61 protein-coding genes, 2 pseudogenes and 2 riboswitches (2 of these 65 running past the window's edge) are annotated in these 57,671 nt (G+C 38.1%); of the genes and pseudogenes, 35 read left to right on the top strand and 28 right to left on the bottom strand.

The features are described from left to right. The 4 genes in view from EV282_RS16470 to EV282_RS16455 are tightly spaced (at most 13 nt apart) and all read left to right on the top strand, a layout consistent with a single transcriptional unit that may run on beyond the window. Positions 1-26, top strand: the end of a protein-coding gene (locus EV282_RS16470; protein WP_130296832.1) for a peroxiredoxin family protein. 601 nt of this gene lie to the left of the window's left edge; only the last 26 of its 627 coding nucleotides appear in the window; its start codon lies off the left edge, out of view; its stop codon occupies positions 24-26. Between the two features lie 13 nt (positions 27-39). Next, on the top strand, positions 40-729 hold the full coding sequence (locus EV282_RS16465; protein WP_130296831.1) for a response regulator transcription factor: 690 nt from the start codon (positions 40-42) through the stop codon (positions 727-729). A 1-nt stretch (position 730) separates the two neighbouring features. Continuing rightward, positions 731-1,777, top strand: coding sequence for a sensor histidine kinase (locus tag EV282_RS16460; protein ID WP_425590206.1), 1,047 nt, complete (start codon positions 731-733; stop codon positions 1,775-1,777). Further along, positions 1,777-2,160: a DUF302 domain-containing protein gene (locus EV282_RS16455; protein ID WP_130296829.1), complete on the top strand. Its 384-nt coding sequence runs from the start codon at positions 1,777-1,779 to the stop codon at positions 2,158-2,160. The genes EV282_RS16460 and EV282_RS16455 overlap by 1 nt, the downstream gene beginning before the upstream one ends. A gap of 30 nt (positions 2,161-2,190) precedes the next feature. Here the strand turns inward: EV282_RS16455 and EV282_RS16450 are convergent, their stop codons facing one another. The 4 genes from EV282_RS16450 to EV282_RS16435 all read right to left on the bottom strand — a co-directional run bounded on the left by EV282_RS16450 (position 2,191) and on the right by EV282_RS16435 (position 5,279). Next, positions 2,191-2,778 (bottom strand): YitT family protein, encoded by a 588-nt coding sequence (locus EV282_RS16450; protein WP_130297040.1) that lies wholly within the window; start codon positions 2,776-2,778, stop codon positions 2,191-2,193. 361 nt (positions 2,779-3,139) lie between these two features. Continuing rightward, complete coding sequence (locus EV282_RS16445) at positions 3,140-3,601, bottom strand: ArsI/CadI family heavy metal resistance metalloenzyme (protein ID WP_425590205.1); 462 nt, start codon at positions 3,599-3,601, stop codon at positions 3,140-3,142. Between the two features lie 22 nt (positions 3,602-3,623). Continuing rightward, complete coding sequence (locus EV282_RS16440) at positions 3,624-4,916, bottom strand: arsenic transporter (RefSeq protein ID WP_425590204.1); 1,293 nt, start codon at positions 4,914-4,916, stop codon at positions 3,624-3,626. A 42-nt stretch (positions 4,917-4,958) separates the two neighbouring features. After that, a complete protein-coding gene (locus tag EV282_RS16435; RefSeq protein WP_130296826.1) occupies positions 4,959-5,279 on the bottom strand; it encodes an ArsR/SmtB family transcription factor in 321 nt (106 codons plus the stop codon). A gap of 133 nt (positions 5,280-5,412) precedes the next feature. Here EV282_RS16435 and arsC point away from each other — a divergent pair, with 133 nt between their 5' ends. The 9 genes and pseudogenes from arsC to EV282_RS16390 all read left to right on the top strand — a co-directional run bounded on the left by arsC (position 5,413) and on the right by EV282_RS16390 (position 14,675). Beyond that, on the top strand, positions 5,413-5,814 hold the full coding sequence (gene arsC / locus EV282_RS16430) for an arsenate reductase (thioredoxin) (RefSeq protein WP_130296825.1): 402 nt from the start codon (positions 5,413-5,415) through the stop codon (positions 5,812-5,814). Positions 5,815-5,904: 90 nt separating this feature from the next. After that, positions 5,905-7,140 (top strand): TolB family protein, encoded by a 1,236-nt coding sequence (locus EV282_RS16425; RefSeq protein ID WP_130296824.1) that lies wholly within the window; start codon positions 5,905-5,907, stop codon positions 7,138-7,140. A gap of 263 nt (positions 7,141-7,403) precedes the next feature. Then, a complete protein-coding gene (locus EV282_RS16420) occupies positions 7,404-8,642 on the top strand; it encodes an MFS transporter (protein ID WP_130296823.1) in 1,239 nt (412 codons plus the stop codon). Between the two features lie 95 nt (positions 8,643-8,737). Continuing rightward, a complete protein-coding gene (locus EV282_RS16415; RefSeq protein WP_130296822.1) occupies positions 8,738-10,147 on the top strand; it encodes a SpoVR family protein in 1,410 nt (469 codons plus the stop codon). A 158-nt stretch (positions 10,148-10,305) separates the two neighbouring features. Next, positions 10,306-10,833 carry a hypothetical protein gene (locus EV282_RS16410; RefSeq protein WP_130296821.1) on the top strand — a complete coding sequence of 176 codons (528 nt, stop codon included), beginning with the start codon at positions 10,306-10,308 and terminating at the stop codon, positions 10,831-10,833. A 50-nt stretch (positions 10,834-10,883) separates the two neighbouring features. Further along, complete coding sequence (locus EV282_RS16405; RefSeq protein WP_130296820.1) at positions 10,884-11,747, top strand: ABC transporter permease subunit; 864 nt, start codon at positions 10,884-10,886, stop codon at positions 11,745-11,747. Continuing rightward, a complete protein-coding gene (locus tag EV282_RS16400) occupies positions 11,740-12,780 on the top strand; it encodes an ABC transporter permease (protein WP_130296819.1) in 1,041 nt (346 codons plus the stop codon). The genes EV282_RS16405 and EV282_RS16400 overlap by 8 nt, the downstream gene beginning before the upstream one ends. Positions 12,781-12,858: 78 nt before the next feature. Then, positions 12,859-13,494: pseudogene (locus EV282_RS16395) on the top strand (SpoVR family protein); the annotation flags it as partial. A gap of 266 nt (positions 13,495-13,760) precedes the next feature. Further along, positions 13,761-14,675, top strand: coding sequence for a cation diffusion facilitator family transporter (locus EV282_RS16390; protein WP_130296817.1), 915 nt, complete (start codon positions 13,761-13,763; stop codon positions 14,673-14,675). Positions 14,676-14,776: 101 nt separating this feature from the next. Here the strand turns inward: EV282_RS16390 and EV282_RS20365 are convergent, their stop codons facing one another. Further along, positions 14,777-14,944: a hypothetical protein gene (locus EV282_RS20365; RefSeq protein WP_165389507.1), complete on the bottom strand. Its 168-nt coding sequence runs from the start codon at positions 14,942-14,944 to the stop codon at positions 14,777-14,779. A gap of 137 nt (positions 14,945-15,081) precedes the next feature. After that, positions 15,082-15,972 (bottom strand): annotated as a pseudogene (locus EV282_RS20535) (LysR substrate-binding domain-containing protein). A 116-nt stretch (positions 15,973-16,088) separates the two neighbouring features. On the opposite strand from EV282_RS20535, the gene EV282_RS16375 reads away from it, so the two are divergent. From EV282_RS16375 to EV282_RS16360, 4 genes are all read left to right on the top strand, one after another. After that, on the top strand, positions 16,089-16,301 hold the full coding sequence (locus EV282_RS16375) for a hypothetical protein (protein WP_130296814.1): 213 nt from the start codon (positions 16,089-16,091) through the stop codon (positions 16,299-16,301). Between the two features lie 2 nt (positions 16,302-16,303). Then, a complete protein-coding gene (locus tag EV282_RS16370) occupies positions 16,304-17,599 on the top strand; it encodes an MFS transporter (protein ID WP_130296813.1) in 1,296 nt (431 codons plus the stop codon). Between the two features lie 137 nt (positions 17,600-17,736). Continuing rightward, entirely contained in the window at positions 17,737-18,435 is a 699-nt protein-coding gene (locus EV282_RS16365) for a response regulator transcription factor (RefSeq protein WP_130296812.1), read from the top strand. Next, positions 18,428-19,498, top strand: a complete 1,071-nt coding sequence (locus tag EV282_RS16360) for a sensor histidine kinase (RefSeq protein ID WP_130296811.1) — start codon at positions 18,428-18,430, stop codon at positions 19,496-19,498. Before EV282_RS16365 ends, EV282_RS16360 begins: the two co-directional genes overlap by 8 nt. Before the next feature lie 31 nt (positions 19,499-19,529). Here EV282_RS16360 and EV282_RS16355 read toward each other — a convergent pair whose 3' ends face one another. Then, positions 19,530-20,090, bottom strand: a complete 561-nt coding sequence (locus tag EV282_RS16355; RefSeq protein WP_130296810.1) for a YdhK family protein — start codon at positions 20,088-20,090, stop codon at positions 19,530-19,532. A gap of 200 nt (positions 20,091-20,290) precedes the next feature. Between EV282_RS16355 and EV282_RS16350 the strand changes: the two genes are divergently transcribed. The 4 genes from EV282_RS16350 to EV282_RS16340 all read left to right on the top strand — a co-directional run bounded on the left by EV282_RS16350 (position 20,291) and on the right by EV282_RS16340 (position 22,526). Further along, entirely contained in the window at positions 20,291-20,626 is a 336-nt protein-coding gene (locus EV282_RS16350; protein WP_130296809.1) for an ArsR/SmtB family transcription factor, read from the top strand. Positions 20,627-20,724: 98 nt separating this feature from the next. Next, positions 20,725-20,892 carry a hypothetical protein gene (locus tag EV282_RS20360; protein ID WP_165389504.1) on the top strand — a complete coding sequence of 56 codons (168 nt, stop codon included), beginning with the start codon at positions 20,725-20,727 and terminating at the stop codon, positions 20,890-20,892. Between the two features lie 20 nt (positions 20,893-20,912). Then, entirely contained in the window at positions 20,913-21,779 is an 867-nt protein-coding gene (locus EV282_RS16345; protein WP_130296808.1) for a permease, read from the top strand. Between the two features lie 357 nt (positions 21,780-22,136). Beyond that, positions 22,137-22,526 (top strand): YidH family protein, encoded by a 390-nt coding sequence (locus EV282_RS16340; protein WP_130296807.1) that lies wholly within the window; start codon positions 22,137-22,139, stop codon positions 22,524-22,526. Between the two features lie 99 nt (positions 22,527-22,625). On the opposite strand, the gene EV282_RS16335 is transcribed toward EV282_RS16340, so the two are convergent. Together EV282_RS16335 and EV282_RS16330 are read right to left on the bottom strand one after the other, a co-directional pair. Beyond that, positions 22,626-23,813, bottom strand: coding sequence for a chromate transporter (locus EV282_RS16335; protein ID WP_130296806.1), 1,188 nt, complete (start codon positions 23,811-23,813; stop codon positions 22,626-22,628). Between the two features lie 15 nt (positions 23,814-23,828). Then, positions 23,829-24,137, bottom strand: a complete 309-nt coding sequence (locus tag EV282_RS16330) for a PadR family transcriptional regulator (RefSeq protein ID WP_130296805.1) — start codon at positions 24,135-24,137, stop codon at positions 23,829-23,831. Positions 24,138-24,391: 254 nt separating this feature from the next. Here EV282_RS16330 and EV282_RS16325 point away from each other — a divergent pair, with 254 nt between their 5' ends. Continuing rightward, a complete protein-coding gene (locus EV282_RS16325; protein WP_130296804.1) occupies positions 24,392-25,216 on the top strand; it encodes an STAS domain-containing protein in 825 nt (274 codons plus the stop codon). A gap of 75 nt (positions 25,217-25,291) precedes the next feature. Here the strand turns inward: EV282_RS16325 and EV282_RS16320 are convergent, their stop codons facing one another. Then, complete coding sequence (locus tag EV282_RS16320; RefSeq protein WP_130296803.1) at positions 25,292-25,576, bottom strand: hypothetical protein; 285 nt, start codon at positions 25,574-25,576, stop codon at positions 25,292-25,294. A gap of 129 nt (positions 25,577-25,705) precedes the next feature. Between EV282_RS16320 and EV282_RS16315 the strand changes: the two genes are divergently transcribed. Next, positions 25,706-26,962 carry a sensor histidine kinase gene (locus tag EV282_RS16315; protein WP_130296802.1) on the top strand — a complete coding sequence of 419 codons (1,257 nt, stop codon included), beginning with the start codon at positions 25,706-25,708 and terminating at the stop codon, positions 26,960-26,962. A 429-nt stretch (positions 26,963-27,391) separates the two neighbouring features. Here EV282_RS16315 and EV282_RS16310 read toward each other — a convergent pair whose 3' ends face one another. From EV282_RS16310 to EV282_RS16285, 6 genes are all read right to left on the bottom strand, one after another. Next, on the bottom strand, positions 27,392-27,760 hold the full coding sequence (locus EV282_RS16310) for an SET domain-containing protein (RefSeq protein ID WP_242611896.1): 369 nt from the start codon (positions 27,758-27,760) through the stop codon (positions 27,392-27,394). A 138-nt stretch (positions 27,761-27,898) separates the two neighbouring features. Then, a complete protein-coding gene (locus tag EV282_RS16305) occupies positions 27,899-28,477 on the bottom strand; it encodes a 5' nucleotidase, NT5C type (RefSeq protein WP_130296801.1) in 579 nt (192 codons plus the stop codon). Positions 28,478-28,489: 12 nt separating this feature from the next. Then, positions 28,490-29,578 carry a bifunctional diaminohydroxyphosphoribosylaminopyrimidine deaminase/5-amino-6-(5-phosphoribosylamino)uracil reductase RibD gene (ribD, locus tag EV282_RS16300; protein WP_130296800.1) on the bottom strand — a complete coding sequence of 363 codons (1,089 nt, stop codon included), beginning with the start codon at positions 29,576-29,578 and terminating at the stop codon, positions 28,490-28,492. Further along, the gene (locus EV282_RS16295; RefSeq protein WP_130296799.1) at positions 29,565-30,326 is read right to left on the bottom strand and encodes a GTP cyclohydrolase II; all 762 of its coding nucleotides are present in this window, start codon (positions 30,324-30,326) and stop codon (positions 29,565-29,567) included. Before EV282_RS16295 ends, ribD begins: the two co-directional genes overlap by 14 nt. A 163-nt stretch (positions 30,327-30,489) precedes the next feature. After that, positions 30,490-31,140, bottom strand: a complete 651-nt coding sequence (locus EV282_RS16290; protein WP_130296798.1) for a DUF2642 domain-containing protein — start codon at positions 31,138-31,140, stop codon at positions 30,490-30,492. A gap of 43 nt (positions 31,141-31,183) precedes the next feature. Further along, the gene (locus tag EV282_RS16285) at positions 31,184-32,545 is read right to left on the bottom strand and encodes an arsenic transporter (protein WP_130296797.1); all 1,362 of its coding nucleotides are present in this window, start codon (positions 32,543-32,545) and stop codon (positions 31,184-31,186) included. A 286-nt stretch (positions 32,546-32,831) separates the two neighbouring features. Here EV282_RS16285 and EV282_RS16280 point away from each other — a divergent pair, with 286 nt between their 5' ends. The 3 genes from EV282_RS16280 to EV282_RS20530 all read left to right on the top strand — a co-directional run bounded on the left by EV282_RS16280 (position 32,832) and on the right by EV282_RS20530 (position 36,236). Next, positions 32,832-34,331: a LysM peptidoglycan-binding domain-containing protein gene (locus EV282_RS16280; RefSeq protein WP_242611895.1), complete on the top strand. Its 1,500-nt coding sequence runs from the start codon at positions 32,832-32,834 to the stop codon at positions 34,329-34,331. A 251-nt stretch (positions 34,332-34,582) separates the two neighbouring features. Continuing rightward, positions 34,583-35,134, top strand: a complete 552-nt coding sequence (locus EV282_RS16275) for a sigma-70 family RNA polymerase sigma factor (protein ID WP_242611894.1) — start codon at positions 34,583-34,585, stop codon at positions 35,132-35,134. Next, positions 35,127-36,236: a hypothetical protein gene (locus tag EV282_RS20530; RefSeq protein ID WP_226536487.1), complete on the top strand. Its 1,110-nt coding sequence runs from the start codon at positions 35,127-35,129 to the stop codon at positions 36,234-36,236. The genes EV282_RS16275 and EV282_RS20530 overlap by 8 nt, the downstream gene beginning before the upstream one ends. A gap of 35 nt (positions 36,237-36,271) precedes the next feature. On the opposite strand, the gene EV282_RS20355 is transcribed toward EV282_RS20530, so the two are convergent. Together EV282_RS20355 and EV282_RS16265 are read right to left on the bottom strand one after the other, a co-directional pair. Further along, entirely contained in the window at positions 36,272-36,421 is a 150-nt protein-coding gene (locus EV282_RS20355) for a hypothetical protein (protein WP_165389503.1), read from the bottom strand. Between the two features lie 257 nt (positions 36,422-36,678). After that, positions 36,679-38,151, bottom strand: coding sequence for a SulP family inorganic anion transporter (locus tag EV282_RS16265; RefSeq protein ID WP_130296796.1), 1,473 nt, complete (start codon positions 38,149-38,151; stop codon positions 36,679-36,681). Between the two features lie 287 nt (positions 38,152-38,438). Here EV282_RS16265 and EV282_RS16260 point away from each other — a divergent pair, with 287 nt between their 5' ends. Continuing rightward, on the top strand, positions 38,439-38,957 hold the full coding sequence (locus tag EV282_RS16260; protein WP_130296795.1) for a DinB family protein: 519 nt from the start codon (positions 38,439-38,441) through the stop codon (positions 38,955-38,957). A 52-nt stretch (positions 38,958-39,009) separates the two neighbouring features. Here EV282_RS16260 and EV282_RS16255 read toward each other — a convergent pair whose 3' ends face one another. Together EV282_RS16255 and EV282_RS16250 are read right to left on the bottom strand one after the other, a co-directional pair. Further along, positions 39,010-40,467 carry a flavin monoamine oxidase family protein gene (locus EV282_RS16255; RefSeq protein WP_130296794.1) on the bottom strand — a complete coding sequence of 486 codons (1,458 nt, stop codon included), beginning with the start codon at positions 40,465-40,467 and terminating at the stop codon, positions 39,010-39,012. Between the two features lie 118 nt (positions 40,468-40,585). Continuing rightward, positions 40,586-40,948: a winged helix-turn-helix transcriptional regulator gene (locus tag EV282_RS16250; protein ID WP_130296793.1), complete on the bottom strand. Its 363-nt coding sequence runs from the start codon at positions 40,946-40,948 to the stop codon at positions 40,586-40,588. A 158-nt stretch (positions 40,949-41,106) separates the two neighbouring features. On the opposite strand from EV282_RS16250, the gene EV282_RS16245 reads away from it, so the two are divergent. Continuing rightward, a complete protein-coding gene (locus EV282_RS16245; protein ID WP_130296792.1) occupies positions 41,107-42,312 on the top strand; it encodes an MFS transporter in 1,206 nt (401 codons plus the stop codon). Positions 42,313-42,375: 63 nt separating this feature from the next. Here the strand turns inward: EV282_RS16245 and EV282_RS16240 are convergent, their stop codons facing one another. Both EV282_RS16240 and EV282_RS16235 read right to left on the bottom strand, forming a co-directional pair. After that, complete coding sequence (locus EV282_RS16240) at positions 42,376-43,401, bottom strand: DUF2332 domain-containing protein (protein WP_130296791.1); 1,026 nt, start codon at positions 43,399-43,401, stop codon at positions 42,376-42,378. Between the two features lie 54 nt (positions 43,402-43,455). Next, on the bottom strand, positions 43,456-44,685 hold the full coding sequence (locus tag EV282_RS16235; protein WP_130296790.1) for an MFS transporter: 1,230 nt from the start codon (positions 44,683-44,685) through the stop codon (positions 43,456-43,458). Between the two features lie 79 nt (positions 44,686-44,764). On the opposite strand from EV282_RS16235, the gene EV282_RS16230 reads away from it, so the two are divergent. Then, on the top strand, positions 44,765-45,712 hold the full coding sequence (locus EV282_RS16230) for a LysR family transcriptional regulator (protein WP_130296789.1): 948 nt from the start codon (positions 44,765-44,767) through the stop codon (positions 45,710-45,712). Here the strand turns inward: EV282_RS16230 and EV282_RS16225 are convergent, their stop codons facing one another. The 4 genes from EV282_RS16225 to EV282_RS16210 all read right to left on the bottom strand — a co-directional run bounded on the left by EV282_RS16225 (position 45,713) and on the right by EV282_RS16210 (position 49,955). Continuing rightward, on the bottom strand, positions 45,713-46,813 hold the full coding sequence (locus tag EV282_RS16225; RefSeq protein WP_130296788.1) for a GerAB/ArcD/ProY family transporter: 1,101 nt from the start codon (positions 46,811-46,813) through the stop codon (positions 45,713-45,715). 18 nt (positions 46,814-46,831) lie between these two features. Next, positions 46,832-47,059, bottom strand: coding sequence for a hypothetical protein (locus EV282_RS16220; protein WP_130296787.1), 228 nt, complete (start codon positions 47,057-47,059; stop codon positions 46,832-46,834). Positions 47,060-47,294: 235 nt separating this feature from the next. Next, a complete protein-coding gene (locus EV282_RS16215) occupies positions 47,295-48,440 on the bottom strand; it encodes a Ger(x)C family spore germination protein (RefSeq protein ID WP_130296786.1) in 1,146 nt (381 codons plus the stop codon). 24 nt (positions 48,441-48,464) lie between these two features. Beyond that, the gene (locus EV282_RS16210; RefSeq protein WP_165389502.1) at positions 48,465-49,955 is read right to left on the bottom strand and encodes a spore germination protein; all 1,491 of its coding nucleotides are present in this window, start codon (positions 49,953-49,955) and stop codon (positions 48,465-48,467) included. A 112-nt stretch (positions 49,956-50,067) separates the two neighbouring features. Next, positions 50,068-50,171, top strand: a riboswitch (guanidine-I (ykkC/yxkD leader). Positions 50,172-50,221: 50 nt separating this feature from the next. On the opposite strand from EV282_RS16210, the gene sugE reads away from it, so the two are divergent. Next, a complete protein-coding gene (sugE, locus tag EV282_RS16205; protein ID WP_130296784.1) occupies positions 50,222-50,545 on the top strand; it encodes a quaternary ammonium compound efflux SMR transporter SugE in 324 nt (107 codons plus the stop codon). 374 nt (positions 50,546-50,919) lie between these two features. Here the strand turns inward: sugE and EV282_RS16200 are convergent, their stop codons facing one another. Then, on the bottom strand, positions 50,920-51,705 hold the full coding sequence (locus EV282_RS16200; protein ID WP_130296783.1) for a polymer-forming cytoskeletal protein: 786 nt from the start codon (positions 51,703-51,705) through the stop codon (positions 50,920-50,922). Positions 51,706-51,724: 19 nt separating this feature from the next. After that, positions 51,725-52,345 (bottom strand): YhbD family protein, encoded by a 621-nt coding sequence (locus EV282_RS16195; protein WP_425590199.1) that lies wholly within the window; start codon positions 52,343-52,345, stop codon positions 51,725-51,727. Positions 52,346-52,624: 279 nt separating this feature from the next. On the opposite strand from EV282_RS16195, the gene EV282_RS16190 reads away from it, so the two are divergent. From EV282_RS16190 to EV282_RS16170, 5 genes are all read left to right on the top strand, one after another. Next, positions 52,625-53,356, top strand: coding sequence for a TIGR02206 family membrane protein (locus EV282_RS16190; protein ID WP_130296782.1), 732 nt, complete (start codon positions 52,625-52,627; stop codon positions 53,354-53,356). 88 nt (positions 53,357-53,444) lie between these two features. Then, complete coding sequence (locus tag EV282_RS16185; RefSeq protein WP_130296781.1) at positions 53,445-54,515, top strand: hypothetical protein; 1,071 nt, start codon at positions 53,445-53,447, stop codon at positions 54,513-54,515. A 102-nt stretch (positions 54,516-54,617) separates the two neighbouring features. Next, positions 54,618-55,988: a TrkH family potassium uptake protein gene (locus EV282_RS16180; protein WP_130296780.1), complete on the top strand. Its 1,371-nt coding sequence runs from the start codon at positions 54,618-54,620 to the stop codon at positions 55,986-55,988. A 55-nt stretch (positions 55,989-56,043) separates the two neighbouring features. Then, positions 56,044-56,196: riboswitch (FMN riboswitch) on the top strand. A 182-nt stretch (positions 56,197-56,378) separates the two neighbouring features. After that, entirely contained in the window at positions 56,379-57,029 is a 651-nt protein-coding gene (gene ribE / locus EV282_RS16175) for a riboflavin synthase (RefSeq protein ID WP_130296779.1), read from the top strand. A gap of 11 nt (positions 57,030-57,040) precedes the next feature. Next, positions 57,041-57,671, top strand: partial view of a bifunctional 3,4-dihydroxy-2-butanone-4-phosphate synthase/GTP cyclohydrolase II gene (locus EV282_RS16170; protein ID WP_130296778.1) — the 5' portion only. 563 nt of this gene lie beyond the right edge of the window; 631 of the gene's 1,194 nt are visible here — the first part of the coding sequence; the start codon lies at positions 57,041-57,043; the stop codon falls past the right edge of the window.

The raw sequence follows: 57,671 nt of genomic DNA, 5'->3' as shown, positions 1-57,671 counted from the left end.
CCGATATGGTAACACGCTTAAAATAAAGGATGTTTTGTGATGGAACTAAAGGGAAAGTCAATTATGATCGTAGAGGATGACCCAAATATTCGGAACCTGATAAAGATCTACCTTGAGAATTCAGGTTATGAAACATATGAAGCCAGCAATGGAAAAGAAGCAAAGGATACTTTCTTAAAGATCGATCCATGCTTTTTAGTCGTGGACCTTATGCTTCCTTCTGTTAGCGGTGAAGAGTTAACGGAATGGGTCAGGAAGGAACAAAAGAGTGAGATTCCTATTATCATGGTGACCGCCAAAACAGCTGAAAAGGATAGAATAAGCGGTCTTAAAGCAGGTGCCGATGATTACGTGATTAAGCCATTCAGTCCTGCAGAACTCGTAGCACGAGTCGAAGCTGTCTTGCGAAGAACAGCTCATAGATGCAACAAGATCTCTTATAATGGTCTAACACTTAAACCCTTTAAAGGAGAAGCAAGTTATTTAGGGAAACAGCTCTCCTTAACACCTCATGAGTTTCGTCTATTGTCCATGTTTATGCGTCATTCAAACCAAGTGCTTACGAGAGAGCAATTGTTGGACGAGCTTTATCCGCATCAGGAAAAAATTGTAGTTGACCGGACAATTGATGTTCATGTTGCTAACTTAAGAGAGAAGCTGCGCAAGGAATCAGGCAAAACCTTTATCACAACCGTACGTGGAATGGGGTACCAATTTGTCGCGCTTTAAAATGAGTAAAATGAGTTTGTTAGTTAAACTTGCAATAGTAAACGCACTTGCTCTCGGGATTGTTGTATTTTGGTCAGGATCAACAATAAAAGATTACGCTTGTTTATTAGTAAATGATTATGGAATTAACGGTCCTTTATTCAATAGTGAATTACACGTTTACTTTTTGCAGATCAGTATTATAGCTTTTTCCATTGTTTTTTTACTGCATTTCTTATTCCTAAAAAATTTAATCAAGCCATTAAACAAATTGACGCAATATGCTGCTTTTATCAAAACAGGAGTCTATCCTGAGCCTCTTTCTGTTTCTAGCAACGACGAGTTAGGAAAACTGTCGGACGCGTTCAACAACATGGCATTGACACTAAAGAAAAATGATGAAAAAAGAGATCAGATGCTCAAAGATATCTCTCATGAATTAAGAACACCGCTCACAAACTTAAACGGCTATTTAGAAGGACTCCAATCAGGCATTATAAAGCCAACTCCAGAATTATACGGAATATTGTTAGAAGAATCGAGACGATTAAGCCGCATGGCTGAACAGATCAATCAGTTAGAAGGATGGACGAATTTCCATCAGGAAGGCCGGATACTTCCCGTTCAAAAAGTCATTGAAGATGCTCTGGAAAGCTTTACTGTTGCCTTTGAAAAATCAGGAATATCCGTGAACTCCTCTATCCAGAACGGGACAGTATATGTAAGTGAAGATGCGTTAAAACAAGTATTGTCCATCATGTTAGAAAATGTATGTTTTTATGATGAAGGCGGTTGGGTAAAGATAATAGGGAAGATACGAGGGGATGTGTATCGTATTGAAGTGCATAATGATGGGCAATTCATTATTCCTGAGCACACGGGAAAAGTGTTCGAACGCTTCTATCGTGCTGATTCTTCGAGAACTGTAAGAACGGGAGGATCTGGTCTTGGCTTATCGATCGCTAAAGAAATCATAACCATGATGGACGGCAGGATAGGACTTGAAACAGACGGGAACGAACATCTTTTTTGGACAGAGTTCCCTATAACAAAAAAGGAGGAAATTTAATGTTTCATTACACAGTAGAGACAACAATGACTATGGAAGAAGCGGCTCAAAAATTAGAGGAACAACTAAAGGAAGAAAAGTTCGGTGTGCTTTGGCAGTTTAACGTAAAAGAAAAGCTGCAGGAAAAAGGACTGGACTATAACGATGATTTTCTTATTTTAGAGGTGTGTAACCCACATGAAGCGAAGGAAGTACTGACGCAGAACAAGATGATCGGATACTTCTTGCCTTGTAAGATGGTACTTTATACAGATGAAGGCAAGACTAAAATCGGAATGCCAAAGCCGACCGAGTTTGTAAAATTGCTCAACGACCAAGACTTAGAACAAAAAGCAAAAGACATTGAAGACCGATTAATTGCATGTATGGATAGATCTGTTTAAAGCAAAAAAGAGCCTGTGACTGGCTCTTTTTTATGTGCTCTTATAAAATTGAATCGACCGGATCAGGGTCATTGTCATTGTTGCAAACCCTACCGAAAGGATCGTAACGAGGGAATAAAATAAAATCCCTTCTCCCATCACATAAAGCCCGACTAATATTACAGCAGCGTCGATTAAGAAAATGACCATTCCAACATTGATTGAAAGCCAGCGTGATACGAATAGAGCCAATAGATCAGTTCCGCCTGTACTTGTTTCATGTCTCAGCATCCAGCCGATTCCCGTTCCGATAAAAAGACCGCCAATTACAGAGCTCTCAATGATTGAAACTGAAAACATTCCTCTTAATGGGGTCAAAAGATCAATAATCAAGGAAGAGACGAGCAGACCATGAATGCTGTTTATAAAATAACGGCGTTCCAGCTTCCAAGCTAAAAGATAGATTGGGATGCTTAATAATATTAAGGTTAACCCCACTTTATAGCCCCATACATATTTTACGAGAAGACTGATCCCGATCATCCCGCCATCTAATAAATGAAAAGGGACAATAAATCCATTTATTCCTATACCAATCAGCACGCTGCCCAAAAAGATTGCTAAAGTACGTCTCATCATGGCATCATCCCTGTCTAATGTGATTACTAGATAATATGCGGGATTGTCCATGAATAGTCACTTCAGCTGATATCTTTATTAATCCAATAAAGAATTGGTTCGGTTGGATTCGTTAAGTGGCATGAGAGGAGTCGTAAATGTCGACGAGTGTAGACTCGTGGATATAAGGCTAAAACTCGTGGATAAACGGTGTGGATTTATGGATTGAGACCAAAATTTCGTGGATTAAGCACTATTTTTCGTGGATTCATCATGCCTTACTACTAATGGGCACTATCTTCTTTGAAAACATTCACAGACAATAAAAAGCTGACATCAAAAAGGTGCTTTTTACCATTTTGAGTCAGCTCTATGTGAAAATCTATTTTTTTGTAAAACCAAGTTGAATCGTTTGCGGTTTTTGTGGCGGAGCACAGCAAAGTGACAGGTCGCGAGCATCTCCAGCAGATTCAAACTCAGAGTCTTCTTTCGTGTAGAAGATCTCCCATGCGTTGCCGTCCGGATCATAGACCCATAATTTATCTTGAACAGCATAACAGCATGTTGTGTCCATCTCATCTATTAATAACAGACCTGCACTGCGAAGACGTTCACCCATAGCAAGTACGTCTTCTGTGTTGTTTACTTGAAAACCTAAATGGTTCAACACGCCTTCTTTTTCGAATGGACGCACATTCAGTGAAAAGTGAAGTCCTGGTTCATCAAGTTCGAATTTGGCGTAGTTTTCTTTTACTTTTGCGGGTTCCGTACCAAAAAAGTTTTTATAAAACTCCAGTGATTTTTCTAAATTTGTACAGTTAACAGCAACATGCATACGCTGAATCATGATTTGCACTCTCCTTTTTTTATGATAGAAGCAGCAGCCATAAATATAGGCCGGTCAAAGTAATGAATAATGTTGGTACCGTAAGCAGGATACCAATTTTAAAGTAATAGCCCCACGTGATTTTTACTCCCTTTTTAGATAAAACGTGCAGCCATAAGAGGGTTGCTAACGACCCGATAGGCGTAATCTTTGGTCCAAGATCTGACCCAATAACGTTTGCGTAAATTAATGCTTCGCGGATGACACCGGATGTTTCTGTGCCTTGAATAGCTAAAGCGTCAATCATTACAGTTGGCATGTTATTCATTACGGATGAAAGAACAGCAGCTATAAAGCCCATACCGATCGTAGCTGCAAACAATCCTTGGTCTGCAACAGCTTGAATTACGTTTCCGAGCATATCTGTAAGCCCTGCATTACGAAGACCGTAAACAACTACATACATTCCAATTGAAAATACGACAACTGTCCATGGTGCATCCTTAATAACTTTTTTCGTATGGATGGCTGGACTTTTACGAGCAGCTAAGATAAATATGAGTGCTGCAGCTCCTGCTATGAATGATACGGGAATACCGATAAACTCACTTGTTAAATAACCTGCTAAAAGAACAGCGAGGATTACCCATGATAGCTTGAAAAGCTTTTGATCACGAATAGCTTCTTTCGGTTGTTTTAGTTGTGAAAGGTCATAGTTTTCAGGGATATCTTTACCGAAGAAGATAAGCAGAACAAGCATGCTCGCAATTAAAGAAAAGAAGTTCGGTATAATCATCCGGCTTGCGTACTCAACGAATCCGATGTTAAAAAAATCAGCTGAAACAATGTTTACTAAATTTGATACCACAAGCGGCAAAGAAGTCGTATCTGCAATAAATCCGCTAGCCATAATAAAAGGAAGTACCATTGATTCTTTGAAATGAAGTGCCCGCACTTGTGCAAGTACAATTGGTGTCAGGATTAAGGCTGCACCATCGTTAGCAAAGAATGCGGAAACAGCAGCTCCAAGAAGGATGACATATGTAAACATCTTCTTGCCGTTGCCGCCAGCAAGTCTTGCCATATGAAGAGCAGACCACTCGAAAAATCCAATTTCGTCCAAAATGATCGATATGAGAATGATCGCAACAAAGGCTAATGTCGCGTTCCAGACGATACCGGTAACAGTCCAGACGTCTGCAGGACTTACGACTTTTAGAAGAAGTGCAATAGCTGCACCGATTGTAGCAGACCATCCGATCGAAAGACCTCTTGGCTGCCAGATAACAAAAATAATCGTAACTAAAAATACAGCGAAGGCCATTATCGCCATGCTGTTCATATCAATTCCCCCAATTGCTCCTGAGTCTCTAGGTTAACAGCAAACCTTACCGCCTGATTGTTTAAGTTGTTCAATCTTTTCTGACATATCAGGAAGAGCTTCTAAGTTTGCTTTTATAAAAGGATAGATCTCACCATCGATGGAGTAGAAGATCCATTGACTGTTTCGTCGTTCTTTCACTAATTTCGCTTGCTTTAATTTTCTTAAATGCTGTGAAATACTAGGCTGTGTCATCTTTAATATTTCAACCAGCTCACATACACATAATTCTTCGTGACGGAGTAAAGCTAAAATATTTAAACGTGTTTTGTCTGCCATTGCTTTGTAGCATTCCGTTAACTGATCCAATTCCATATCGATCTCACCTCATTAGTATATAACCATATGTTTATATAATATGTCAAAGAATATATAAATAAATATTGATATAAGGATATACTTATATTATGATGGTCACGAAAGAAGTTCTTTTAGGAGGTTTTTATACATGGCAAAACCAATCATCTATTTCCTTTGCACAGGAAACTCTTGCCGTTCTCAGATGGCTGAAGGATTCGGACACCACTATCTTGGTGATAAATATGATGTATACTCTGGAGGGATTGAAGCACATGGTGTAAATCCTAACGCAGTCAAAGCGATGAAAGAGGTAGATATCGATATTACGAATCAGACTTCAGATGTTATTGATAAAGATATTTTAGAAAAAGCTGATTTAGTTGTAACACTATGCGGACACGCCAATGATGTATGTCCAGCAACACCGCCTCATAAAAAGCGTGAGCACTGGGGGTTTGACGATCCTGCAGGGAAAGAGTGGAGCGAGTTCCAGCGTGTACGTGACGAGATCGCTGGTCGTATCAAGCGTTTTGCGGAAACAGGAGAATAATTAAAATGGACAAGCTCAGAAGCCGATGGTTTCTGAGTTTTTTTGTATGAATTCCCTCATTTAGTTCATGTTAGTAATGAGGTGAGTGATTTGAAACGATTGACCATTCTGTTGGTTTGTATGTTGATTATTGTAATGAATGTTCCGAGCCATTCCGAAGCGGCCGAGGGAAAAGCTGCATTTATTCGTCAAGATGGATTGTGGCTGAAAGATGGAGATGTGGAAAGAAGGTTAGTTGAAGGCACTAAGCTGTCACATCCAAAATTCTCTAGTGATGCTATGTATATCAGTTACATGGCTGGTGGGGGTGAAACAAAAGAGTTATGGGTGTACAACAGGGTGACTCGTTTAAAAAGAAAAGTGTTTACAGGTGAATTGATGATGCCAAGATGGTCACCGGCTGGCCAGTTGCTTGCTTGGAAAAGCGGGAGTGTTCTAAATGTAATTGATGTTTCAAAGCCGGCATCCACTTTTCAAAATGTTATTCTTGGGGTAGGAAACTATAGCTGGACTCCTGATAGCAAAGGGTTTGTCGTTTCATCATCAGCCAATCTTCAGCCGGATGGATGGACTCCTGTTCAGATTTTTACTGTGCCTGCAGATGCAAAAGGTGATTTGAAAAAAGTAAAAAAGATTACGACTTTACCAAAAATGAGTGAATCATTTTTCGCAATCGGCACAACAAAATTCAAATGGGGCATGAAGAATAGCGTTTTTGCTTTTATCTCATGCCCGACTGCATCCCTGTCAGCGGACAGCAATACATTGATGATTGTTTCTAAGAACGAATCAACAACGAAAATGATCGCAAATATGTTAAATAATTCGAATTGGTTTCATTGGTCGCCAAAAACTGAAAGATTGGCTTATATCAACGGGATTGGAAGATTAGTCTCTGAAAATAAACGGTTAACCATTTGGGACTCACGAAGCGGAAAAGAAGTGGATCTAGGTTTCCAAGGATATGCTGATGGTGATTTTACATGGAGAAGTGACCGTGAAATTGTTGTAAGCAGACAGATTGAATGGGGATGGGAAGTTCCTGTTGAAAAAAGATCGAAGCCTTTCCTAGTTTTAGTTGATACAACTACGAGAAGTGCAAAAAGATTAACTCAGCCAGGGATGGAGGCTGCGGATGATTTTCCGAAAACATTGCCTGACAAAGGGATAGTTTGGGTAAGATCTTTCGAAAACTCTAATCAATCGAAAGTGATAAAAAAGATGGATTTTGAATCTAAAGAAACAGTTTGGATCGACAAGTTAGCAAAACCTGCCGAAGAATACTACGGATGGCCAAGCGTGCTGGATGTTTATCAAGGTCGTTAGCAGAAGAAAGAAGCACTCTTTATTTTGGGTGCTTCTTTTGGTATGTTGGGAAATAATTGTCGATATAACTAGAAAAACAAAGGCTTAATAGTAAATCAGGAAAAAAACTTGGTCCTTTTGGAGTATTTTATAAGATTAGGAAGTTGAAACGACGAAGGGAAATAAATTGTTGGGGGACAGTCCCCAACAATTTATTTTTTTTATAAAGGATTCTCTTGTTTAATAAGTAATTTTATTAAGCAGAGAGAAAGGGGATTTAATAAATGCAATCTTTACGTCAAAATTCACACGAGGAAACGCCTCCATTATATAAGAATAGAAAGGCTATGAATTTGCTTGGAAGTAAATTCATCTCGTTTTTAGGGGATCAAGTTTACCTTCTTGTACTTCCGCTAATTGTACTTCAGCTTACAGGTTCGGCGGTCTCTATGGGTATTATAGCTGCGGTTGAAAGAATACCGGTATTCTTTCAACCTATAGCAGGATGGATAGCAGATACATATAATCGAAAAAAAATCCTTTATTTCAGTGATATCACACGAGGACTATTACTTCTGCTTCTTGCTGTGCTCTATCAAACCGATACCCTTGAATTTTGGCATATTGCAGCTGGTGCTTTATTGATGGGATGGCTGACACAGCTTCATAATGCGGCCGGATTTGCTTTTTTACCTCATCTTGTACAAAAAGAAAGGCTGCATGAAGCGAACGCATGGGATGAAGGATTATTTCAAACAGCAATCGTTATTGGTCCGGCACTTGGAGGACTGCTCGTTGCAATAACTGCTCCAGGCGCAGGTCTCTTCCTAAACGCAATATCATTCTTTTTAACTTTTTGGATGATCACTAAAATACATATTGAACACGAAAATAAGGTAACACTCTATAATCGTCATACTTTCTTTCGGACATTTGCTTCAGAACTCAAAGAAGGATTTAAACATGTGTTTAACACAAAAATCATTTGGTATACAAACGTGGCGCTTATGATATCAACTTTTGGAACAACGATGTTTTTAACCTTGCTTATTTTTCACTTAAAAGAAGTTCTCTTTTTTAAACCTGCTGAAATTGGATTCATACTCTCATTAGGTGGTTTGATGGCAATCACCGGTGCCTTAGTGACAAACAGAATGAGTAGGATTTTCAGATTTCAGACGATCTTAATGATCGCGCATCTAACAGGAGGTCTTTCCATCATTGGACTCGCATACTCCGAAACTTTTATTGCTGTTGCGGTAACGAATGCGATTGGTGTATTAGCAGCATGTATGATCAACCCGTGTATCCGAACGATTCGTCAGACGCACACTCCTGACCATTTATTAGGCAGAGTACAAGCCACAAGCCGGTGGATGACATGGCTATTACTGCCTGTCGCAGCAATGCTATCAGGATACTTAGCGGCATCAACCAGTTCCGCGTTTACCATCACAATAGGCGGAATCGTAACAGCAAGTACGTTTCTATTTTATTTGTTGCCCGCAGTTCGAAAAGCATAATTTTAAAACACGTCCGATTTTCGCTCTTGTTTTCTCATGAATGTCCGTTTTCTTTCATACAGTTAAAAGTAAGGAAAAAGCAGGAGGGGGAAAACATGAACTGGGACTTGCAAAATAAAGAGCTTGAAAGAGCAATTGCTGAAATTACTGAGATTGCAGACCACTTTGGCCTCGATTTTTACCCTATGCGGTATGAGATATGTCCGGCAGATATTATTTATACATTTGGTGCGTACGGAATGCCGACTCGTTTTTCACACTGGAGTTTCGGAAAACAGTTTCACAAAATGAAGCTTCAATATGATTTGGGATTGAGCAAAATCTATGAACTGGTCATCAATTCAGATCCTTGTTATGCGTTTTTGCTAGATACAAATTCATTGATACAAAATAAGCTTATCATTGCTCATGTTCTAGCTCATTGTGACTTCTTTAAGAACAATGTCCGTTTTTCAAACACAAGGAGAGACATGGTTGAGTGCATGACTGCTACTGCTGAACGGGTTGCACAGTATGAACATCTATATGGAAAGAAAGAAGTAGAGCAGTTCCTGGATGCAGTGCTCGCGATCCAAGAACACATCGATCCGTCGATCGTTAGGAACAAACTAAACTATGTATTTGGTGAAGATGATGAAATAACACCTAGGAAAGAAACGCCTTATGATGACCTATGGAAAATCGATGATAAAAAAGGCCCTAAGCCTGCATTGAAGAAGAAAAAAATGTTTCCGCCTCAGCCAGAGAAAGATATTCTTTTATTTATTGAGCAATACAGCCGTGAACTCGAAGAATGGCAGCGGGATATTTTATCAATGATGAGAGAGGAAATGCTATATTTCTGGCCGCAGCTCGAAACAAAAATCATGAACGAAGGCTGGGCGTCTTATTGGCACGCCAAAATTCTACAAGAAATGGACTTAACCTCTCATGAGACGATTGAGTTCGCTAAATTAAACGCGGGCGTTGTACAGCCTTCGACGACATCTATAAATCCTTACTACTTGGGTCTTCAAATATTTAAAGACATCGAAGAACGCTATAACAACCCAGATGAAGAACTGCTGCGACAAGGAGTAAAGCCTGGATCGGGACGTGAAAAGATATTTGAGGTTCGTGAACTTGAATCAGATATGTCCTTCATTAGAAACTATCTAACTAAGGATCTAGCTCAGCGTGAAGATATGTACCTGTTTCAAAAGCAGGGAAAAGAATACAAGATCGTTGATAAACAGTGGGAACAAGTCAGAGATCAGCTTGTAGGCATGCGGGTAAACGGAGGATTCCCGTATATTACCGTAAATGATGGAGACTACATGAAGAACGGAGAACTCTACCTCGTCCATAACTATGAAGATATCGAACTCGATGTGAAGTATCTAGAGAAGGTGCTCCCACACGTTCATCATCTTTGGGGTCGTCCTGTTCACATGGAAACGAAGATCGAGCAAAAGCCTGTTCTGTTCACATTTGACGGGAAAACCGTGCATCGGAAGTACCTTTAAAATTAACATTTGTTTAAAAGCACTCTCATTAGGAGTGCTTTTTGTTTTTAAATTTAATCTGGAAGAAATAAAAAAGACTAACACCCAAATTTGTAATAATGTGGTAAAATTTAATCAGATTATTTTGAAAAATGATGAAAAAATAGGGGGATTATTCATTGAGAAAGTTGTTAATGACAATACCATTAATAGGTTTATTGTTAGTAGGATGTACAGAAGATAAAGAGAAAGTTTCTCAAGAGGATAAGGGAAAAGGGCTACCAACTTCAATACAAAATCATATTGATGACGGACAGATTGTTATAGTAAACACCTCTTCAAATTTAAATGAGATACTAACTGGATCTAGAAAAGCATACAACCTTTCATTAATGTTTCAATTTCTTGATGATGTAGAGGCTAAAAAAGACTCTGATTTGAAGTTTACTATTGTCGACAAAAATGGCAAAAGTACAACGAATGAACTCAAATATCAAAGTGGAGAGTTTATATATTCCAATAATTATAGAGGGTATGAACTGCCAGTTGGTGAGTTTCATTGTACAGACATTAATGATAACGGAAGTAGTCAATTGACTCTTGATGGATGCAAAGAGCCAGAAGCTATTTCAAATATGCCTACTGTTATGTTTACGGCATCTGATTATCAGGCAGCTAAAAAAGAATATCGAACACCTAAAAAGTAAACAATTATGACCCTTCTATCGAAGGGTCATTGATTATAAGGAGGCTTTTTATGAGACTGTTACGAATACAGTTTGTCTTTTCTCTGTTGTTAGCAATCATAGGGATCTTCTTTATAGGATCGCTCCCGTTTGCTTTTGTAGAGTTGAAAATTGATATAAGTTTATATATTCAAGAGACGGTTGATCTTTTCAGAAAAATAATAAATCCTATGGAAATTGTTTATTTTACAGGTACAGGTATCCCAAGAAGTCTATTTCCAGCATTATGGGAACCTTATTTCTATTCTTTAAGTGTTTTAACATCAGCATTCATTTTAGCAATTATCGTTTCAATCATATTAACTTTATTAATATATAAGCTGCCATCACAGCTAATAAAACCTGTTAAAAAAGTATTGTATGTATTAGAATCCGTTCCTGATATTTTGGTTGCAGTAGCTGTTCAAATGTTTATCATTTGGTTTTTTAAAACCTTTAATATCCTCTTGTTTCCTATTGCAGTTGCATATGAGCAAAACGTTTATCTTTTACCTATAATGTGTTTGACCATTTTGCCAACACTTCTTTGCACCAGAATTTTATTGTATGACTTTGAGCAGGAAATGAATAAACCTTACGTAGATTTAGCTTCAGGAAAAGGACTGACATCGTTTTATGTCCTGTGGCGGCATATACTTCCAAATGCAATAATTAGTTTCTTCTTTCATTCAAAGAATATTTGGTGGTTTATGCTTTCCAATCTATTGATCATCGAGTATCTATTCAACATTTATGGCATCACAACATTTATGTTAGACAATAGTTCCCCTGAAATATTTACGATCGGTATGCTTTTGATGTTTGTTCCGATTTACCTATCTTTTTCGTTCATCCAAACATTTATCATACGTTTAAGAGGTGACAGCGATGCTTAGATTGAATAGAGGTCTTCTATTTATCATAGGATTACTTTTTATCTTTTCTATCCTTGGGTTTAGTTTATATCATCATTTCGTTATGAACGATGAAATTCCAGTTACTGAATTTCTTTATAAAGACGGAATGCCCGTTGACCGAGCACCTTTTCCACCTTCTAAGAACCATTGGATGGGAACAGATCAATTTGGGAGTGACTTAATGTACAAAATTGTACAAGGTGCCAAATTCACGATTGGATTAGCTGTTATTATTAGTTTACTCCGAGTCAGCTCTGCTTTTGTGTTCGGTTTCTTACTTTCCTTATTTAAGCGGATAAAATGGGTAACATCTCTAAATCAATCATTTTACTATCTTCCTGTGGCATTAGTTTGTTATTTCTTATTAAAACCTGTAATAAGTTCGGAGGTTTTAACATTTGGTGAGAAAGCGATATTTGAAATCATTATTTTGACTTTAATCGCAATACCAACAACAAGCGTCCTTATAGCAGAGGAGATTAAGATTATTAAATCAAATGAATTTATCATTGGGGCTAGAGTAATAGGAGGGAATTCTACGCAAATCTTTATAAAGCATGTTTTGCCTCACTTAGCACCTAAGATCGGTATCATCTTTATGCAACAGATTATTGCAGCTTTAATACTGCTGGCTCACCTGGGACTTTTATCGGTATTCTTTGGAGGAACAATTACTCGTGAGTATGGTGATGAGGAAGAAATAGCCCTTTCTTTATCTAATGAGTGGTCTGGGTTAGTTGGCACATATTTTTATCAACTTAGACTGGCTCCTTGGTTATTATTGTTTCCAGTCCTATTCTTTGGTTTAACAATTTTATCATTCAATTTTATATTGGAAGGATTAAAAAAACAGCCATTGAAAACTGTAAAATTCAAACAGGATATGTATAAATTTATTATTACTAATAAAGTTGATAAGAGTTTATTTAAACCTGTTACTCCAGTGTTAAATATGAATCGTAATTCGGAAATTGTTGCTCGGTCTATGGAACATAAATCATTTGAACATTAACAAATCATAATAAATGAGTTAGAAGTTTAACAAACAATAGTCATCAAGACGTTAAGGATAATCTAAGATCCTTAGGAGAACGAAGGCTGGGCTAGCTACTGGCACGCCAAGATCCTGCAAGAAATGGACTTAACCTCTCATGAGACGATTGAATTTGCGAAACTGAACGCTGGGGTAGTTCAGCCATCGAAGACATCTATCAATCCATATTACCTAGGGTTACAGATATTCAAAGACATCGAAGAACGCTACAACAACCCAAATGAAGAACTGATCAGACAAGGCGTCAAACCAGGTTCAGGACGTGAAAAAATGTTCGAGGTTCGTGAACTTGAATCTGACATGTCGTTCATACGAAACTATCTAACTAAAGATCTTGCTCAAAGAGAAGACATGTACCTTTTCCAAAAACAGGGGAAGGAATATAAAATTGTCGATAAGCAGTGGGAAGAAGTTCGTGATCAGCTAGTGAGTATGAGGGTAAACGGTGGGTTTCCGTATATCACAGTAAATGACGCAGATTATATGAAAAATGGGGAGCTATATCTCAATCATAGTTATGAAGATATGGAACTCGATGTGAAGTATCTGGAGAAAGTGCTGCCGCACGTTCATCACCTCTGGGGACGTCCAGTTCATATGGAGACGAGGATCGAGCAGAAGCCTGTTCTGTTCACGTTTGATGGGAAGACGGTACATCGGAAGTACCTCTAAAATTAAACAAATGTTTAAAAGCACTCTATCTGGGGTGCTTTTAATTTTCACTAGGAAAATGAATTCAGAAGTATTTTGTACCAATTAGATGGCGTATATCTTGAGGGGCTATTGATAACCTATATAGTATTAAGATTGATTCACTAAAAATCGCTAAAGATAGTGATTTCTTGATACTAAGTTGTATTCAGAATATATTTGCAATATTTAATTTGCTTTGACATAATATATATGAGCATATATTCATATATTAGAGGTGAAAAGGAATGGGGCACTCTCATGATCACAATCACGGCCATCACCACCATGGAAGTAACAATAAAAAAGCTTTAAAATGGTCCTTTTTCTTAATTGCTGGATTCATGATTGTAGAGATCATTGGTGGCCTCTGGACGAACAGTCTTGCTTTACTTTCCGATGCAGGACATATGTTAAGTGATGCAGCTGCACTTGGGCTTAGTTTTTTAGCTCTTACGATGGGACAACGAAAAGCGACGCAGTCCAAGACGTTTGGTTACAAACGGTTTGAGATTCTAGCCGCTTTCTTAAATGGAATTACACTAATTCTAATTTCTCTTTATATCTTCTGGGAGGCATATCACCGAATCGTGGATCCCCCTGAAGTGGTGAGTACAGGTATGTTAATCATCTCCATTATCGGACTGTTGGTTAACATTGCTGCTGCCTACATTTTGATGAAAGGCGATAAGGATGAGAACTTGAATGTGCGTAGCGCCTTTTTGCATGTACTAGGTGACATGTTAGGTTCAGTTGGAGCGATTGTTGCCGCTCTTCTTATCATGTTTCTTAGCTGGAGTATCGCAGACCCGATCGCGAGTATCGTAGTTGCTATTTTAATCATCATAAGTGGTTGGAGAGTAACGAAAGATTCCTTCCATATCTTGATGGAAGGAACACCGTTAAATATTGATGTTTCAAAGGTAAAGGAAACTATCATGAACATACCTGATGTAAAAGAGGTACATGATCTACATGTTTGGTCCATTACTTCTGATTTTCCGGCACTCAGCTGTCATGTGGTCAGAGAACCATCCGCAGATTATCAAGATGTATTAAAAAGGGTTAAAAAGATCTTGCATGATGACTTCCAAATTCATCACACAACGATCCAAGTAGACGATGAAGCGATAGGGTGCCAAGATGAAGGACATTGCAACTAAAAACTAATCGATCTAAGACCTCTTTTTTACGTTGGTTTATGGTGAGAAAAAATTAACAGAGAAACAAAAAAACAGTGCGTTCATGCACTGTTTTTTTATTTTTACTTGTTTTTTCGAGATGATTTTGACCAGTCTGAAGCAAGTACTTCTTGTTCAAATTGATCTGCACGTTCTTCTTGTTTTCTGGATATCTTCTTTATGAAAAAGACAAAGAGTAAAGAGAATATAATTCCTATAACGATCAAAAGAGTAGGTCCTAAAAAATCCATAGCTGCTTTAGACCACCTTTCATTGTTCTTATACACATATATCCATATAGTAACACTTTAATAGATTTTATAACTCCTGAATTATGACAATTTAAAAATAACGCTTTATTTTCATCAGTATGGAGAGCCATATTTTCTTAAATAACACAGGAGTCATGATTAATAAATCGAATAAAGGCATCTGCTGCAGGACTAGGGAAGGTCTCTTTATGCCGGACAATATGAAAGTTTCTGAAAACCTTTAAGTCTGAACCTTCTAATACTTGAATCTCTCCAAATTTTGTTTCCATCTGAATGGTTCTTTTAGAAACGAAACTAATGTATTCTCCGGTCAAAACAGCTTGTTTGATCGCTTCAGTTGAGTCTAGTTCAATATATTTGTGAAGATGAACCTTATGTTGTTTTAGATGCTTCTCAATCGTTTTACGTGTATTTGAATCTTGTCCTCTCATAACAAACTTCTCATTTATTATGTCTTCAAGTTTTAAATTTTTCTTCTTCGTAAGGGGGTGATTCTTCCTTGCGATCAAGACAATCTCATCCTATAGTAGTATCTCGTTGATTACCGATGTAATGACAGGTACTTCAGGAATTATAGCTATATCAAGTAAATTGTTTTTCACCTTAATAAGAATTTCATCCGTTGGCTGGATTTCTAATTTAATGCTTACACCCGGATACTTTTTCATAAAGTTGATGACAATTGGAGCCATTAAGTAGTTCCCGATTGTAGTACTAGCACCAACCACGATTGATCCACTTTCTAGATTTTTCATGCCTTCCATTACAGACTCCGTTTTACCTACTAAAGAGAGAATTTTTTCTGCCATTTCAAATAAGACCAAACCAGAATCGGTCAGTTTAATCTCCCTTCCTACGCGGTGGAAAAGGGTTAATCCAAACTTTTGTTCCATTGATTCTATTTGTCTTGAAACAGCAGGTTGACTAATTGAGAGTTCATTGGCAGCTCGTGTAAAACTTTTTTGTTTTGCAACATGATAGAACGTTTTAAGCTGATAAAAATCCATGGGTTTCTCCTCTTTCCATAACGAAACCGTATAGTAAATATTACAAATATGCATTTTTATTATATTCCAATTACGAATAGAATGAAAGAAAGGTAACTTATTCGGGAGAGGGTCGTATGTCTTGGTTTAAAAAAAATCCGTTATTTTTAGTCCATTTAACGATAAGTCCTGGTGAGTCATTTAAGGCACAACAATCATTAAGTAGATTTGGAATTCTCTTTAAACTTGAAATATCATCATCCTGTATCCTGTTAAAAGTGAAAGAAGAGGATATAGAGAATGCGAAGAACGTTGTTAAGATTGCTTGCATTAAGACAGGGGATGTATAAGTATGCTAAATGACAAAATAGAAACACTTCATCAAGGAAACAGCATCTCATCTAAAAAATCAAAACAGATATATAAGAAAACATTGTTCGTTGTAGGTATTTCACAGATCTTTGGCGGGGCTGGACTCGCTGCTGGAATTACTGTTGGTGCTCTTCTTGCGCAGCAAATGATGGGGACAGATGCATTTTCAGGTTTGCCGGCTGCTCTTTTTACAATCGGCTCAGCAGCGGCTGCGTTTATAGTGGGGCGTCTTTCTCAACGGTATGGACGCCGAACAGGATTAACAATTGGATTTCTGGTGGGGGGATTAGGAGCATTAGGTGTTGTGATTTCTGCTATAACAAACAGCCTTTTGCTTTTATTTGGTTCTCTATTTATATACGGTGCGGGTACAGCTACAAATTTACAAGCTCGTTATGCAGGTACTGATTTAGCACATGAAAACCAGCGTGCGACGGCGATTAGTATTATTTTAGTTTCAACAACAGTTGGTGCTTTTGTAGGTCCAAATTTAGTTGGTGTGATGGGGGATTTTGCATCATCCATTAATGTTGCTGCCCTTGCAGGACCTTTCATCTTATCTGGAACGGCATTTATTATAGCGGGTCTTATAATTTTTCTTATGCTCCGTCCAGATCCTTTCTTAATCATACAAATGATGGAAGCTAATATAAGCAAGAAAGTTTATGAAGCATCAATAACTAGAAGTAATCATTCAAACCATAGAAGAGGCATTGCAATCGGTGCTGCTGTCATGATTCTTACACAGCTTGTGATGATTGCAATCATGACGATGACTCCTGTTCATATGAAACACCATGGACACGGACTTAGCGAAATAGGGCTAGTTATCGGTGTTCATATCGGTTCGATGTATCTGCCTTCACTTGTTACAGGTGTCCTTGTTGATAAAATTGGACGTACTCCAATGGTTATTGCTTCAGGAATCACTTTACTGCTTGCGGGTTTAATAGCAGCGAACGCACCAGGTGACTCTATGTTCTTTCTTATTATTGCTCTTTCTTTATTAGGACTAGGCTGGAATTTCGGATTGATTAGCGGCACTACTATAGTAGTGGATTCTACAGATTCTTCAACCCGGGCTAAAACTCAAGGAAACATAGATGTATTGATTGCATTAGCGGGTGCCTCTGGAGGAGCTATGTCTGGAATAGTTGTTGCATACTCCAGTTATGCAGTATTATCATTTGCTGGTGGTTTATTGTCACTATTACTGATTCCAGTTGTTGTTTATTTTAGAGGAAGCAGCAAAAATATGAAGCAAAGAGGATTGTAATAAGAAGGAGACTAGCTCTAGGTGAATACCTCTTAAATTAAACAAGTGTTTAAATCTTCATCAAAAAAGCATGCTCTTGGCGTGCTTTTTGCTATGATTAGGAATAATATTGCTAGAAAATGAGGAGGAGACATTAAATGAAAACCATTTTAATTGTTGATGATGAACCAAAATTAAGGGAAGTGGTCTCTTCTTATTTAAAGAAAGATGGGTTTCTGACTCTAGAAGCGTCTAACGGAAAGGATGCTCTTCATTATATATCTACTAAGACTGTGGATCTGGTCGTACTTGATTTAATGTTGCCGGATATGAGCGGAGAAGAAATATGCGAAACGATACGGAGGCAATTCAGTGTTCCGATCCTAATGCTGACTGCAAAAATAAGTGAGGAAGATCGAATTAAAGGGTTATCCATAGGTGCAGATGATTATATGATAAAACCGTTTAGTCCCCGTGAGCTTGTTTTGAGAGTGAAAACAATCTTACGACGTTCAGGGGAGGGAGAATTATTAGCTGAACAGATTACATATAACGATGGTGAACTTAAGATAGCATCTGACAAACAAGAGGTGTTTGTAAAGGGGCAGCTAGTAAACCTCACTCCAAATGAATTCAAATTGTTGATTACTTTTGCAAGACACCCAAACCGAATCTTCTCTAGAGATGAATTAATTGAAAAGATACTGGGATTTGATTATGAAGGCGGCACACGAACGATCGATCAACATGTGAAGAACTTACGTCACAAGATTGAAAATAATCCAAAAGCACCCAAATATATCGTTACCGTATTTGCGATGGGGTATAAGTTTACAGGAGGGGGTTCTCATGTTTAGAGGACTGCATGCAAGATTAACGGTTAGTTTTGTGTTTGCTGCTTCATCTATTCTTATTATTGCAAGTATTATCATCATGCTGGAAGTACATTATCATCTAAACATGTTTAAAGAAGATGTACCTGACTTTAATAGTATACGACCATTGACACACCATTTTGAAAAAGCATTGTTAAGCTCTATCATTTGGACTTCTATTGGAGCAATTCTCTTAGTCTGTATCATTAGTTATTTTGTTGCAAAAAACCTAACAAAACCACTCATATTAATGAGAAAGGCAGCAGAAAAAATGACAAGGGGAGACCTTCAGGCAAGAGTGAAAACACTAGGAAACGATGAATTGAATGAACTCGGTATGTCTCTAAACCATTTAGCATCTCAACTACAACGACAAGAATCAGCTCGGAAAAATATGACTTCAGATATTGCCCATGAGTTACGAACGCCCCTCGCAACCATCAAAAGTCATCTCGAAGCCTTTGAGGACGGTGTTTTTCAGCCGACGCGTGAGAGGCTCCACTCGCTTAAAGAAGAAATAGAAAGGCTGATACTATTAGTACAAGACCTAGAACACCTTACCGAAATGGAATCTCCGCAATCTGTCCTTGATCTTAAGGAAGAGGATATAAATAAACTGATAGACAAAAGTATCGACGCTGTATCGGCCACATATGTACAGAAAGGTGTCATACTTGAAAGAATATCTAGCGCTCCCATTGAATTAAGGACGGATGCAAAGCGGATGACTCAGGTGTTTATCAATCTTTTAAGCAATGCATTAACCTATACTCCTGCAAGCGGGTACGTAACGGTTACAGCTGTGGAAGAATTTAATCATGTTCATATTACGGTAAAGGATACAGGAAAAGGGATCCCAAAAGATGAACTCGATCAAGTGTTTGAACGCTTCTACAGAAGCGAGAAGTCAAGAAATAGAGAATATGGCGGTAGCGGAATTGGTTTAACTATTGTTAAAAGGATAATTGAAGCTCTCGACGGCCAAATATGGATTGAAAGTGAACTTGGTAAAGGTACTGAAGTCCATATTCGTTTTCCTAAATAAAAAAAGTCTCCAGCGCGGGAGACTTTTTTTATCATTCAGCTGATAATTCGCTTTCTGTTACCCATTTATGGTTTGTTACTTTTTCACCGCCAGTGGTTGGTGTGTAATCAACCATATAAACTGTTGTTTGTTCTGCTGAATCTATAGTAGCCTTAGCACCTTTCATACCTTTCATATGGTCGGCGTTAAGTGTAACTTCAGCTCCTGGCTTTAATGGCTGATCTCCTGGATCCTTAAGCTCTTCATGTATAACCCATTTATGATGGGTCACTTTTTTTCCGCCAGTGGTTGGTGTGTAAGATACCGTATAAACAGTAGTATCATAAGCTCCAACAATCGTTGCTTCAGCCTCATCCATGCCTTTCATGTGATCGGCTTTAATGATAGCCTTGCTATCAACTGGAAAAGCAGGATCTTTAGCTTCTTTTAAACCTTTCGGCACTTCACCAGAACCTGAATGATCCATACTGCCATGGTCCATTTCTTCATTTGTTTTTTCTTTTGGATTTTCTTTTTCGTTGTTGCCACAAGCCGTAAGAGTAAGTGAGAATGCTATCAGCAAAGTTGCGAATAGGTTGATTTTCAGCTTCATTTATATTCCTCCTTCTGTTTGTAGGTTGCCCATTAAAATTAAGAGATAAAAACCCCGATACTGCTTTATTATAAAAATGAGTTATGAAGAAGTTGTGAAGAGAATTAAATCAATTTTTTTTGATTTAATAGTTGCAAATTAGTAAATAAAGGATATAATGAAATTACATCAAATAATTTTGATGTTAGGAGTGATTAAAAATGAAAAAAGAAATACCCTTATTAAACAACATGAATTCAGCAGCAAATCCAGACTTTGAAAAGTATGAACAAAAATTCAAGGCATTAGCCGATCAGCAGAGGCTTCAAATCATAAATATTTTAGCTCTAAAAGAAAGTGTTTGTGTTTGCGACCTGACACCTTTGATTGATATGCCACAATCAAAACTATCTTATCATTTAAAGATTTTATTAGAAGCCGACTTAATTCAAAAAGAAAAAAGAGGGACCTGGAACTATTACTCTTTGAACATTAAGGAAATCAAAGGTCTTTTATCTGATCAGTTATGTTGTGTGTTCTTGCCATCTTGTTGTTAAATGAGTACTACAATTTGTAGTATTTCATTTTTGAACAAAACATCAATTTTTTTTGATGTATAAAACAAATTTTTTTGATATAAAAGGAGGATGCGTCTATGAACCATTATTACCTTGAATACATCTTGCAAAATCAACGGAAAGAGTTAGAAAAAGTGAGCAGCCAACATTGGAAACTTCAGATAGAAGAAAAGAAAAAATTGTTTTTTAGAAATCTATTTAAAAGAAAAGCAGCCGTTCAAAATAACCAAGTGTGCTGTGCTTGATCGAAAAGGAGAAGAGAATCATGTGGATGGAAACGTTTAAAAGTTTTTTAAGCATTGCATTAGAACTCACCGTACTATTTGTGGTGATCTCATTTGTTATCAACCTGCTTCAGTCGTATGTTCCATACGACAAAGTAGAGAAATATCTGAGTGGAAAGAACAGAGGATTAGCTGCCGTTTTTGCACTGACCTTTGCCTTTATTACACCGTTTTGTTCATGCTCTACCATTCCGGTTGTCGTAACCATGCTGAAAAATAAGATGCCGTTTTCCATTGTAATGATTTTCTTGTTCTCATCTCCAGTATTAGACCCAACAATCATTACCATAATGGGGGTTATGCTTGGCTGGAAAGTTACGATAATCTACACCATTATAACCGCAGTTTTTTCTGTCATAATTGGTTTCGCATTAGAAGCTTTTGGATTTGAGAAATCAGTGAAAAACGTGGTGATGACGGGTTATAAAGAAGAGTCCAAAAAGTTTGACGTGAGAGCCGCACTGAGGGAGACGCTTGGATTGATGAAGAGTGTTTATCCTTATCTTATATTAGGAGCAGCAATAGGCGCCATCATTCATGGTCTAGTGCCTATGAATTGGATTGCCGGTACATTTGGAAGAGATAATTGGTGGATCGTTCCAATAGCTGCAATAGTCGGAATTCCATTATACATCAGGCTTTCCAGTATGATTCCAATCTCCCAAGTATTGATTGCAAAAGGGATGGCGCTGGGACCAGTTATGGCTTTGATGATCAGTTCGGCAGGTGCTAGTTTACCAGAGGTCGTACTCTTAAAATCAATTTTTAAAAAGGAGTTAGTTATTACATTTTTACTCTCAGTTATCACGATGTCTACAGTCTCGGGTTTTATATTCTATCTTGTTTAAGTTTCTTTTTTGAAAGGAGGTGAAGAAGATGAGCTTTATCAAAATACTTTTAGGTGATAAAAAAGAAAATGAATGCTGCAGCATTGAGATTAAAGAAGTTAAGAGCGGAGAAGAATCTTGTTGTGAAGATGAAAAAAAAAGACAATAAATGCTGTGTGTAAAAATATCAGTTCACAACACATTTTATAAACCCTCACTGATCAGTGAGGGTTTATCTTTTATATTTTCACATATAATTTCGTCAGAATTTATACAAACTGAAAGATATAAGCTGTCATTTTGTTATTAAGAAACAAGGAGTCTATAATTGTATACACAAGAATGTTTCAATGAAAAACATTGAGGTGAAATAAACAAATGTTTAATAAGAAGGAAGACCAAACCGTTGATTCAAAATATATTCAGCAGCATTTAGCAAATGAACGTACATATCTTGCTTGGGTTAGAACGGCAATTGCAGTTGTTGGAATCGGATTTGTTATAGTAAATCTTCATTTTACGCTTCAAGATGAAATTTCAGACACAGCAGATATGGTCGCTATCATGGTAGGTGCTCTAGCCTTTTTATTAGGAACAACAATCATCGTCTTTACATCCTATGATTATATGAGAAAGAGATATCAGATTAACCAGCAAACCTTTCGGGCATCTAAAAATCTAATCATTCTATTATCTTGTTCTTTGGTTGTCAGTTTATTAGTTATGGCGATTTTGTTTGTGATTTACCTAATAAATAAAATGAGCTAGTTAGAATTTGTTTAGCGCAATTTTAGTAAGCATTTCATATATCCCGAAGCCAATAAAAAAGAAAATACCCAAGCACTATTGCTTGGGCATTTTTGCTTATTATAATGAGGTCATCAACAATCCGCCAATAGCACCTGTTACAACAATAATCCATGGTGGAAGCTTCCAATAAACCAGCATGCTGAAGAGTACGGCTGCAAAAGCAAAATCAATTGGTTTCAAGATCGTACTCGTCCAAATTGGTTTATAGAAAGCTGAAATCAGTATCCCCACAACAGCCGCATTTACACCCATTAATGCTCCTTTAATCTTTGGATTTCGGCGCAGCATATTCCAAAAGGGAAGTGTGCCTAAGATTAGGAGGAACGCAGGAAGGAAGATTGCAAACGTTGCTAATAATCCTCCTTGCCATCCATTCATTACTGCACCGAGATAGGCTGCAAAGGTAAATAAAGGTCCAGGTACAGCTTGAGCAGCACCATATCCAGCTAAGAATGCTTCTTCACTGATCCAATCTGTTGGAACAAATTCACGTTCCAATAAAGGCAAGACGACATGTCCGCCGCCAAATACTAAGGAACCTGAGCGGTAAAAGCTGTCAAAGAATGCAATCCAGCTGATCGATGTTGCTTCTCTTATAATTGGTAGAAGAATAAGCAAGCCAAAGAACAGTGTTAAACAAATCACTGCAAATGTGCGTGAGACAGGGAATTTAAATTCTGTATCTTCACTTTCTGCTTGCTGGCGGTATAAGAGGAAACCTAAAAGACCAGCAACAAAAATGACTCCAACTTGTGAAAAAGCTGTTTGCCAAAGAAGTGTAACGACTAATGCTAACAAAGCGATGGTCTTTCGTTTTAAATCAGGAGTTAATTTTTCAGCCATGCCAAGTATTGCATGTGCGACAACTGCGACAGCAACAATTTTTAAACCATGTATCCAGCTGAGATTACTAATATTAAGTCCTTCTAAAACGAGTGCAAATAGAATAAGCGCGATAACAGAAGGCAGTGTAAACCCGATGAAAGAAATGATTCCTCCTAAGACGCCTCCGCGCATAACACCAATTCCTATACCTACCTGGCTGCTCGCTGGTCCGGGTAAAAACTGGCACAGTGCAACAAGATCAGCATAGCTTTTTTCATCCAGCCATTTTCTTTTTCTTACATATTCTTCGTGAAAGTACCCTAAGTGTGCAATGGGCCCGCCAAAAGAAGTTAAGCCAAGCCTTGTTGAGACCAAGAGTATTTCTAGTAATGCTTTAAAACGATTTTGTTCTTGCTTCATGTTTTTTCACCTCTATTAATCCTTTATTTCTTTGAAAAGTTCGTAAGCTTTTTTTCTTGCTTCAACTAGCACCAGGTTGCCTTTTTCTGTGGAAGAATAGTACTTTCGGATTTTACCTTCCACATTTTTTTCTTCTTTATTTAAAAGGCCGTCAGATTCCATGCTGTGCAGGATGGGATAAAGAGTGCCGGTACTAATATTGTAGCCATGCTCTTTAAGCTCCTCTAACATCCATACTCCATAGATGGGATGTTCTTTTGCGTGGTGCAGGATGTGTATTTGTATAAACCCTAGGAATAGTTTTCGTAAAACCTTTTCTTCCATTGCGCCACCTTCCTTAATTTCGAAACCCAATATCGACTTTCGAAAACAAAAATAACATGACTTCTTTCAAATTTCAACCGAATACCTATAAGATTTACATTAAGTTAACAATTCTTACATGGAGTTAGGACGAATTCGAATAAGTGCATAGAATCTTATATTATTTTCACAGTTTAGGCAGTTTATGGTTTTTTAATGTTACAATAAAAAGAAACTGATATATTAAAACTATATTGATGCGGAGAGTGAAAGTAATGGAAGCGACATTAACGGTTGCCAATTATCTAAAAGAAAACGCTGACCTTCTAGCTAATAAAATCGTTGATGATATTATTAAAAAGTTTGGTTTTCAAGTTCCTCCAAATGATATTTTACAAGCAAAAAAGGTGTATGCAGAATTTCTGGAATTCTTAAGTGAATCCATTGACTGCAAAGAAGGATCTGTTCCAGATAAACTTGTTGAATGGAGCAGAGATAATGGAGAGAAGACCGCAGCTAAACATAATAGAATTTCTGATATTCTGATTCGTTACCCTGATACTCGTATGGTATTTGCGGATTTTATAATGGATATCAGTTTGGAACATGGATTGAACACAAAAGACGTTGTATTAATTCTTAAACGAGTCCACCACATGCTCGATGTCAGTATAAATGAGACGGTACTTGCATTTGAAAGACGTTCAGAGGAGCTTTTATCAAATGCAAAAAAAGAACTAAGGGAATTATCTACACCTATCGTTCCGATTCAGGACGGTCTAGCAGTGTTGCCATTAATCGGTTCAATTGATGCTGACAGAACGGAACATTTGATGAATGGTGTACTGCCAAAAATACCAGAAATGAATATTGAACGGCTTATCATAGATTTTTCAGGAATTGTTGCCATTGATACTGAAGTGGCGGCTAATATCTTTAATGTGTACAGAGTGCTGGGTTTGTTAGGAATTGATGTACTCGTAACAGGTCTTCGTCCGGAACTGGCGATCAATGCTGTTTCAGAGGGAATTGACTTCACTTCTATAAAAACATTCGCAAACGTGAAACAGGCGATTGAGAGCATTAGATCGTATTCTTAATTAAACAATTGTTTAAAAAACCAGCATGCTGAAGCTTGCTGGTTTCTTTTTGGGATTAAGGTGTACGAGGTAATTTTATTTAGCTTTATTTTTTATATAGCTAACAAATCCTAGCCGGTGTCCTTCACTTTCTATTATTTTGCGGACATAATAAGGGTCTTTTAAGAGTCCGTTTTGTTTATCAAGTAAAACCCATTCTTTTAATTTAGGATCACTGATTAATTCTTCATACCATTTTCTGTTTTCTAATTCTGCCCAAAGTTCTTCGATATCAGGGTCTTTGATTTTTAAAACTCTTTTTTGTATGACTTCAATAATAAGTCCTGCTGTGATCAAACATAGTAATAAGAAAAGCATCATCTTTTGCATCCTCCGATAAACATTTTAATAATTTTTTTGAAAGTAAAAGTATTAATCAATAATTCTATTGTCATTCTTTGGAACTAAATGTAATATTTTCAGTAATAGGTCTAATGGATGGTGAATGAATTGGAGATTACCCAGCATTTATTGTTTAACTTGTCTCTATTGCTCATTTTTATTTTCATATGTATTCTCTGGTCGTTAAAAAGAAAAGATCCCGCTTTAATCTCTAAAAGAGCAGCGATCGTTTGTGGGATTGCAGCGGTTTGGGCATGTATTGCGCTTGCCTACGAACTTACTGATACAACTCGTTTTGATTTGAGAGAATTACCTGTTATCCTCGGCGGTCTTTACATGGGAATCGGGCCTATTCTTTCATTGGCAATCATATTGTTAAGAGGTCTGCATGGTATAGACACCGGGTTCTTTTTAAATGTCTTAATATATGGACCCCTAGCCATATTGTTGTGGCGTGTTTATCCCGTGTTTTGGAAACAGAGTCCAAAAAAGAGAATTATCATCTCGGTAAGTATAACCTTAATTACTAGTTTAGCAACTATCGCTACGATGGAAATAGTTAATATCAATTTGAACCGCTTTGATGCTTACTTCGCTTTTCTAGTTATTCCATCGGTGGGTATGCTGATCACTTCGAGTACTATTGAATTTGTCAGATCGAATCTGATGATGAGACAGCAGTTGTTTAAATCGGAAAAATTGGCAGCTGTCGAACAAATGGGTGCTGCAATTTCACATGAAATCAGAAATCCTTTAACTGTATCAAAAGGATTTGTCCAGCTTTTAGAAAAGGAAGCCATAACTCCTGAGAAACAAAAAGAATACTTGAGTTTAATACGAAATGGCCTCGATTCTGCAGAACAGGTTATACAAGACTATCTAACTTTTTCAAAACCCACGATTGATTCTATGGAAGAATTAAACGTTGAACAAGAACTTAATCAAATCATATCCATATTGATCCCAACAGCAAATCAGCATTCCGTTCTGATCTCGAGCCAATTTTCATCATCTGCATGTGTATTAGGTGACAGGCAAAAATTTCGGCAATGTATGTTGAATGTAATAAAGAATGGGATAGAGTCCATGCCTCATGGAGGTCAATTAACGATAAATGTGGAACAAGATAATAATCTCGTAACGATAGAAATAAAAGATACAGGTATAGGCATGACAAAGGAACAGATAAACCGTTTAGGAGAGCCCTATTACTCAACAAAGGGCGCCAAAGGCACTGGCCTTGGTATGATGGTGGCATTTAGCGTCATAAGAGCGATGAATGGAACAGTTCAGATTTCGAGTGAACTAAAAAAAGGTACAGCCTTTTCATTTCAATTCCCTGCGCATATTTTAGATAAAAGGTGAAAACAGCACGCTTATGCAGGAAATTAGTAAAAAAAAAAGGACTTCGCATGGAATTCATTTGCGAAGTCCTTTTTTGTCCTTTTAAGGACTAAGTTCCATGACTGGTGCTTTAGAATCATCCATTAACACCTACACGTATAGGATTTTGTATTACAGAAAAAATCAAACCATCTCGTAAATGCGAGATGGTTTGACCCTTCTTTTGAATTTTGTGATACAAACATGTAGTGATTGGAGCGGAAGGGTACTGACTCCGGCGGGAGAAGTGGGACAAGTGAGACCCCTTTTGGCGGGTAGCGGCAGGGGGCTCACCGCCCGTCCCGCGGAAAGCATGTACCCTGGAGCGGAGATCACCGCCTCAAATCTTCTATGATGGACTTTTTCAGTGGCCTCCTTATGAAGCGGACTGTTTGTTTTTTTATTATTCATTCACCAAACATCGAACCACAGTGGTCCTTTGTCGTCAGGGTCGCCATTATAATTCACAAAAATTTCTTCGCCAGCTTTAATTGTTTTAAGTGCTACGAAATCAACCGTTTCTTCTTTAAGGTTATTCTCAAACATAGCATTAGGAGAATAAGAGTGGTTAAACAATGACCCATATCCGAGGGCAATCGCTACATGATCATAATTCTTTCCCCAGTTAAAGTAATAGTTACGCAGTACAGTATTTTTCAGTTTTCTATATTGATCACCAGGGCATACAATGACAGGTGCCTGGTGAATCATTTCGCCTTTTTGAATAGTACGCGTAGCAAAAATTCCTCTGCCGTATCTTGATTTTTTTATTTCAATCAAATTGTTTCACCGCCATTCTTCTGCAACAAAAAAATTCATGTCATTATCATAAGGTATGAAGAATGTGGGTCTAAAGAGAGTGCGTGTGCCTACTTATTGAAGATATTTAAACAAAAAAATAGTACGCACAGAAGCGCACTATTTGCTCGTATTATGTTTTTTTATAATCTCTTTTAATTCCGTCCAATTTGTTAATCGAGGAAACTCCAGATGCTGATTATAAGACTGACCCCTCACATATAGCTGAACAGATTCACTCGTAAGAGTCTCTAATACATTAGGTTTGTCGTCAAAATAGTAATCTAAATTCAGCTCTTTAATGGTATGTATCTTTTCTTCATCCTTCATACCACAAAAGAATCTGCCTTCTTCTACAGGAAAACCAGCTTTTTCTACCCAATTTTTTGTTTGTTCACAATGTTTAGCAGGTCTAGCTGTAATATAGTAAATTTCATGGCCCTGCTTATGAAGCTCTTGGAGCACTTCTACTGCATCAGGATATGCTGGGCAATCACTGAAATAGATTTCTTCCATGGAATCGATCCATAATTGGTTGCCTTCCTGTTTTGAAAGTCCGAACGGCTCATGAATCTCTAACGTCTTAATCGTATGAAAAACATCAATGGGAAGATCTTGTTTCAGCTTTCTATTATAAATATGAAAAGCATGTTCTCGTAAGCTTATTAAAGTATCGTCAATATCAAAACCTAATCGCATGGGCAAAACCTCTTAATTGTATTTTGGATAACCGGTAAATTTAAAATCTGGACCGATTTGAGTAACGTGCAGATCAGTCAATTCAATGGCATCTGCCATTTTATCAATTCCTGTGCCTCCAAAGAATGAAGGAGATCCCTTGCCGCCGATCAATTTCGGCGCCATATAAAAAATAGTTTTATCGACAAGCCTGTTCTCAAGAAAAGCTGCGTTTATCGTACCGCCACCTTCAATTAGAAGGGAAGAAACAAGGTTCTCTCCTAATATTTCAAGCACACGAACCGGATTTACTTGTGAGGTATTGGTAATGAATACTTTAGCTCCAAGTTCTTCAATACGCTCTTTCTTTTTTTTATCATGGTTTTCAGTAGTAAAAACCCATGTTTCAGCTTGTTGATCGTTAAGTACTTTTGACCCTAAAGGGATTTTGAGTGTTGAATCCATAATCACTCGTATTGGATTACGGCCGTTTGGTATCCTTGTTGTCAGTTCAGGATCATCATGGATCACTGTATTTACTCCAACGAGAATGGCTTGATTTTCGTTTCGGAGCTTATGAACATCCTGTCTTGCTTCAGCGGATGTGATCCATTTGCTGTTATTCGTATGACTCGCAATCTTACCGTCGAGTGTTATTCCTGACTTTAGAGTAACAAATGGGATTTTTTGTACAATGAATTTATTAAACACTTCATTCATCTTACGGGATTTTTCTTCAAGTATACCGACTTCAACCTCAATGCCGGCATCTTCTAGTATTCTAACGCCACGTCCAGAAACGAGAGGATTAGGATCGAGTGATGCAATCACAACCTTCTTGATACCCGCTTCTACGATTGCAACGGCACACGGTCCCGTTCTCCCGTGATGTGAACAAGGTTCAAGTGTAACATAGATGGTTCCGCCACGGGCTTTCTCACCGGCCATTCGTAAGGCGTGGATCTCCGCATGAGGTTCACCGGCTTTGAGATGCGTTCCCACTCCTACGATCCGGTTCTCATTCACAATCACAGAACCTACAAGAGGGTTAGGATCTGTCTGGCCTTTCATAGCCATAGCATTATCTAACGCCAGTTTCATATAGAATTCATGACTGCTCATCTGGAAAGGTCCCTTCGTCTTCTAAGTGGCCGGATCGTTGTATCTTGGTTTGGAGGTATTTTTCATTGAACTCAGAGATATCTCCCCAGATCGGTGTTCGGCCTGAAACAGGCAATCCTGCTTTTATCAATGCATCAAGTTTCTTAGGATTGTTCGTAATTAAAGTAACAGGTTTTGTACGTAAAGCTTTTAAAACTTCAATGGCATCATCATAGTTTCTGGAATCATCTACAAAACCTAAACTTTCATTTGCTTCTACCGTATCTTGTCCATTTTCTTGCAGGACATAAGCCATCGCTTTACTGAACAGACCGATTCCGCGTCCTTCATGGTTTGCTAGATAAAACAACGCGCCTGTACCATGTTCGGTGATCATTTTCATGGACTGCTTAAGCTGATAGCCGCAGTCACAGCGCTTGCTGCCAAAAATATCTCCAGTATGACAAATAGAGTGCATACGAATGAGTGCATCTTCGCTGTATTCAAAGTCACCGTATACTAAAACACTGGATTGCTGATATTCGGCCAGGTTTGATGAAGACAATTTTTTAATAATCTCTTCAAAGTTGTCGGTGTGTTCACAGCCCTCCAGCCAGCTGTACCATTTGAACACAACGGTTTCACCATTCAGATTAACAGGGAGCCTTATAGGTCCGACCAAGTAGATGGCTCCTTCTCCTTTTTTTATCACTTGTATTTTATCTTCTAGAATAGAAAGAACTTTATTGTTGAAAGTACTTTGTATCATAATCATTTTCCCCTTTAGGTTTGCGTAATAAAACAATTCGTGTATACGTCTATTTTATACTACATAAATCGTTTGCAAGAAGTGTTTTGCTCTTATTGGAAAAAAAAAGCATTGAGTCGCCGCGTGAAAAGGGGACTCAAGCTATTATTCAAAAACACATTTTTTATGGAAGATATACCGATTTGACATGATTCAGCTTAAAATAAACGGCTTCTCCATTAGCATTGATCAATTCGATCAGGTTACCTTTTCCATTCTTGATCAATCCTATTTTATCTGGATCCTCACCCATATCAAAAACTGCAATCTTCCCCTCGAACTTCTTTAATTGTTCCTCGAATGAACGACTAAGGGAAGAGGTGTCAGGAAGTTCGAATCGAACAGAATAGGGTGATGTATTCTGTTCATAAAGAGTCAGCCATTTCAAATGTGCCAATGGAATATAAATCAGTTTATATACGGGTGAATAAAGTACTAAATAATCGCTCAATACATGAATGATCGTCCCGTGAAGCGTTTTTTTCCCTATGACATAAACTTGAGTGTTCAACCCTTTAGCATTTGTTAAGATACTTCGGTATGAAATGGGTGAGTCATCTTGTGGAAAAGGCATTGCTTCAGGCTTAATTATGTCCTGATCATCCCCTTCGATAAGAACTGCCTTTTGGACATGCAATAGAGGGATATAGAAAAATTTTTGTCCATCAAAAAGTACTAAAATGTCATTTCCAAAATCGGTTAGAATTCCTTTAAAACTATGTCCGGTTATTTTTAGTTTTATTTGTTTATTTAACATGCGGCTAAAATGGTTCAATTACAATCGACTCCTATAAATATTCATACGTTTTCCCAGACGGTCAACTTAATATAAAAATGAAATGGACCCATGTATAAAGCAATAATAAGGTTACTGCTAAAGTGAGAGGCACCGCTATTAACGATATCCGCAGATAGTCTTTCCATTTTATTTTAATTTTGTTCTGCTTCAAAAGATGCAGCCATATTAATGATGCCAGGGTCCCGATCGGCAGTAATAGTGCACCGATGTCACTGCCTGCAATACTCGCCAGATACATTGTTTTTAACGTGATAGGATCAAGGTTCATCTCTGTCAAAGTTATTGTTCCTATCAGCAGGGCAGGATGGTTGTTAAATAGATTTGAAAGAATGGTAACCAGACCGCCCATTAAAAATGTTGCCTGAAACATGCCTTGGTCAACGATCGGCACGCAAATTTTCAGAAGCAGATCAGTAAGTCCTGTATTATGAAGCCCGTAGATGATTACATACATTGAAAAAGCAAAGATAAGGATGTGCCAAGGGGTTTTCTTTAAAATATCCAGAGGGTTTGTTCTGAGGTAGTACCATCTCCATATTAACAAGACAACTGAACCAAGTACTGCGATAAGTTCGATGGGGATAGACAAGAATGAGGCTATGAAGATTGAGCACCTGATCAATAGAACAAAAAATAAGATCTTTAACATGAACTTTGTTCGCTGGCGTTTTGTTTCAACAGTTACCGTTCCTTTAAGAGGATGGAACTTCTTGGTGAAAAAGGACTGTTCTATATCATATGTCAAATGCGGAAGTTTTTTTGGAAGCCTTTTTTTCACTAGAACATACATCAGGGAAGACATGAAGAGTAAGCCTAGTGTAGCTGGCACAATCATCATCGCTGTATACATATAGAGGGTCATATCGACTATTTTTAATGAGATGAGATTTACAATGTTGCTTACTCCGATCGGCGTGCTGGATGCTGTTGCAGTAAGAGCCCCAGTCAATAGGTAGGGGATTTGATGGTGCGGTTTTAACCTGAAATTTTTGAGAAGCAGAATCAGTATCGGAGTGGTTATTAAAATACTTCCATCATTATTAAACAAAAGGGTCATTAGAAAACATAACATCTGGATGTACCAATATAGGCGGTATCCGGATCCTTTAGAGAGACTGGCAAGACGGGATGCAGACCAGTGAAAAAAACCAAAGCTTTCAAGAATAACTGCCATAACGATGGTTGAGATGATGGTGATCGATGCTCCGCCAATCTTATGAAGGATTTCAAGTACATCGGCTTGAGTCACTATGCCTGCAATCAGTATGATACAGGCTCCAATTGCGGCTGGCCAAGCCTCGTTGATGCCTTTTGGTCTCCAAAATATAACTAACATAGTCATAAGGAAGACGAAAACGGAAATCATGATGTGAAGATTCATTGACGTTCTTCGTCCCTTCTTTCTTTTATAATCAAAAAGTAAATACTTGTCCTACATTATATGAAAAACAATCACTGACGCCTGTATACTAGACTATAAAAGGAAAAATGGTCATATCGTCTAGTTGGAAGTTGTTAGTCATGTGACTATATATGGTCAGGAAGGTATGATTTTTTATAGTCAGGAGCGGAGGGAACATACCCCTTTTCCACAATGTACCTGTTCAGTTCCACTCGTTCAGAAGGTAATCTAAATGGTAGATAAATAGATTCACCTGGAGGGAACTGTGAAAAATTTTGTTTTTGTTTTAATGATTGGTTTTATTTTATCGTTTAATGATGCTAAAACTTCATATGCGGAAGATACCTTAAAAGTGGGATCCGTTTCATCGGATCAAGCATCTATTTATGAAATGCCGAAATTAAATTCAAATATTGTAACGAATCTTGTAAAGGGTGAAGAATATCCGATCCTTACACAAAAGGAAGCTTCTGCTTCAGCTCAAGTACATACTGTTAAGAGGGGAGATACGTTTTATCTCATAGCAAAGCAATATGGAATTACCGTGAGTGAGCTTCAAACTACAAACAATTTACTAGGTACACGGCTATATATCGGGCAGCAGCTTGTGGTTCCACAAGAGACGTTGACACACCGGATTAACATAAAAGATTCATTATGGAAGATTGCAAGACTATATCAGGTTTCCGCAGATACCCTTATAAAACAAAATGGTTTAAAGGCTATTTTCCTTGAAACTGGACAAGAGCTGAAGGTTCCATCAGGCTTTTACAAGGTACAGCTTTTAGAAGGTGGAGGTAAGACAGGGTGGATTCCTAAATCGAATGTTGATATAGAGGAAGTAAATCGTTTCAATCTAGGCTGGAAGTATAACGGAACAGATGATTCTTATAAAAAGCAGCTGAAGATAGATGGATTAGATGTAGTCTCACCAAGATGGTATACCTTAAGCAAAACAGAATTAATCAGCATAAATGCAGATAAGAGCTATGCCAATGCAGCTGCCGAAGCGGGAAAACAAGTGTGGCCACTCTTTGGCAATAGGTTCGATCCGCAACTGACAGACTACATGCTCTCGGATTCTGATAGACGCCATAAAGTGATTGAGTTGATAAAAAAGTCTTTGCTTCATACGAAGAGCCAGGGAATTAATGTGGATTTTGAAAATATTGATCCTAAGAATAAACAAGATTATGTGGTATTTATTCGCGAACTTAAAACGGCACTTCAACCACACGATATTGTCGTTTCCGTTGATGTGAGCAGGGAGAATGCAGATCCGTTCTGGTCCGGCAGTTTGGATAGAGCAGGTCTGGGAAAAGTTGCTGATTTTATTGTTATGATGGCATATGACGAACATTGGGCAAGCAGTCCAAAGGCGGGTTCTGTTGCGTCTATTCCTTGGACACGAGAAGGAATCGAGCTTTTGATGAAGGAAGTTCCTGCTCATAAAATCGTACTGGGAGTACCGTTCTATACACGTGAATGGGTCACAAATGTTAATGGCCAAGTAAGAAGTATCGACAGAACGATACTTGAAACAGAAAAGCTTATTCAGGAAAAAGGGCTTAAGAAAATGTGGGATGAGAAGACATCGCAAAATTATGTGGAATTTATGGAAAACGGCGAAAAACATCAGATCTGGGTCGAGGATAAGGATTCCTTGAAACTTCGCTATGATCTTGTGGAGAAGTATCACTTGAGGGGTACTGCCGCCTGGTATGTTGGGGGAGCCTCAGCAGATATTTGGAACATATTAAAATAGAGGAAAGATTATTTCGAAGCTGACTTTAGATGATGAAAAGTCAGCTCTTTTTTTTATGTGCTTTTGTAAAATGTTGTTAAATTATGTGATGATCGCTTATTTTTATGTGATTGTGAGGCAATTTCATTTAATGAGTCCCAAGGGATAACAAAATTAAGATAAAATAAAATGGAAATAAATTCATATGTTATGCAACTTTTTGTAATGGGTCACCGTCTAACAAACGATTAATACTTGGGAGGGCGACATATGTGGTAAAGGGCAATACGGTCGTAAAAGAGTATCCAAAAAGTGAAATTGATCAATTAAGTGACCTTATGGATGAATACGGTGAAGAAATCAAAAGATTAGCGTATACGTACACAAAGAACTGGCAGCAGGCTGAAGATATCACTCAAGAGATTTTCATAAGTGCTTTTAATCATTTGAATGATTTTCGGGAACAATCAACGATTAAAACGTGGATTTACCGAATCGCGATAAATAAATGCAAAGATTATGTACGAAGCTGGCATTACACGAAAACCTTATTAACCAACACGTTTTATCAAAAATCAAACAGTTTGTCCCCAGAAGAAGAATATCTTGAATCCGAACAAAAAGAACAAATAAGCAAACTGATTCTCCAGCTGCCGATTAAGTACAGAGAAGTCATTATCTTATATTATTTTAAAGAGTTTTCATTAGAAGAAATTGCTGTAGCATTAGACAGCAATCTAAACACTGTTAAATCCCGTCTGAGAAGAGCGAAGAAAAACCTGGAAACCAAAATGGATGGGGAAGGAGGGGATTACATTGGATAAAATGCTTAAAGAAATGAAAGACGACTTTGAGAATTATTTGAACGAAGATAAGGTCTTCACAGAACAAGAAAAAAGAAAAATCATGAATCAAGTCAGATATTCAAGTGCAGAAAATAAGAAGCAGATGTATTTTCCAAAAGTCATTAGTTCGATTACATTGGTATCTCTTTGTGCTTTAATCGTTTTTCTAGTCTTAAACTTCACTGATGCAGGCGAGAAAAGTCAGCCTGCAGATCTACATAAAGAAAAAACGGTTGTTAAAAAAGATCCTGTGAAAAAAGAAGATCCCGTAAAAACCCTCCCTAAATACAGTGATAAAGAAATATCGGATAAAGTAAACTTTCTTCAAAGCAATATTGTGATGGGCATGACGGAAAAAGAAGTGATTGCTATCTTAGGAAATGAGTATAAAGAAATCGATAACTCAGATAGTGAAAGCGGCTCTGTTAAACAAATAGGATATAATTTCTTAGTTAGCGATCCAGCAGATCAGCTCAAAATATCACACGAAATTGCTGTAGAAAGTATTCATAATAGAGAGATTGGAGTTCAGTTCTATATCGGATTTTCTGATCAATCCGAGGTACTGTGGACGACCATTAATTTTGCAGAAGGGGACTCTGTCCTCATGGTGTCGAAAGGAATGAACGGTCGTGGGATTGAGAAAATATACCCTGACTCTAACTCAGAAGTGATCAGATTTACATTAACATCGGAGGAAGAAATTATTTATCAAAAATTCCTGCAAGACTTAGATGAGAAACACCTTAAAGATGTAAATCCGATATCCATTGCAAAGCTATATGTTCAAGCTCAATTAGATAAAAGGTATGATGCAGTATATGCACTGCTTACGGATCGAGAAGGATATGTTCAATGGACGAAGGAAGAGGATGAAAAAATTCCAGAGACCGATCGGGGCACAATCATGCAAACTCTAATAACTTTCAATAATATAGATACAGGCAGCTTTATTCCAGACGGAGACTATGGTGGATATATTGAGTATGAAGCAAGTAAGGATGCAGATGCTAAATCTGGCTTTAAAATGATAAAGGATGAAGATGGCATATGGAACGTTGCATTTATGCCGATTCAATAAACAAAGAGCTAACCAAATTATTGGTTAGCTCTTTCTTAAATAAGTTTGCTTAATACCATCACTATAATGCCGATAAAGGCTAAGCTGTAATTATGAACAAGATTGTTTTCCTCAGCTGTATCAACTTGAGGACTGAATAGCTCATCAAAGGCTTTTTTTCGGAGACCGGTTTCATGGATAAACATGATACTTCGCTTCCTTTCCTGTTGAAATCGCTTTCATACCTATATTATAAGGGAGTATTTCATTGAAATCAAAATATTCTAACAATTACAATGAGTAACCTGCCATTTTTATTTGATTTCACTTCATTTGTTATTTTGCACAAAATTTTCATCAGGAAAATCCAGTGTACAAGACTCCTGAGGGAGAAAAGGATGCAGAATCAGCCAAAGAAAAAAGAGCACACAATTAAGAGTGTACCCTTCTTACGAACAAATATTTAATGAGTTGAAATGTTAGCATTCGCTTTATCATGAACCGCCAGCTTGTTAACAAGAATTGAACTGTCTTCATTTAGTCCTGCAAGTTCAACATTTACATGATTTTGGCGATATTTCATAACTACCTTGTCAATTGCCCCGACTGCTGAATCATCCCACAGGTGAGACTGTGACAAGTCAATGACTACAGACTTTACATCTTCTGAGAAATCAAAATGAGAAACGAAATCTGTTACGGATGCAAAGAACAGTTGTCCTTTAACCATATACGTTTTTTTGTTTAAAGCATCATCCATATGTGATTGGATTTCAACTTTTGAGATCTTAGCTGCAAAGAATAATGCACTTAAAATGACGCCTGCCAGTACACCTTTTGATAAATCATGGGTCAATACAACTGTCACCACGGTTACAATCATAACTGCAGCATCTGTCTTGGGCATAACATGCAGTTTCGTGAGTGAAGACCAATCAAATGTCCCGATCGAAACCATGATCATAACTCCAACTAACGCTGCCATTGGAATCATAGAAAGCAAGTCATTCAGTAGTATGATAAGAATCATCAAGAAGGCACCTGCTACAAAAGTAGAGAGGCGTCCACGGCCGCCAGATTTAACGTTAATAACGGATTGGCCGATCATCGCACATCCAGCCATACCACCGAAAAATCCAGTAACAATATTAGCGATTCCTTGACCACGCGCTTCTTTATTCTTATCACTCTCTGTATCAGTCATATCATCTACGATTTGAGCTGTTAGCAGAGACTCCAATAATCCGACAAGAGCTAACGCAAATGAATAAGGAAAAATAATCTGCAGTGTTTCAAATGTTAATGGGATATCGGGAATTAAGAACATTGGCAGTGCCTGCGTTAGTTCACCCATATCTCCTACTGTTCGAACAGAAGAACCGGACATTACGGCGATAATTGTAATAACGATAATTGCAATTAATGGTGATGGAACTGCTTTCGTAATTCTAGGGAACAAGTAAATGATTGCAAGAGCGCCCGCAACCATTGCATACATGACCCATGATTCTCCTACGAAATGTGGAAGCTGGGCAGTGAAAATTAAAATCGCCAATGCGTTAACAAATCCCACCATTACAGAGCGAGGGATAAACTTCATATACTTACCGAGTTTTAGAACTCCAATAAGTACTTGGATGATACCTGTTAATACCGTTGCAGCTAATAAATATTGAAGTCCATGATCAGCTACAAGTGTCACCATGACTAAAGCCATTGCTCCAGTTGCAGCAGAAATCATTCCTGGTCTGCCGCCTAGAAAAGCAATTACAACTGCAATACAAAATGAGGCATATAACCCAACCATCGGATCAACACCTGCAATGATTGAAAAAGCGATCGCTTCTGGGATTAGAGCAAGGCCAACAACTAATCCAGCAAGGATATCCCCGCGAATGTTTCCAAACCACTCCTGTTTAATTGTCTGTAAATTCAACAACTACACCTCTCTCTTTTAAATGAAAACTGTTTTTTGACTTTCAACTCTCATGAAAGTCGGGGCCGATGTCAACGCGTTCGATTATATCACGTTAAGTACTTGTTGGGTAATGAAATGAAAGCGTATATTTTGATGGTTTTCTCTTAAATTCGCAGTTTTTCTCGGGATTTCATAGAATTAGGAGAAAAATACATTTTTGTGTAATGAAGAGGAGAAAAGGAGATATAGAACGAAATAAAACATATCAGTTTGCAGTAAAAAACAACTAAAAAATGAGGTGTAACATGGACAAAATACCATCAACCTACGAATATGCGGATTATTATGCTTCTTATGTAAAATTAGTTCCTGAAGGTGATATCATCCAGATTTTAAGGGACCAAATGAAAGAAACTGTCGCACTGCTCAGCACACTAACTGAACTTCAAAGTGAATACAGATATGCAGCGGGGAAGTGGAGTATAAAAGAAGTCATTGGACATATGACTGACACGGAGAGAATTATGAGTTACAGACTTCTTTCCATTGCAAGAGGAGAAAAAGCATCCCTTCCTGGCTATGATGAGAATGAATATGTAGCAAAGGCTGATTTTGATAACCAATCGCTGAAAGATCTTATGGACCATTTCGCCTGTGTCCGTCAGTCAACCATTCATCTCATCAAAAGCTTGAGTGACGAATCCCTTTCACGCAGGGGAACTGCAAATAATAGTGAAGTTACAGCTCAAGCATTGATTACCATCATGGCTGGTCATGAACTTCACCATCGAAACATTATTCATGAACGATATTTGAAAATCTGATTAAACAAACGTTTAAAAAACAGCACTTCATTTGCGTGCTGTTTCCTTATGCTCAGCGGTTAATTTCATGTGCGACCCTGATTCCTGACTCAACAGCACCTTCGATCCAACCATGTTTCAGTGTAGTATGTTCACCAGCAAAATGAAGCCTGTCTTCCGGAGCTTTAATCGCATCGTATAGTTCGCTTTCCTGATAAGGCTTAAACAAAGCAAAGCAGCCTCCTGCGTTAGGATCGAATGACCAGCTGTGGGCATGCCCCGTAACAAAATGATGAAAGACCTGCTTACCATGAAAATGTGACAAAAAGTGAAGAGTCTCTTTGACCCTCATCTCGTTCGTAGCACTTCTCCATGGTACTGTATCGTCCTCCCATGTATAACTTCCTAAAACGATCCCTGATGAAAGGCCTTGTTTGTTCTTGTTAGGGTAATATGTGAAACGTGATGAAAAGTCCGTAACGGATTTGCCTCCTGTTAAACCGTTTTTTTCCCAGAAGCGGTGTTTGAATTCAATTCCTATTTTAGTTGAAGGAACATAATGAAGCTCTCTGATCGCTTTTCTTTTGTGATAAGAAAGAGCGTTGAAAGGCTCAATGTGCACAAAATTGAGTACAGAAAACGGGATTGTGATGATGATTCGATCCGCTTCAAACTTGTAGCGATGCAAGGTTTGAGGGCTTTCGGTGTATAAAATGACTTTATTCTGATCGTTTACAATCCGAACTAGCTTTTGTCCAAAATAAATATGGTGTCGCAGTTCCCTAAGAAAAGCTCGCGGAAGCAAATCGTTTCCGCCTGTAATTTCTATATATTTCAGATCTGGTTTTATAAAAATAATCAGGATATCTCGGAGGACTTCGAGAAAAGAAAGTTCAGGAAGTCCTTCGAGGGATAGTAGAACTTTAATCTTGTCGATTGCACCAGGAGATAAAGACCTTCGGAAAGGGTTGTGTCTTAAAAAGTTGTCTAAAGAGTAATGCTGAAAGTTTTGAATGACGATCGGCCAGTGTTTATCAGGGTCTTTTTCTATAAAATCAATTAAGGGCTGCACAGCGTATTGCATAAGCTGCTCAGCGGTTTTCCCTTTTTCAGTTTCAGCTACAGGAAAACGAAGGATTTCTGGATTTTTTTCGTACATGCTCTGATTAGTCCGAACACCATTCACATAGATGATGTCATGAGGGTTGCTGTTGATAAATTCATTTGTAGGCAAGTTGAACTTTTTAATGTATGCCAAAACAAGTTTATGGGTTTCAGGAATACGCATGGCTCCAGCTTCAAAATAATGACCATGTGAAAAGGGAGCTCGAATCGTATAGACCCGGCCTCCGACACGATGTGAAGATTCAAGGATTTGAACATCATGACCGGCAGCTTTTAGAAGGGAAGCAGCGGTCAGTCCAGCCATGCCAGCTCCGACTATGATAACTTTTTGGGGGGAAGTTGTTTTAATTAACCCATTTTTAATCGTGTTCAGCATCTCTTCGTCTGTTAATCGGCTGAAGTTCATAGGTTCTCCCCCTGTATCTCGTTCTGAATTTTGTTTTAATAATGTATTTCATGCTTTTGTAAAATATTAATTTGTAAATAAAACTAAACGGCAGCCCTTAAGGCTGCCGTTCATCTTATTATATTTGCTTAACCTCTACAGGTTTGACCAATACATTTTCTTTGTCAGGGTACGTTTTCTCGATATGCTGTTCTCCCCAAGCACAAAGAGCATCCAGGATGCCTTTTAATGACCAGCCATACTCTGTTAATGAATATTCCACACGCGGGGGAACTTGATTATAAACTTCGCGCAGAATCACTCCGTCTTCTTCTAATTCACGAAGCTGTTGTGTCAGCATTTTTTGTGTAATACCCGGCATCAATCTCTTTAATTCTCCGGTTCTTCGTTTTTCTTTTATAAGGTGGCATAAGATTACCACCTTCCACTTGCCGCCGATTACTTCGAGTGCAGCTTCGACAGGAATATTATATTTTTTCATGAGATAAAAGCCTCCAGCATTCAATTATTACTTTTTAGTGCCTACATTACTTTAAAGTGCGTACTTACTTTAAGTTTGCATATGAAACATAATAGCATCAAGTCATTCAGTTGACCAGAAAGCATGGCTTAAACAAAAGTTAGTGGAGGGATATATAAATGAATACAGCCGCAGTAAAAGTGGATTCCGCGAAAACAAAAGGCGGTTTTCCAGCATTATTAGCATTAGCGATTTCGGCGTTTGGAATCGGAACAACAGAATTTGTACCAGTAGGTTTATTATCATCATTAGCGAGTGATCTCAATATATCCATCACATTAGCGGGATTATTGATATCTGGCTATGCAATGGGCGTTGCGTTTGGAGCTCCTGTTCTTACAGCTTTAACGAATAAAATGAATAGAAAAACATTGCTCATGCTGCTCATGATTGTTTTTATAGCAGGGAACAGCGTTGCAGCTCTTTCAACTAGTTTTAGTTTGCTGCTGGTTGCCCGTTTTATTACAGCTTTCTCTCATGGCGTTTTCTTTTCAATTGGTGCAACGATTGCCGCTGATTTAGTGCCTGAACATAAGCGTGCCAGTGCAATAGCCTTTATGTTTACGGGATTAACGGTTGCAACCGTTACAGGAGTTCCTTTAGGCACATTCATTGGGCAGACGTTTGGATGGAGGGCAACGTTTTGGGCAGTAGCGTTTCTAGGAATAGTAGCGATTATCGCAAGTGCCATCTTAGTACCGAAGAACCTAAAAGAAGCACCGCCTTCAAGTTTGAAGGATCAAGTGAAAGTCATTAAAAATAGACGCTTGCTGCTTGCTTTTGCCATAACAGCACTCGGTTACGGCGGAACATTTGTCGCCTTCACTTATTTAGCACCGATTTTAGAAGATGTAACCGGGTATGATCCAAAGGCAGTGAGTTTTATTCTATTAGGTTACGGAATAGCCGTTGCGATCGGGAATACCATTGGAGGGAAAGCTGCAGATAAAAATCCTGTGAAAGCTTTGTTCTGGATGTTTGTTGTCCAGGCGATCGTCCTTGTGATCCTATCATTTACTGCACCTTATAAGATAGCTGGAACAACTACGATATTCTTCTTAGGATTGCTGGCTTTCATGAACGTTCCTGGTCTACAGGTGTATGTGGTAAAACTAGCGGAAAGATATGTCCCTTCAGCTGTTAATGTGGCATCTGCCATTAATATCGCTGCATTTAACCTAGGGATTGCAATAGGAGCTTTTGTTGGAGGAGTTATTGTAGATTCGATAGGAATCATTCATACCCCATGGATTGGTGGAGTAATGGTATTTGGTGCAGTGCTTCTAACAGCATGGAGCGGTCAGCTTGAAAAAAAGAATAAGTAACACAAAAGGCAGTCTCTAAAAGAGGCTGCCAATTTAGATTTTTAAACAGTTGTTTAATTTAAGTTATATCTTCCAAGTAAACCATCGTCCGTGACCATCCGTCTCAGCAGCAATTTCAGTTTTTTCTATACTATTCACGTAGGAATCGATGTGCAGATCACGGTCCCACATATTATTGTAGATATGGGCGATATCACGTGTCTGTCCGATGTTTCGTATGGTTTCCTGAAGCTGGTTTTTAAGTGTATCAGGAATTTGATTAGCCACATGTGTATGGAAAACGCAGACCATTGAGCTGTCTGGAATTTGTTTAATTATTTCAGGAAGCATTGATACGCCATCACCTTCGATAAAGACTGCATCTTTTTTATTTACGCAGGCTGCTGCATTGTTGAATAGCTCTCTTCGTTCATGATGTTCTGGCCAGATTAAAGCTTCAAGCCATTGTTTATCTTCTGGATCTGTCACATCATTTATATGTAAATCAAGGCCAAAACGATAGGAAACAGGGGGACAATCTGGTAAAAAGAGAGGAGTTATTTCCTCTTTGTATTCTGACGTTATTAATACATTAGATTCCAAGTTTCCATAGACTTTACCCGTATTATAGGAATAGCGGTAATGGTCCCAAAAAAGCTGTAAACCGGCACTCGTACCAATTTCAATTAATGCTAATGGTTTTTCTGTGCTAGCATAAAGGTACGAAAAACATGGATAAAGGTACCCGCATCTCCTTACTTCATTGGTTTGTACAAGCTTTATTTGAAGCAGAGAGATAATTTCATCACGGTACTTCAAACAGAAATGTTTAAACGCATCATAGGAATCTGCAGCCTTTTTAGGTTGTTCTGTCAGGCTAGGGAAAAAATCCTTAAGTTCATGCTGTGTTCCGGTCAACAAAAGATAATGAACAGCTCCAAATAAGAGGTTTGGAGCAGGCTGTCCTTCGCGGGCATATGTACTTAGCTGAAGCAGATCATTGTCATTTGCTGTTTTTAAAGACAAGAATTCATACAACTCACTTGATGCAGAGCATTCAAGTTTTGAAAAGTTCTCAAATCTTTGGGATAACCCATCAAGCTTTAGCATATTTTCCACCTCATAAAAGTTTGTGTATACCTTCATTTAGTTTAACATTAAATGTCAGGAAGCGTTCTTTATGCGATAGGAAGATATCATGCGAATACGGAAGATTCCGATAGCTCCGACTGCGATAATCACCATTGAAAAAATAATCATAATGGAAGGGATAGAGACTAATTGATAGGTAAAGCTTGCAATAAAAGTACCCATGGCGAGACCTAGCCCTCCGATTAGCGCACGAAAGCTATAAATTTTGCCGATATGAGTTTCAGGGAAATCAGTTTGAATCATTGTTAACATGATAATGTCACCCATTGGACTGCCAAACGCAGCAATTACCGCTCCAATTAATGCAACCGTAAGGGAATCCGCTGAAGCAATCACAATAAAACCTGCACCTAAAATAACGTGACCGGCATACATGAATAAAATGCTTCTTTTCAATGTGCCGACTGCAAAGAGACTCAACAAATTTCCGATTCCATATGCTCCCCCAATAAGACCGAATGCTCCTGCACTTTCTTTTAAAACCTGCTCAGTAAAAAGAGGAACACCTACCATATAGACAGTCCCCCAGCATAAATTCACCATTCCAAGACTTATTAATGCCCACAGAAGGACTTTATGATTTTTTAATAGTGAAATAGCTATTTTAAAATCAATCACAGGGGATTTTTGTACATGTTTCATTTCATTCATATCATTCATTTGAATAAATGCTTTTCTAATGAAAACGAGAGCGATGGCTGAAAGGATAAAGGTAACAGCATCTAACGTGAAAAAGTGAGGCAAAGGCATGAACGCAAGGAAGGCTCCTGTTAAACCTGGGCCGAATATCCTCGCGAGTCTATGTGTCGTATCCATTAAGGCATTTGTCTGCTGAAGAAGTTCTGAATCCTTGCATAAAGATGGCAGGCTTGCCTGAAGAGAAGGGTTAAAGAAGGTGCCCAAACCAGATACAATGACACTGATTATTACAAGATGCCAAACGTTAAGTGTGGAGTACCACTCAATGAGAGGAAGCAGACCGACAAATAATGCACGCAGGATATCCGTTATTATCATTGTTTTATGACGGTTCCATCGGTCGGCGTAAATGCCGCCTAAAATACCAAAAAACAAAGTGGAGAAAGTTCCAGCTCCAATTACATATGCAGCTGATGCACCTAATTCTTTTATTGCGATCCACGTTATAGCAACTACATACAAATGATCACCGATAGCGGAAAACAATTGGCTCAGCCATAAAATAACTAAGTTAGGATTCTTAAAGACTCTTTGAAAACCCATCTTGAACACCCTTTCTATTCGTAAGTTTAGAAAAAGTGTAAGGTAACAAAGATTATTAAACAATATAATATGAGTTATAATGATTATTAAAAAAATTAATAAGGGTGATTATGTGGATACAAACCAATTATTAGCTTTTGATCATGTTGTTCGTCACGGCAGTTTTAGTAAAGCGGCTAGAATGATGGATATTTCTCAGCCGACAATCAGTATACGTATCAAAAACTTAGAAGAGGAAGTCGGCGGTGAACTTTTCAAGCGGGGAGGGAACAAACTAGAGTTGTCGGAATTAGGAAGGACATTTCTCCCTTTTGCGCAGCAAGCCATTGGTACAATAAATAAAGGGATGGATCAGGCAAAGCTTGCGAAAGAGGGGAGAGGCGGGAAAATAGCGATCGGCACATTGCCGACACTTGCTGATCATTACTTCTCATCAACACTGGCTACATTGTATAAAACGCATCCTCACATAGGAATTGTTGTACATACAGGTCATAATCAGGAATTGCTGGAAATGCTGTACGAGGGCTATGTAAAGCTGTGTGTCATGACATATCCTTTCTTTAATACTGAGTTGAGGAGTTTATTGCATATTAGAGAACCATTACTCTTAGTCACCCATCCTGATCATCCTTTGGCACAAAAAGATGAAATTGAGCTAAATGATATAGATGATAGGGCAAACCCTTATTTGTTAGTAGACTGGAGTGTTGATGCAAAAAGAGTACAAAGAGAAATGCTCACAGGCAGGAATGATTTTGAAGTGCCTCCGCAAACCGCTTATGATCTGCTGAAGAGCGGGATGGGAGTCGCTCTGTTGACAGAAACAATGGTCGCTAAAGACATTGACCAAGGCACTCTTGTTTCATTGTCTGTGAAGGCATTTCCTAAACTATATAGGGAGAGTGCTTTGGTACAGTTGAAAAAGGAAAAGGAGATTTCCTCTTCGTTAAGGACTTTTATTAACGTATTTAGTGATCAAATAGAAAGTGAGAAATCCTGTGAGTTGAAGTCGTTTACATTCTGATCAAGCCATCTGTTTCCTGTTTCTTTTCTTCACTTTGGATATAACCACAACTAATAACAAGGGAAGGAAGCCAAAGAAAAAGGTTACGGCAGTCTGCATCACAGAACCTGATTCTCCAAGTTCAATTTCATTTTTATACATCGTTAGAGAGAGAAATAAAACAATACTCGCTATGATATAAATAAAATTCAAATGCTTTACTTTTAGAAGTGTTGATAATGCCTGATCCAGAATGAATAGAAGCAGTGCTATCTTCATAAATGAGCCGAGGATTAAAGCTATGCCAAATATCGCTTCAATTCTTTCAATAATCTCACCAATACTGATTAATTGTGCGAGTACATGCAAAGGGAATTTTTTTAGAAACACAAGCGATCCGAGACTGAGTATCGAACAAATGATGGTCAAAGATAAAATGATCCCGTTTATAAATAAACCTAGATAAAGCCACTTATTAATGGTCTGTCCTTGTTTCGGCTTCACAAGATATAAAATCATCGCAAAGAAGAGGATATCCATGTAAGGGAACCCGAAACCTATGTACATACCGTTTAGGATTGGTTTAAATCCTAAAGGCGCAAAGGGCAGTAAGTTACTAAAATCATATACGTTAAACGGCAAGATAAGCATAATTACTACAATGAAAAGCAATATGTACATCAAGAGATGAAACATACGAGCCATTACTTCTATTCCTGCTTTAGCTGTCAGTCCCGCCGTTAATAGAATAAGCAGATGAAAGATGAAGAGAGGAGTTTCTCTCATCATGGAAGTTGTAAAGTATTGTCCCATTCCATACACAATATTGGATGTTATATATAAGATTACTAAAATAAGCGGCAAAATAAATACATATGCCCATATGTTTCCGAGTGTGATCCGGACCTGGTTCACATAGCATTCATTCGGAAATTGATTATGCAGATTGAGCACGAGATATAAAATGATAAAACCGATTAGGTTAGCCAAGAGGAGAGAGATCCATGCGGCATTTTGTGCAGCTGCCAGAAGCGGCCCTTGAATGTTAATAAGGGCCGATCCTGTCATATAAACTTGAAACAAAACAGCCATCTGCCAGTAACTAATCTTACCTTCATGCATAGAATTTGCTCCTTGTTATTATACTTTTAGCCATGAAATTACGGTTTCTGCTATTGGTCCAAAGAGGAAATAAAAGAGTTCATCCAAATTGGGTAAGTTCTTGCCGAATACAAAAGAGTAGCCCAAATAAACGGCTGGAACTGAAAGGACTAAATAGATTCTTTTTAATTTTTTTTCTTTTTTAATCGCCTTGAAATCAAAGTATAGAAAGGCAATTATGAATAAAATAATAATTTTTTCTGTCATGGGGGTTTCCTCGTTTTTCGTAAACTTTGTTGTTCTTGAATGTAGTTGATTTTCGTTCCAGGTTGCTTCGCTTTCCGCGGGGCGTGCGGTAAGCCCCTTCGCCGCTTTGCGCCTTTGAGTGGTCTCACCTGACCGCTCGTCCCGCTGGAGTCTCGAACCTTCCACTCCAATCAACTTTGTTAGTGAAGGAAATGATTAAAATTATTTAAACCAACAATTTTTTAGAAGAGAGCCATTATTTTTGATGGAATGGTTTACTGATATCGGTACCGGTGTTAATTACATTTACGTTTGCTTTAACATGAAAAACGGTTCTTTGGAAATACGGTATTTTTTCCTTTTTAATCCTTGCCCATAATTGAGGCTCCGATTTATATATATCATTTCCTAACCCTATTACATCTAGATTCTTCTTTTGAGATTTCTTTAGTAATTTTGTAATGTTCTTGTTGATTTGATTTTCAATTCTTTCATTAAGTTTCTCAAGCTGAGGGGCTGTTTTAAGATTAGTACATTCCAATTCTCCGATACTCGCTTGAATTTTAGGTTTGATCGTATAATGAATCTCGTCCCCTTTGATCGAGAGGGATGTCTTTGTATGTGCCTCAATTACCTCGAAGGTTTCTTCCGGTCTTTGTCCTTTGCATTCTACCTCAATGATGCCAAACTGAAACTCATTTAAAGTGAGCATTAAAGCCTTGGTATCTTTATTGGATATAATGGTTTTTATTTTTCCTTTTTGAAGAATCGTCAGTCCATCGACATAAATGCTGTTCACCATTTCTTTTTCTTTCTTTAGAAAAGGTACATAGGCGGTATCCACCTCATTGTGAAGCTGCTTTCCTAAAGTAAATAAATTTGCGGGGTATGTTTTTGCACTGAATTTGCTCCCTGTTTTTGTAGTTTCATTGAGCTGTTCACTCACCGTGTTCTCAACATGAGGTTTTTCGTTTAAATAATCAGCGGCAGTTCCTTTTGTAATACCTACACCTGTTAACAGTCTAGGTTCATGATCACGGTAAAAGAAATCCAACACTTCACCAACACTATGCTGTTTGGCTATCCGTTCACTGATCACAATGAATCGTACATGTCCCCAATTTGCTTTTCTTCCCGTATGGATGGTAACGTCCCGTATGGCTTCGAATAACGTTCTTGCTTCAGTTTCCAAACTGAAAAAAGATTCACCGCCTCCGCTCCCGGCGGAACCGATTTTAGGAGCAGGTTTATAAAATTGAGTGGTTAGTCTTATTGTTCCATCTTTATTCTGATCAATAGCGATGGACTGAACAAACAAATACTCCGTTAATTCTGAATGGTCCCAGCATCCAGATAAAAAAAGGAGGGAAGAGGCAAGTATGAATTTTATGAACTTTTTCATGCAGCTTCAACCTCCTATGATCAATTAAAATTCTTTTCCGGTGTTACGATTCCGAAGTAATTTCTTCAAAGATACCCGGAAGAATCCATCTTTTAATAGCGACGTGCTGTTTAAAGTGAAAGTCCCAAGGTATGGCTCTGTTAATACTCGTAATTTTGACAGGTGAAGGAAGATTAGGATAAACCCAAGGAAAAGACCAAACCCTCCCATGATCGCAGCAAGAAACATTAATGGTATACGCAACAATCGTGCTGCAAATCCGAAATCGTAATAAGGGATTGAGAATGAAGCGATCCCGGTAAGTCCGATGACAACGATCATGATCGGTGAGGCAAGACCTGCATTAATGGAGGCTTCACCAATAATTAAGGCACCAACAATACTTACGGTTGAACCGATCGGTTTTGGGAGACGGATCCCAGCTTCTTGCAAGAGTTCGAAAAAAAAGAGCATAATTAATGCCTCTACGAGCGCAGGAAAAGGGATTCCTTCCCGAGTGTCCAGTAAAGCAATAAGGAGAACAGTTGGAATTAACTCTTGATGAAAAGTAGTTAAAGCAATATAGATACTGGGCAATGCTAAACTAAGGACAAAACCTACAAATCTTACTAGACGGATAGTAGACGAAAAAATAGATCTTTGGTAATAATCTGATGCTGATTGGAAGAATTCATTAAAAAGACCAGGACAAATCACAATGGTTCCGGTGCCTTCCATAAGGATTATTATCTTGCCCTCCAACAAACATGCAGCAGCAATGTCTGGTCTTTCCGTGAAACGGTATTGTGGAAATGGAGTAATCGTCGATTCTTCAATTAATTCAGCGATATAGGATGTTTCAAGGATTTCTTCTTTATTTATCTTGTTAATACGCCGTTCAAATTCCTCAAGCATTTGAACATTTACTGTGCCATCCAAATAGCCATAAACAAATTTTGTATTTGACTTGTTTTCTGTTTGTTTAAAACAAAATTTTAAGTCTGGGGTTTTTAATCTGGAGCGGATCAACCCTAAGTTTTTTTGCAGGTTTTCAATAGTTCCTTCTCGAGGACCTACAACGACAACTTCATTTTGCGGTTCTGCTACGCTTCTTTTTTCCACAGAGGAAGCATCGATGCTTAAAGCCTGGTTCCACTTATCAAAGAGCAGAACAATATGCCCATTCACGATATTTGCGTTTAATTCATTGTAGTTCTTTAACAGCATGACAGGTCTTGAAGAAACCCCTTTGTTTTCAAAAAAGTTCTTAATTTGCTCTACAGTAATCGAAAGGGAGAGTGCTGCTTCAAAGTCTGGCATATCTTTGATGATGGTGTGAAGCAAATTTGATTTTTCTTCCTGAATGAGAGAATCACAGTGTACAACAAGAGCTTCTTGTTTATAGTTTCTTCCGAATTGGAAATTTCGAATTTTAATATCATCACAGTTTTTATAGAGGCTGCGAATATACTCTTCATTCTCTTGAAGGTTTTTATAAATAGAAATTTCAATTTTAGCTGTATCCGATGATCTCACCTGCCTTATCCTTAATAATGTTTGATAAGCAAGGGAAATCTATACATTATTTACCATGAAAGGCGAACGCTGATTTCTTGACACGTTAAAGAGTTTTTTCAATAATATAGGAAGAATAGCTTTCTAGGGTTCCGCAGTGACTGCTCGCTGGTCTGGTCCGAGAGAAAGCGCACGATAGATACATCGTGTACACGGAGGGATAAAAGCCTGGGAGGATATAAATCATATATCTTTCTGGGCTTTATTTATTGTAGGAGGTCATTATTATGGCATGGGTGTACTTGTTTGTTGCAGGTATCTTTGAAATTGTTTGGGCGATAGGGCTTAAATATACGAATGGATTCACAAGATTGTGGCCGTCGGTTGTAACCGTAGTTGGGATGATCATCAGTTTTTATTATTTGTCACAAGCTACAAAAGTTCTGCCGATCGGGACGGCTTATACAATCTGGACGGGGATTGGAGCAGCTGGAGCGGTGATATTAGGAATTGTACTATTCGGTGAGCCTAAGACGCTTCTTCGTCTTACGTTTCTAGCTTTTGTTATTACAGGAATTATTGGTTTGAAGATTACTGCGGGTAGTCAATAAAAGATTGCTTTTTTCGTAAACTTTGTTGTTTTTGGAAGATGTTGATTTCCGTTCTAGGTTGCTCGCTTTCCGCGGGGCAGGCGGTGAGCCACATTCGTACGTTTCACTTTTAAGTGTCTCACCTGACCCGTTTCATAGAAGTATCATTGCTCCTGTGTCTACGAGTTAATTCTACCGAAGTAAGCTTCCTCGTCGCATGCCTTACGAGATGTTTCTCAAGTGGTAGGCACGCACCTTCCACTCCAATCAACTCTTCAATGAAGAACTTCAAACCTCTCTATAGCAACATTCATTTAGAAAATAACCAAAGAAAACGAGAAAGCTGCCTTAAACAGGTGTTTTATAGACCCTTTTTTGAGGCAGCTTTTGTGATATCAGATTTTTTCTTGTGCGCCTATCTTAGCGTTTTCGTCCAATTCAAGGCTTTGTTTATATTCGATACGTTCAATCACGCATCCCGGACCAATTTCTATCGTGTTGCCTCTAACTACTTTTGCATGTGTGTATTCAAGGGATACATGATCACCTTCGATGACTTCTGCAGTTAGCTGATCTGTTTGCTGACCCATAAAAAATTTAATGAGTTTTTTGAAACCGGAAGAATCTATGCTCCTTTTTACGATGATATTTTCACCGCCGATTTCTTTTGCTTCACAAAGACGCAGGAGCTCTATGTCAATATTTCCTGCATTCAGAAGACCATTAATCTTAAAATTCCCACGAGCATTAAAGGATTCCGCCTCGCAGTCACCGCCGATTTTTACTTGCCCCTTTACATCTACCTCATCTCCAGAAACATTGCCTTTAATTGAAGCAGATCCTCTAACGATGATTTCTTTTCCTTTTAAATCTCCTTTAACATTTGAAGAACCTTGGATCTTTACTTCGCTGCAAGTTAGATTTCCGTCGATATCAGTGCTTCCATTGATGGTCATTTCTTCAGCTTCCATGTTTCCTTCAATATGGGATGATCCATTGACCTTGGCAGTGCCAGTTTTAATACTTCCTTCAATATGTGCACTGCCGTTGCATTTGAAAACTTGGCACTGGACGTCGCTGTTTATATGTGCGGAACCGTTAACTTTTACTTGATCATAATCCCCGCCAGCAGCAGTACCTGAACCTGAAATGCTAATGTTTCTTTGTTTTGTTTTTTCCATAACTATTCCTCCTCAACGTTTATGAAATCTTTAATTTTAACTCTTCAATGCATTGATTCAGTTTGTAATGGGCGATAATTTTTGTTTGAGATTCTACGAACAGCTTAGCTGGTTCAGGTGTGAGGATAAAGAAAGATACACCCATTTTTCTAATAAAAATAAGTTCGCTTTCCTTGCCATTTATTTCATTAGAGTGATGTTGAAGGATTTGGAGAAGCTCCATTCCTTCCGATCGGTTCATTTCACCAGTTTGAAGCAGAGTATCCAATAAATATAGGGTTAATAATTGATCAAACGAGAAAGTTGAAGTGGTGCCATTGTGATTGTTGTACATTTCTAAAGCAGTGTTAGAAACAATGTTACGTTTTGTTAACTCATCAGCTGATAAGGATGTAATAGTAGGGGATGGGGAGAACATATCAGCAAGTTCATCAAGCGACAAATCATCTTTTAAATTTTTTATTTTTTCAATGCGCTGCAAGATGTCTTCTTTTGGAAAGAAAGTCTCTTGGCCTGTAAAAGTAGATTTCCGTATAAACCAGTTTTCAGGAATCAGATTTTTTCTTTTCCAGCGATACAACTGGCCATAAGAAATGTTTGCAGCTTCAAGAAGATCTTTCTTTGAGATTAAATTTTCCATGATTAACCTCCTTCTGAAACTAATGTAACATAACACTGTTACGTTATGCAAATGTTTTTTCATTGTTACACACACACACTTTCAGATCGTTTTTGATTCTTCTACATGGACAAGTTGATGCAGGGGGACAGGTAAGATTTATAAAGGCGGTAAGCGAGCGTATGAAATGGATAACAACCACTTTTAAAAGCAATAATCGTTGCGAAGACAAACTTTTTAAAGGAAATGATCCAATGGTTGTGAATATCAATAAGTATAGGTTTTACGGGAGGTGAGTGTATGAAGCCTTGGTTTAGTGAAGGGGAGTCAGGGTTTGTTATGTTCGGTACTGAACATATTATCAGCCTGTTAGTAATCGTATTTGTCGTAATATGTATGTTCCTCTTTCGCACTCGTATAAAAGAAATGCATTCAATAAGATATTTACTCCTGATCAGTCTTGCTTTATCTGAAGTGAGTTATCAGTGCTGGGCGTTATATAACGAGATATGGACAGTGAAATTATATCTGCCGCTTCAGCTTTGCAGTTTAAATATCCTGTTATGCATGATCTTACTTTTAACAGAAAATAAGAAGCTTTTTGCTTTCGTGTATCTGTTTGGTTTTACAGGGGCCATACAAGGGTTGCTCACTCCTGAACTCTATCAGCAGCCATGGCACTTTCGTTTTATTCAATATTTTTTCGCTCATGGTCTAATCGTCTGGACCGCTATGTATTATGCGATCGTAAAGTCTTTTAGAATTACGTGGAGAAGATTCTTCAAGTCGTTTTTATGGCTTAATTTGTACGCCGTATGTGTCTATGTTATTAATATTTTGCTGAATGCAAATTATATGTTTTTAATGAGTAAACCAGCCAATGCTTCATTGATAGATTTCCTTGGGCCACACCCTTGGTACATTTTTGGATTGGAACTGATTGCATTTTTAATGTGCTTGATTGTCTTTTTCCCAGTGATAGATAAGAGCTCTGGACCAATTAATAAGGATCGCTCACCGATTGGAGTGTAGCGGTCTTTTTGTATGTTTTGTGACATTGATTGGAATGAAAAGAATTAATTGGTATTTATTGTATAATAGAAGTGAGGAGGGATAAATTATGAATCAAGCTGTTCTAAAACCAGTAAAATGGGTGCCGTTTCTCGCTTTATGTTTATTAGTAATTGGAAGCAATATGATTTTATACATGACTCCATTCTTTCAGCCGGTTCCAAGTCTAGTAGTAGCAGGCTCCATGTTTGATTTCCTTTTAGTTATTCCGCTTCTTGCATACTACTTTATTATCCGTAAACGATTTTCTTGGAAACTAACTATCCTGACAGCCATCGCAAGCTATGGGCTAGCGACTGTTATTATTCCAGATTCTTTATTAGAGAATGTATCCATGATTCCAAAAGCTTTACTTCTGTTAGAAGCAGGGTTTGTTTTCATTGAACTTTATTTGTTAATCATGGTTATTAGGAAGTTTCCTAAAGTAAAAGCATCGTACAGAAAGCTTCCAAATAAACTTCCTTTTCTTATAAAAATTAAACAAGCGTTTAACGTTCATTTTCCAAGTAGCCGTATGCTTGATGCGGTTGTCAGTGAGATTTCGATGTTGTACTATGCTCTGTTCTCTTGGAGAAAACCGGCTTTGACGGCTGGTGAAGTTTTTACTTTTCATAAAAAAACAAGTTTTGTCGCACTTAATCTGATGCTGATTCATGCACTTATCATCGAATCAGTAGGACTTCACTACTTCTTCAGCAAGATCGACCACACACTTTCTCTCATACTGCTCTTTATCAATGCGTACTCAGTGCTTTTCCTTTTCGGTCAGATGCAGGCCGTTAAGAAAACCCCATTAATCACAACGGAAGATTCTATCATTACAAATATCGGTTTCTTAAGAGGAATGTCACTTCCTTATACGGCCATAAAGGAAATGAAAAAATATGAAGGACCGGATACGATACCCGCATCAGAAAAGAAATACACGTTCGAAGCACTCGTGAGTGATTTTATTCCGGAAAAGCCATCAATCGAACTTCTTTTGAGGGAATCTGTAAAGGCAGAGCTTATTTATGGATTTAAAAAGAATGTTACTAGAGTGGTAATAAAAGTGGATGAACCCTTACCTTTAATGAACATAATAGAAAAGAGAATGACTTCTGAAAATGAAACGGATTGAAATTTTTTAACAAATGTTCGATTTCACCTTGTTAAATAGAAATGCTATTGTTACTATTTCAGAAGGTTATAGAAAAATTCCCTCGACAGGTGAAAATAGACTATGTTTAAAAATAATTCTGCAACTACACAACAAAAAAAGAATTTCTTAACTTCTGTTCAGCTTATCGTAATCTTTTACTTATTGTCCGTTATCGTGGCTACGATTCTATTAAGTTTGCCAGTCGGACATAAAGAGGGAGTAAAGTTATCCTTTGTTGATACGTTATTTACGGCTGTAAGTGCTGTGAGTGTTACAGGGCTTACTTCAGTAAATATTTCTGAAACATTTAATCATACGGGTGTAGTTCTACTTGCTATAGTGGTTCAAATAGGTGGTATTGGTGTAATGACACTGGGAACGGCTATCTGGCTGCTAATCGGTAAAAGGATTGGTATGAGAGAGCGGCAGCTGATTATGACTGATCAAAACCAGTCCACTTTAGCGGGTCTCGTTCAGCTTATGAAACAAATTTTAACCTTGATTATCGGGATCGAGATCTTGGGTACAGTCTTATTTTTTATTTTGTTCCAGCCATATTACGACACGGAGCTTAATGTTCTGTACCATGCTTTCTTTGCCTCGGTTACAGCTACAACAAATGCAGGATTTGATATTACGGGGAGTTCATTGATTCCGTTCCGTCACGATTATCTCGTTCAGATTGTGACCATGTTTTTAATTACGTCTGGAGCGATTGGTTTCCCGGTATTAGTAGAGATCAATAATTTTATAAAAGAAAGAAAGTATTTGGAGCGCTATACTTTTACTCTTTTTACAAAGGTAACAACCATTACATTTGCTTTATTGGTTGTAACGGGAGCATTGGGGATCTACCTGTTAGAGATGAATGCCTTTTTTGAAGGCAAATCTTGGCATGAAACGTTTTTCTATTCGATGTTTCAGTCTGTTACGACACGAAGCGGCGGATTATCTACAATGGATGTTTCAGAGTTTACCGTTCCAACTTTGCTCTTTTTAGGAGTAATGATGTTTATTGGAGCCTCTCCAAGCAGTGTCGGCGGAGGTATTCGGACAACAACATTTGCGGTAGCTGCTTTGGCGATTTTCTTTTATGCAAAAGGACGAAATACCATCAAAATCTTTAATCGGGAAATCTACCCCGAAGATATACAAAAATCATTTATTGTAGTAATCGTTGCAATGGTGCTATGTACAACATCGACCATCATTATTTCAATCACTGACCCAATGCCAATCGAGAAGATCTTTTTTGAAGTCTGTTCCGCATTTGGAACAACAGGACTTTCAACTGGAATCACAGGTACATTAAGCTCAACCGGTAAAGTGATCTTGATGATTCTGATGTTTATCGGAAGAATCGGCGTTCTTTCTTTCCTTTTCATTATTCGAGGAAAAGTAGCAACTGAACATATCCATTATCCAAAAGAAAAATTAATAATTGGTCAGTAAAAGTAATCACGTTTGAATTCAGTCCAATGTTTACTTATAATGTACATAAGTAAATAGTGTCCTTCGGGGTCGGGTGCAATTCCCAACCGGCGGTGATGAGGCTGTTGAATGCCTCTTAGTCCGTGACCCGGTTTTGTTATTAAGCAAAAACGGTGGATTCGGTGAAAATCCGAAGCCGACAGTATAGTCTGGATGGGAGAAGGAACGTGAGCGCTTTTAAACACTTGTTTAATAAAACAGTGATTTTAAAGGTTTATTTAGTCATAACTTTCAACAAATACCCCGGGAGCGATTATGTTCTCGGGGTATTTTTATTTAAAAAACTCCCAGATTCATGCACATTTACGATCAGCGAACATCGAAAAATAACGACCAAGGGAGGCAAAGTATTTGTTTACAGGAATCATAGAGGAACTAGGTACGATCAAGTCTATTAACAAAGGAAATGAAACAATCGTACTCACTATATCTGCTGAAAAAGTCCTGCATGATGTAAATCTCGGTGACAGTATTGCGGTCAATGGTGTATGTCTTACCGTGACTTCATTTAATTCCCATCAGTTCACAGTAGATGTTATGCCTGAAACGTTCAGGTCTTCAACTTTGAAACTTTTAAACAACCGAGACAATGTTAATTTAGAACGGGCAATGGCTGCCGGGGGGCGGTTTGGCGGACATTTTGTTTCTGGGCATGTGGATGGAACCGGAGAAATCGTGGAGAAACGTCCAGAAAAGAATGCTATCTACTATACCATTTCTCTTCCTGATCATTTGATGAAGTATTTCATGTTAAAAGGGTCCGTATGTGTTGATGGAACGAGCCTTACTGTATTTGATGTAACGAAGAATACAATTACGGTTTCCCTTATTCCTCATACGGCGGATCACACTATTTTAGGAAAGAAAACCACTGGAGATCTTGTTAACATCGAATGTGATATGCTTGCGAAATACGTATCTAGAATGCTGTCTCCAGAAAAAGAAGAAACTAAACAAAAGTCGAAGCTGTCTCTTGATTTCTTACAAGAGCACGGATTTTAGGAGGAGAGTCAATGTTCCACTCCATAGAAGAAGCTGTTGAAGATTTAAAAGCAGGAAGAATTGTTATTGTAGTTGATGATGAAGACCGTGAAAATGAAGGGGATTTTGTTGCCTTGGCAGAAGGGATAACAGCTGAATCCATCAACTTTATGGTTACTCATGGCAGGGGATTAGTATGTACACCGATCTCAGAAGAAATTGCTGTTAAGCTTGATTTATCGCCGATGGTTGCAGCCAATACAGATTCTCATGGCACTGCGTTTACGATTAGTGTAGACCACATATCAACCACAACAGGAATCTCAGCACAAGAAAGAGCGGCCACTGTTCGTGAGCTGGTGAATCAAGAATCTGCTCCATCTGATTTCAAACGCCCTGGTCATATTTTTCCATTGATCGGTAAAAATGGCGGAGTACTAAGAAGAGCGGGTCATACGGAAGCAGCCATCGATCTGGCAAGAATGGCAGGAAGCAAATCAGCTGGTGTTATATGTGAAATCATGAAAGAAGACGGTACGATGGCGCGTGTACCTGAACTTGTAGAATTAGCGAAACAGCACAATATGAAGCTCATTACGATAAAAGATCTGATCACGTACCGAAATAAAACAGAACAAATGGTGAAAAGGGAAGTCGAAATCA

Source organism: Fictibacillus sp. BK138 (assembly GCF_004216955.1).
Taxonomy (GTDB): Bacteria; Bacillota; Bacilli; order Bacillales; family Fictibacillaceae; genus Fictibacillus.
The sequence above is the reverse complement of the archived record's forward strand: the minus strand, read 5'-3'. Positions and strand labels throughout refer to the sequence as shown.

Excerpts from the sequence above, each read along its gene's own strand:
- EV282_RS16465 (WP_130296831.1), top strand. The coding sequence starts at position 40 with ATGGAACTAAAGGGAAAGTCAATTATGATCGTAGAGGATGACCCAAAT.
- EV282_RS16460 (WP_425590206.1), top strand. The coding sequence starts at position 731 with ATGAGTAAAATGAGTTTGTTAGTTAAACTTGCAATAGTAAACGCACTT.
- EV282_RS16455 (WP_130296829.1), top strand. The coding sequence starts at position 1,777 with ATGTTTCATTACACAGTAGAGACAACAATGACTATGGAAGAAGCGGCT.
- EV282_RS16450 (WP_130297040.1), bottom strand. The coding sequence starts at position 2,778 with ATGATGAGACGTACTTTAGCAATCTTTTTGGGCAGCGTGCTGATTGGT.
- EV282_RS16440 (WP_425590204.1), bottom strand. The coding sequence starts at position 4,916 with ATGGCGATAATGGCCTTCGCTGTATTTTTAGTTACGATTATTTTTGTT.
- EV282_RS16435 (WP_130296826.1), bottom strand. The coding sequence starts at position 5,279 with ATGGAATTGGATCAGTTAACGGAATGCTACAAAGCAATGGCAGACAAA.
- arsC (WP_130296825.1), top strand. The coding sequence starts at position 5,413 with ATGGCAAAACCAATCATCTATTTCCTTTGCACAGGAAACTCTTGCCGT.
- EV282_RS16420 (WP_130296823.1), top strand. The coding sequence starts at position 7,404 with ATGCAATCTTTACGTCAAAATTCACACGAGGAAACGCCTCCATTATAT.
- EV282_RS16415 (WP_130296822.1), top strand. The coding sequence starts at position 8,738 with ATGAACTGGGACTTGCAAAATAAAGAGCTTGAAAGAGCAATTGCTGAA.
- EV282_RS16405 (WP_130296820.1), top strand. The coding sequence starts at position 10,884 with ATGAGACTGTTACGAATACAGTTTGTCTTTTCTCTGTTGTTAGCAATC.
- EV282_RS16400 (WP_130296819.1), top strand. The coding sequence starts at position 11,740 with ATGCTTAGATTGAATAGAGGTCTTCTATTTATCATAGGATTACTTTTT.
- EV282_RS16390 (WP_130296817.1), top strand. The coding sequence starts at position 13,761 with ATGGGGCACTCTCATGATCACAATCACGGCCATCACCACCATGGAAGT.
- EV282_RS20365 (WP_165389507.1), bottom strand. The coding sequence starts at position 14,944 with ATGGATTTTTTAGGACCTACTCTTTTGATCGTTATAGGAATTATATTC.
- EV282_RS16375 (WP_130296814.1), top strand. The coding sequence starts at position 16,089 with ATGTCTTGGTTTAAAAAAAATCCGTTATTTTTAGTCCATTTAACGATA.
- EV282_RS16370 (WP_130296813.1), top strand. The coding sequence starts at position 16,304 with ATGCTAAATGACAAAATAGAAACACTTCATCAAGGAAACAGCATCTCA.
- EV282_RS16365 (WP_130296812.1), top strand. The coding sequence starts at position 17,737 with ATGAAAACCATTTTAATTGTTGATGATGAACCAAAATTAAGGGAAGTG.
- EV282_RS16360 (WP_130296811.1), top strand. The coding sequence starts at position 18,428 with ATGTTTAGAGGACTGCATGCAAGATTAACGGTTAGTTTTGTGTTTGCT.
- EV282_RS16355 (WP_130296810.1), bottom strand. The coding sequence starts at position 20,090 with ATGAAGCTGAAAATCAACCTATTCGCAACTTTGCTGATAGCATTCTCA.
- EV282_RS16350 (WP_130296809.1), top strand. The coding sequence starts at position 20,291 with ATGAAAAAAGAAATACCCTTATTAAACAACATGAATTCAGCAGCAAAT.
- EV282_RS20360 (WP_165389504.1), top strand. The coding sequence starts at position 20,725 with ATGAACCATTATTACCTTGAATACATCTTGCAAAATCAACGGAAAGAG.
- EV282_RS16345 (WP_130296808.1), top strand. The coding sequence starts at position 20,913 with ATGTGGATGGAAACGTTTAAAAGTTTTTTAAGCATTGCATTAGAACTC.
- EV282_RS16340 (WP_130296807.1), top strand. The coding sequence starts at position 22,137 with ATGTTTAATAAGAAGGAAGACCAAACCGTTGATTCAAAATATATTCAG.
- EV282_RS16335 (WP_130296806.1), bottom strand. The coding sequence starts at position 23,813 with ATGAAGCAAGAACAAAATCGTTTTAAAGCATTACTAGAAATACTCTTG.
- EV282_RS16330 (WP_130296805.1), bottom strand. The coding sequence starts at position 24,137 with ATGGAAGAAAAGGTTTTACGAAAACTATTCCTAGGGTTTATACAAATA.
- EV282_RS16325 (WP_130296804.1), top strand. The coding sequence starts at position 24,392 with ATGGAAGCGACATTAACGGTTGCCAATTATCTAAAAGAAAACGCTGAC.
- EV282_RS16320 (WP_130296803.1), bottom strand. The coding sequence starts at position 25,576 with ATGATGCTTTTCTTATTACTATGTTTGATCACAGCAGGACTTATTATT.
- EV282_RS16305 (WP_130296801.1), bottom strand. The coding sequence starts at position 28,477 with ATGCGATTAGGTTTTGATATTGACGATACTTTAATAAGCTTACGAGAA.
- ribD (WP_130296800.1), bottom strand. The coding sequence starts at position 29,578 with ATGAGCAGTCATGAATTCTATATGAAACTGGCGTTAGATAATGCTATG.
- EV282_RS16295 (WP_130296799.1), bottom strand. The coding sequence starts at position 30,326 with ATGATACAAAGTACTTTCAACAATAAAGTTCTTTCTATTCTAGAAGAT.
- EV282_RS16285 (WP_130296797.1), bottom strand. The coding sequence starts at position 32,545 with ATGAATCTTCACATCATGATTTCCGTTTTCGTCTTCCTTATGACTATG.
- EV282_RS20355 (WP_165389503.1), bottom strand. The coding sequence starts at position 36,421 with ATGTTTATCCATGAAACCGGTCTCCGAAAAAAAGCCTTTGATGAGCTA.
- EV282_RS16260 (WP_130296795.1), top strand. The coding sequence starts at position 38,439 with ATGGACAAAATACCATCAACCTACGAATATGCGGATTATTATGCTTCT.
- EV282_RS16255 (WP_130296794.1), bottom strand. The coding sequence starts at position 40,467 with ATGAACTTCAGCCGATTAACAGACGAAGAGATGCTGAACACGATTAAA.
- EV282_RS16250 (WP_130296793.1), bottom strand. The coding sequence starts at position 40,948 with ATGAAAAAATATAATATTCCTGTCGAAGCTGCACTCGAAGTAATCGGC.
- EV282_RS16245 (WP_130296792.1), top strand. The coding sequence starts at position 41,107 with ATGAATACAGCCGCAGTAAAAGTGGATTCCGCGAAAACAAAAGGCGGT.
- EV282_RS16240 (WP_130296791.1), bottom strand. The coding sequence starts at position 43,401 with ATGCTAAAGCTTGATGGGTTATCCCAAAGATTTGAGAACTTTTCAAAA.
- EV282_RS16235 (WP_130296790.1), bottom strand. The coding sequence starts at position 44,685 with ATGGGTTTTCAAAGAGTCTTTAAGAATCCTAACTTAGTTATTTTATGG.
- EV282_RS16230 (WP_130296789.1), top strand. The coding sequence starts at position 44,765 with ATGATTATTAAAAAAATTAATAAGGGTGATTATGTGGATACAAACCAA.
- EV282_RS16225 (WP_130296788.1), bottom strand. The coding sequence starts at position 46,813 with ATGCATGAAGGTAAGATTAGTTACTGGCAGATGGCTGTTTTGTTTCAA.
- EV282_RS16220 (WP_130296787.1), bottom strand. The coding sequence starts at position 47,059 with ATGACAGAAAAAATTATTATTTTATTCATAATTGCCTTTCTATACTTT.
- EV282_RS16215 (WP_130296786.1), bottom strand. The coding sequence starts at position 48,440 with ATGAAAAAGTTCATAAAATTCATACTTGCCTCTTCCCTCCTTTTTTTA.
- sugE (WP_130296784.1), top strand. The coding sequence starts at position 50,222 with ATGGCATGGGTGTACTTGTTTGTTGCAGGTATCTTTGAAATTGTTTGG.
- EV282_RS16200 (WP_130296783.1), bottom strand. The coding sequence starts at position 51,705 with ATGGAAAAAACAAAACAAAGAAACATTAGCATTTCAGGTTCAGGTACT.
- EV282_RS16195 (WP_425590199.1), bottom strand. The coding sequence starts at position 52,345 with ATGGAAAATTTAATCTCAAAGAAAGATCTTCTTGAAGCTGCAAACATT.
- EV282_RS16190 (WP_130296782.1), top strand. The coding sequence starts at position 52,625 with ATGAAGCCTTGGTTTAGTGAAGGGGAGTCAGGGTTTGTTATGTTCGGT.
- EV282_RS16185 (WP_130296781.1), top strand. The coding sequence starts at position 53,445 with ATGAATCAAGCTGTTCTAAAACCAGTAAAATGGGTGCCGTTTCTCGCT.
- EV282_RS16180 (WP_130296780.1), top strand. The coding sequence starts at position 54,618 with ATGTTTAAAAATAATTCTGCAACTACACAACAAAAAAAGAATTTCTTA.